The organism is Seongchinamella sediminis (assembly GCF_003457605.1).
GTDB lineage: Bacteria > Pseudomonadota > Gammaproteobacteria > Pseudomonadales > Halieaceae > Halioglobus > Halioglobus sediminis.
Genome location: NZ_QRAN01000025.1, coordinates 1 through 42,599, shown reverse-complemented (window position 1 = coordinate 42,599; position 42,599 = coordinate 1). Strand labels below are relative to the sequence as shown.

Below are 42,599 nucleotides of genomic sequence, written 5' to 3'. Positions count from 1 at the left end.
CAGCGACACATAACTGAACAAGTCACCGCCTTCCTGGTAATCACCGCGCATTGTTTGGCCTCCAACCTGCGATTACGCTATTTTCCCTCATTTGAGGGAGTTTTTCAGCAACCTGCTAGGAAGACCATCCCGCATACGCCTGATGAAACACCGATTTATTGCCGATTTGTCGCTGAAGGACTGCCAGACCCTTGTTTTTAATGGATTTTTTAGCGGCAGCTGGCGACACAGCAACTTGTGCAGAGGCCGCTGAGCGCTGCCTGCGGGCAGTCAGTCTGATGTGTTTTCGGTGTCGGGCATCAGCGACAGCACCGTACACCCCGCGGCAGGCTTCAATTCCTCGTCGGCAGTAAAAGGCGTGATCCAGCCTTTGCCGTCGATCACGAACAACGGTAGCACGTTCTCGCCGTGCTGCTCGCGATACTGCTCCCAGTTGAACTCCTCGGTGAGCTGGGTGCTGCGTATCTCCCAGCCTGCGTTGACCAGGCGCAGCACATCGCTGTAGGTAATGTCTTTGCCAAACAGCTGGCTGCCACGATAGCCCTGGGTGACCTGGTGTTTCTCCGGCACTCGCCGCGACAAATCCGAGTCCAGGCGATAGATGCGCCGGGGGCCGAAATCCTGGCGGTAGTGAAGTGCGGCAATCACATTTACGTACTGCTGGCGTGACAGGGCCAGCAGTCCCCCTACCCCGGCCAGGTCCAGGTGTATTTCGGCGTGCTCGGAGACCGGATTGCCATAGTAGGTTTCCAGACCGGCCATGCGCGCAACGCGGATATCCTCCCTGCTCGAGTCGGCCAGCACGCAGCGAAAGTCATACTCCTTGAGTGCCTGTGCCACTGCCCGGGAAAAGGCGTTGGCGCCGACGATCAGGAAGCCCCGTGGCGAGGGCTCGGTTACCCCCAGGCTGCGAGCCACGAAGCGGGCAGTGGCGCTCTGCAGCACCACCGTGCCGATGATGACGGTGAAGGTCAGGGGCACCAGCAGCGCCGCCTCGTCGTAACCGATGGCGATCAGGTTTTCCGCGAACAGGGCTGAAATCGCCGCGGCGACAATACCCCGTGGCGCTATCCACGCCAGCAGGCCCCGCTCGCGCCAGCTTACATCCATGCCCAGCGTACTCACCAGTACCTTGGCGGGGCGGGCCAGGAACTGGAGTACCGCCAGCAGCAGCACTGCCTTCCAGCCGATCTCGGCCAGCTGGTCGAGACTGACCCTGGCCGCCAGCACCACAAACAGCACCGAGATCAGCAACAGGCTGAGATGCTCCTTGAAGTTGAGAATGGGATGAATATCCAGGTTGCGCTGATTGGCCAGCCACATACCCATAACGGTTACGGCGAGCAGGCCGGATTCGTGCGCGATCGCATTGGAAGCGCTGAAGGACAACAGCACCAGACAGAGGGTCGCCATGTTGTGCAGGTAGTCCGGAAGCCAGTCAAGGGACAACAGCTTGCCCAGCAAGAAGCCGCTGGCAAGGCCCGCTACCAGGCCCACGGAAACGCTCTGGAAAAACAGCAGCAACACATGACTGAAGGCCTCGCCCTCGGTGCTGGCAACAATGAACTCGTAGGTCATCACCGCCATCAGGGCGCCGATGGGGTCGATGGCGATGCCCTCCCAGCGCAGGATATTGGCCACCTTGCGGGTCGGGCGTACCGAGCGCAGCATGGGCACGATGACCGTGGGGCCAGTCACAATCACCACCGCCCCGAACAGGGCGCTTATCTGCCACGAGAAACTGAAAATATAGTGGGTGGCCACCGCCACGATCACCCAGGTCACCAGTGCGCCAACAGAGATCATGCGCTGCACTACCTGGCTGACACCACGGATCTCGGCGATATTGAGGGTCAGGCTGCCTTCGAACAGGATAATCGCCACCGACAGGGATACCATCGGCATCAGCAGGTCACCGAATACCGCGTCAGGCCTGAGCCAACCGCTCACCGGGCCCACCAGCAGCCCCGCCAGCAGCAGGAACAGGATCGCCGGCAGGCGAACCCGCCAGGCCAGCCACTGGCAGAGGGTTGCCACCAGCAGCACCAGGGCAAGGGACAGTTCGAGATAGGGCATGAGTGCTTCCATTCGCTGGGCGGATTAAGAGGCCGAGGCCATTAACTTTACTAAACCCGCCGGATAATTGTTATCTTCGAATCGGCCCACCCCACGGGCTGTGCTAAGGTTTACCCTGGTCCGGGTCCCGGCATTCAAGTGTGCCAGGCCTTCGCCGCCCCGTTCATCAACGCTGTAACGAGCTGACGTGCATGCTGATAAAAACCTCACACCTGCTGCGACTCCTTGCTGTGACCCTGACGGTGGCCGCACTCGCTGGCTGTGCCGACAGCAGCGACCGGCGATCACTGCCGCCGGAACCGGAATTTGTGCCCATCCCCAACCCGGAGGTCAGCCTTCCCCCGGACAGCGGCGCCATCAACCTGCTGGCGCAGAACTTCGACCTTGCCGACGTCGGTTATGAGCAGGCTGAATATTTCCTCGAGGGCGAAGCGTCAGCCTTCACTAACCTGAACGAACTGCTCCCGGACGGGCAGTGGCAAGTGGAAGCCGGCGAACAGGCCGCCTACAAAACCCGTATCGTGGTGTATCGCCCCATTGACCCGGCGGACTTCAGCGGTACGGTGCTGATGGAATGGTTGAACGTGACAGCCGGTTTCGAGACCCCACCCAGCTGGGGCACCGGGCAACTGGAAATGCGCCGGGGCGGCGCGGCCTGGATCGGCGTATCAGCCCAGCTGGTCGGCATTGAAGGGAGTGAAAACGGGCTACTGCCACTGCACCTGAAAGCAGTGGACCCGGAACGCTATGGCGTACTGAGCCACCCGGGGGACAGCTTTTCCTACGACATCTTTTCCCAGGCGGCCCAGGCAGTGCGCGAACCAGAGGCTATCGACCCACTGGACGGCCTGGTGGCCGAGAGCATCATCGCCTATGGCGAGTCGCAATCGGCAGGCCGGCTCACCACCTATGTCAATGCCATCCACCCCCTGTTCAACACCTTTGACGGCTACATGATCCACAGCCGCGGCCGCGGCAGTTCACCGCTGGCGCAGGAGCCTCTGGTGAGCATACCCACACCCGAGGCACCGCAGGTGAGAACCGACCTCAACGTACCGGTGATGACATTCCAGACCGAGACCGACGTGGTCTTCCTCGACTATGCCGCCGCCCGGCAGCCCGACACCGACCTGATCCGCAGCTGGGAAGTGGCGGGCACGGCGCACGGCGACATCTATACCTTTGTCACCGGTCGCGATGATACGGTAGGGGACCCGGTATTCGCCTCCGTGGTGGAAGAAAACTCGGTGCTCGGCTTTATCTCCTGTGAGCGGCCGATCAACAACGGGCCTCATCACTACGTTTTCAACACGGCCGTCAGGGCGCTCAATGACTGGGTTGCAAACGGCACGCTGCCGCCCTCATCCCCGCGCCTGGAAATCAACGATGACGGTTCGGACTACGTTTACGACGAGTTGGGCAATGCGCTGGGCGGGATACGCACCCCCTATGTCGACGCGCCCTCGGCCATTCTGCGCGGCGAGCCCAATAGCGGCGCCGGCTTCTGTCGCCTGTTCGGCACCACATCCCTGTTCAGCGCGGAACAGATGGCGATGCTCTATGTTGACCAGACCGGCTTTGTCGCGGCCGTGACCGCAGCCACCAACGCTGCCGTGGAAGCCGGTTTTCTGCTGCCGGAGGATGCCGATGCGATCATCACCTGGGCACCACAGCAGTGGCAGAACCAGACCGGTGATGGACTATAAGCCGTGGCAACAGCAAGGCAGGTGTGACGAGGTGATGCACGAGAGGGACGACAATTATGAAGAGGAGAACACTGCTGATCGGGGGTCTGCTGGGGGCTACGGGGGCAGCACTGTTGAAACCCCGGGACCGGGGCACCAACCATAGCCCCTACTTCGAATCAGTCAGCCGCGCACTGCGCTCGGCCGCTTACGCCAGGCCAACCCTGGTCGTTGATCGCAGCCTGCTGCGGCAGAACGTCCAGACCCTGCGCAGCCACATCGCCGGGCGCTTCGACTACCGCATCGTTGCCAAGTCCCTGCCCTCACTGGCCATGCTCAAGGAGACCATGAATGCGGCGGACAGTAATCGCCTCATGCTGTTTCACCAGCCGTTTATCAACCAGGTGGCACGCGAATTGCCATCCGCCGACATCCTGCTGGGCAAGCCGCTGCCGGTGCAGGCCGCGGCGCAGTTTTATGATGCCCATGACAGCGCGGCCTTCTCTCCGCAGCGACAGCTGCAGTGGCTGGTGGACACCCCACGGCGTATTGCCGAATACGGCGCCCTGGCCGACCAGCGGGCAATCGACATGCGCGTGTCGCTGGAGATCGACATTGGTTTACACCGCGGCGGCGCACGCACCGCAAGTGAGTTCCAGCAGATGCTGGACGAACTGGCGCGCTGGCCGCGGCTGCAGTTTGCCGGTCTGATGGGCTACGAACCGCATATCGTAAAAGTGCCGGGGGACAAAATCAGCTATCGCGACGAAGCCATGCAGGCCTATGCCGGTTTCACCGCGGCGGCGCGCAGTCACTTCGGCCAGGACTGGCCCGCCGACGTGACCCTCAACTCGGGCGGGAGCGGCACCTACCAGCTTTACGATGCCGGCGACTTTCCCATGAACGAGCTGGCATCAGGCTCCTGCCTGGTACAACCGACAGACTTTGATGGAGCGACTCTGGCAGATCACGTCCCCGCGGCATTTATCGCCGCGCCGGTACTCAAGGCAGCGGACGAGTTGCGCACCGCGGGCTTCAACACCGGTCCCCTGCAGACCTGGTGGGACCCCAACAAGGCCAGGACATTCTTCCTCTATGGCGGCTACTGGAAAGCGCAAACCGTGTCGCCACAGGGCCTGAAAACCAACCTCTTCCTCGGCCGTTCCACCAATCAGGAGGGCATGACCGGCTCCAGGAAAATCAACCTGGAACCCGGCGACTGGGTCTTCCTGCGCCCGACCCAGAGCGAGCACGTGTTCCTCCAGTTCGGGGATATCGCGGTTTATGATCGCGGCGAAATTGTCGATCGCTGGCCAGTGATGAGCCAGAGCGTGGGCTAAACAACAGCGCGCTTCTGTTCATTCGGGGCCGCTGCGCCCCAGCAAACTCAGGTACAGCACCGGCACCACAAACAGGGTCAGCACGGTGGCGAAACCCAGGCCGAAAATAAATACCACGGCCATGGAGCCGAAGAACGGGTCGGTCACCAGCGGCACCATGGCCAGCACCGTGGTCGCCGCCGCCATGGACACCGGGCGCACCCGGCTCACCGCGCTGTCGTGCACGGCGTCGAACACGCCCTTGCCGGCCTCCAGTTCAACCATCACCTGCTCCACCAGCACGATGCCGTTTTTCAGGATCATGCCAATCAGGGCGAGGAAGCCGAGAATGGCGGGAAAGGTCAGCGGCATGCTGGTGGAGAGCAGACCCACCGCGACACCCACCAGGGCCAGGGGCACGGTAAACCAGATCACCAGGGAGCGGCGCAGGGAGTTGAACAGCAACACCGTCAGGATGAACATCAACAACAGGGCCAGGGGCAGCTTGCCAAACGCACCCTTCAGCGAGCGCTGCGAGTTCTCGTATTCACCGCCCCACTCCAGGCTGTAGCCGGGCGGCAATGGGATGGCTTCCACCCCGGGGCGAATGCGCTCGAACAGTTCGCCGGCGGTCTCGCCGCTGAACTTGTCAAAACTCGCCATTGTGGTCAGGGTGCGCTGCCGGTCCCGGCGCATGATCAGCCCGTCCGTCCAGCGGATATCCACCCGGCTGACCACCTGCTGGATGGGCACATAGGTCTGCAGCGAGGGACTCCACAGGCGCATGTGCTCGATGCGGTCGAAGTCGCCGCGTTCCTTCTCCGGCAGCCGCACCACAATCGGCAGCATGCGGCTGCCATCACGATAAAGGCCCACCGGTGCGCCGCCGAAGGCGATTTTCAGGTTACCGGCGATCTCCTCGTTGCTGATACCCAGGCGCCGCGCTTCCGGCTCGTTGACCAGTGGTGCCAGTTCCTTGTTGCGCTCCTGCCAGTCCAGGTAAACGCTGCGCGCGGCATCATCGGCACGTATCACCGCGGCCGCCCGGGCGCCGAGATCGCGCAGCACTTCCGGATCGGGACCGCGGAAGCGGGCCTGGATTTCCGAGCGGGCCGGCGGACCGAAAACCATGTGGCGCATCTGGTGATTGACGCGCGGGAAGCGCTGGTACATCCCCAGCTCCACTTCGTGCATCAACTCCCGCACCCGCCCGGGGCTGTCGGCACGCACCTGCAGCTGGGCGAAGTTCTCGTAACTCTGCTCGGGCAGGTAGGTCATGAAGAAGCGTGGCGCGCCGCGGCCAACAGATGCGGCCACGAACTCAACCCCATCCAGCCCGGCGACCCACTGCTCGGCCTTCTCCACCTCGGCCAGGGTCGCGCGAATATCGGTGCCGTAGGGCAGCCACATATCCATGTAGAAAATCGGCGTATTGGAGGGAGTGAAAAATGCTTTCTTCACCTGCCCCAGGCCACCAACCGAGATCGCCAGGGCGAGTACCATCAGCACAATGACCGTCTTGCGAAAGCGCAGCGCGGCGTCGAGAATTTTGCGATAAAGCGAGTAGGTCCAGCCCCGGTAGGGATCATCCTGGCCATCGACACCAGGCTGGACATCGCGCAGCAACAGGTCCGCCAGGAAGGGGGTAATTGACACTGCCAGGATCCAGCTCAGCAGCAGCGAGTAGGTCAGCACCCAGAACATCGGCTTCATGATCTGGCCCGAATCCTGGTCTGACAGGCCGAAAGGCGTGAACGCCAGCACCGCGATCACCGTGGCGGCCAGCAGCGGCCACCTGGTCTGGCGGACGACGCGGAAACAGGCCTCGCGTTTACTCACCCCCCGGGTCACGCCCACCATGGCACCCTCAACCACCACGATAGCGTTATCCACCAGCATCCCCAGGGCAATAATCAGCGCGCCCAGCGACAGCCGATGCAGCTGCCAGCCGTCCACCTTCATCAGGATGAAGGTGCCAAGTACCGTCAACAACAGGGTCAAACCCACCACCAGTCCGGCGCGCCAGCCCATGGTGAGCAGCAGGGCACCGATCACCACCAGTACCGAGGTACCGACATTGACCAGGAAAATCCGGATTGACTTGTTCACCTCGTGGGGCTGGTTATACAGGCTCTCCACATTGATGCCGGCCGGGCGATAGGGCCTGAGCTCCGCCAGTCGCTGGTCGATACGATGGCCAACGTCGACCACATTGACGCCATCGGCAAAAGAAATCCCCAGTGCCAGCGCCTCCTGGCCGTTCATCCTGATCAGGTGCGCAGGAATCTCCTGGTAGCCCCGGTGAATGGTAGCGACATCAGACAGCCGGATAAGCTGGCCGCTGTCCCTGCCGTGGACGATAGGATCGATCTCCATTTCCAGCCCGGCCAGCCGCAGGTGCATGAATTCGCCGTTCACGGTTACCCGCCCGGCATCCAGCACCGAGTTCTGCTGGGTCAGGAACCCTACCACCCGATGCATATCGAGGTTCAGTGCCGCCAGTTTTTCCAGCGAGATCTCAACAAAAATCTGTTCCTGCTGCTCGCCGAACAGGTTGACCCTGCCGACCCCGTCGAGCATTTCCAGCTCCCGCTTGAGCACATCCACATAGTGCTTGAGTTCGCTGAATTCGTAGTTCTCACCGCTGACCATGAGGGTGATGCCGAATACGTCGCCATAGTCATCGTAGACCCTGGGCGCCGTGGCACCGCTGGGCAGGCTGCCGGCCACATCCGCTACCTTGCGCCGCAGGCGGTCCCACATCTGGTCGACCTTGTGCTGCGGCATTTCCTTGTCCATCTCGACAATAATCTGGGACAGGCCAGCGCGGGAAGTGGAGCGCACGGTGTGCACTTCGGCCAGTTGGCGGATTGCCGTCTCCAGCGGATAGCTCAGCTCGAGCTCCACCTCTTCCGCCGTGGCTCCGGGGTAGGCGGAAATAATCATCGCATCCTTGCGGGTAAAGGGCGGGTCCTCCAGGCGCCCGAGCTCGACAAATGCGTAGCTGCCGCCGACAATCAACAGCAGCAACACCATCCAGCTGACCGTGCGGTTGCGTACCGAATACTCGGCAATGGCCATGTGCTACTGCCCTCCCCCGGCTGTCGCTACCGCCTCTCCGGCGCGCAGGCGGGCGTGGTCGCTGGTGACCAGGCGGTCCCCGGCCTGAACCCCCGCCAGCACCATGACCCCGGCCTCGGTGAACGGTCCGAGGCGCACCGGCACCGGGTTGACCACCCCATCGACCAGGCGCCAGACCCGGAAACTGTCGCGGGTCGCGCCCGCCTCCAGGGCTGTCAGCGGCACCTGGTGCGCCGCGCCGGCCTCGAAGCCCGCGCTCTCGAGGTCGACGCTGAGGGTAACCGTCATCCCCGGCGGAAACGGACTGCCGCTGGAGGGCATGGTCAGCCAGTACTCGAAGGCCTCGGTGGCGGGATTGCGCGCCGTCGAGGCCTTGAGCAGACGCATGTCATAGACTTCCGTACCGCCACCGAAGCGGGCCTGTATCTTCAGCGCGCTGAGGTCGTTGGCTTCGTGGGCGCGCGCCGGCAAACTGTCGGGAAGATCGAGCAGCACGTCGGTCCGGTCGGTGCGGTATACGGTGGCCACGGTCTCGCCGGCGCTCACCGGCTCGTGCAGTTCTTTCATCACATGGTCCACGACGCCGTCGAAGGGCGCCCGCACCACGGTATAGCGCAGGCCGGCCTCGGCCTGCTGCAGGCGGGCTGCAGCCAGGCGGTAGGCGGCCCGCAACTGGTCCAGTCGCGCGGTGGTCAGGGTACCGCGCCGATAGAGGTTTTCAGCCCGCTGCAGCTGGCGCTCGCCCAGCTCGAACTGCGCCCGGGCATCGGCCAGCACCTGGGCCTGGATGGTGTCATCGATTCGCGCCAGTACCTGTCCACTTTGTACCCGCTGGCCCGCCTGCACCGGCAGGTCGGTAATCTGCCCTTCAATGCGGAAGGCCACCCGGGTCAGGTCCGCAGGCGCTACCCGGCCGTGAAACTGGTAACGCCCCAGGCTGACGGCAGCCCCCACGGTAAATGCTGCCACCCGGTTGATCGGGGCTTCCGGCGGCCGCGAGTCACCACAGGCGGTCAACAAGACAGCGACAAAACAACTCACAGCGCGGCGCCATCCACCCGGCTTCACAGGCCCTCCTCGCGCACCCAGCGCTGGACCCGCTGGCCTTCCCTTAGGCGATCAACGCCGGCGGCGATCACGAGATCGCCGCGCGCCAGTCCAGCGATCAGGGCACCATCGGCAGACAGCACAAGCTCGGTTCGCTGCACGGTCATGGTGTCCGGGTCAATGCGCCAGACACTGCCGCCACCTTCCCTGCGGACGATAAAGGCTTCGGCGGGAAGCCGCCAGGCACTGCTCATCAGGCTCGGGTGGTACAGGCTGACCGTGACCGGCATGCCCGGGCGCGCGGACAATTGCCCGGGTGAGGCAATTGCCAGGGTCACCGGGTAACTGTTGGTATCGGGGTCGGGCTGGCGGTCCGACTCCTTGTAGCGCGCCGCCACCACCAGTCCCGGCATGAGCTCAAAGCTGACACTGAATTTCGCCGCCTGCCCGGTGTGCAGCAGGGGCTGGTAGCGCGGCGGCAGGTTGAAACGCACCTCCAGAGTGGAAATGTCCTGCAGGTTGAGGATCGGCTGCTGCGGGCCCACAACCTCCTGCGGCATGGCATAAGTAAAGGCAATAGCCCCGGCGAAAGGGGCACGTAACTGGCAGAAGGACAATTGCTCGCGGGCCTGCTCCAGACGGGCCTCGCTGGTAGCCAGGGCAGCACGGGCCGTGTCGTAGGCGTCCTCGCTGATCAACCGTTGCTGGTACAGCGTGTCAGCGCGCTCCGCCTCCAGTTTGGCCAACTGATATTCCGCTTCCCGGGCGTCGAGCTGCAACTGGTAATCAGTGGGATCCAGCGCTGCCAGCAGGGCGCCCTGCTGCACCCGGTCGCCCATGCGCACCTGCAGGTCCGCTATCTGTCCGCCCACCCTGAACGCGAGCAGGGCGCTGTCTCCCGCCGCGACCTTGCCGGGAAACCGGGGTACCTCGTCTGCCGAAGCGGGGGCAAAACGGAGGACCTTGACCGGTGTCGGCGCCTCCGCCGCCGCTGACGGCAGTGCAAGTGACAGCAACACCGCCAGGGCGATTGATTGCACAAACGATTTGAACATTGTTATGATTTTAACGACGTTAAAATAATCTGCAAGACAAACCGGAATGTCCGACACCCGCACCGCCAATATGGAAAAACGCCGCCGGCGCATTATCGCCGCAGCGCACACCCTGCTCGCCGAGGGCGGCTTCGACAGCCTCAACCTGCGCGACCTGGCCGCCGCCGCGGAAGTCACCGTACCGACGATTTACAATCTTGTTGGCAACAAGACCGCCCTGTTCGAGGCGCTGGTGGCGGACAATTTCGCCAGCTATGAAATTCGCCTGCGACGGCAGCTGCCCTGCCCGGTCCTCGAGCTACCGGCGCTGATGATCAGTACCCTGGTAGACATGATTGCCGAGGACGAGCCCTTCTACCGCGCCAGCCACCTGGCCAGTGAGCACCTCAGGACCACGCCGGGGGACGGCGGAGAACGGGACCTCAAGCGCCCGACCCTGGTGCGCCTGGGCAGGGAACTGTGGCAGCAGGCGCAGAGCCAGGGCCTGGTCAGGGGCGAGATCGACCGCGACACCCTGATCGCGGTAATGATTAACAACCAGCAACTGGCCATGAGCGACTGGGCCCACCAGCTGATCACCCTGGAGGAGATGCGCAAACGCTCGTTGCAGGGCTTTTATATCGTACTGGCGGCGGATGCCGCAGAAGCTTTTCGCGCCGAGATCGAAGCGCGGCTCAGCAAGCTGTAGACGGTCGGGGCAGCCTGCAGGTACAGCGCTCACACCCTGACCAGTGCTCAGTCGAGCCTGAAAATTCGCTGCGCATTCCTGCCCAGGAACAGCTCCCGGATGTCCGCCGACAGCCCAAGGTCATCGAGGCCCGCAAGTGCCTTCGCCGGGCTGATCATCGGATAGTTGGTGCCGAACAGCACCTTGTGCCTGCCGTGGCCGCGCATGAATCGCAGCAACTCCGGCGGATAGCGTTTGACCGTATAAGCCGAGGTATCGATATAAACGTTGGGATGCTTGGTCGCCACTGCGACCGCCTCTTCTGTCCATGGATAGCCGATATGCCCGCCGACGATGACCAGTTCCGGGAAGTCCAGCGCGACCTGGTCGAGGTAGACAGGCCGCCCGACTTCCGACGGCATCAGCGGACCGGTGTGACCGATCTGGGTACAGAACGGCAGGCCCTCTTCCACGCAGGCGACATACACCGGGTAGAAACGGCGATCGACCGGCGAGGTCTCACACAGCCAGGGCAGGACGCGGATGGCCTTGAAGCGGTAGTCCCGCACACAGCGGCGTATTTCCGCCACCGCTTCCATGGGCCTGGATATGTCTACCGAGCCCACCCCGACAAGACGGTCAGGGGCCTCACTGACAAACCGGGCAACCTCCTCGTTGGAAATCAGGTCCCTGCCGGGGGCCTGCCAGGCGCTGATCAACATCTTGTCGACCCCGCCCGCGTCCATCTGCTCGACAGTCAGCTGGACTGGCAGCGCCTCCGTCGGCGCGGGCTGTTTGGTCCAGCGCCGCAGCGAGTCGAAAATCGGACTCTGGCTGTGGCGCAATGTGGGGTGCTGGCCCCAGGCATCGACAACCATGAACTATTGCTCCCGGGTGATTGATAAACTGAGTAGCCAGCAGAGCATAACGCTGGAGCAATGCTCCAGCAAAGCGCAGGAGCCCGGGAAACCGGATCTCCACGCGGCCGATGGCCTGTTCAGCGATCGGGAGTCAACTGCCGCTGCCAACATTGTCCGCACCGGCCGCGTCATCCAGCCCCAGCCCCGCCCACTGCTGGCGGGGGCAGCGGTCCATGACCACGTTCAGGCCAGCGGCCCGGGCGCGTTCCGCCGCTGCCTCATCGACCACCCCCAGCTGCATCCAGATAGCCTTTGCGCCGACCGCGATGGCCTCATCGACGATGGCACCCACTGCCTCGGAATTGATGAACATGTCGACCATGTCGACGGGGTCAGGGATATCAGCCAGGCTGGCGTAAACGGTTTCACCCAGCAGTTGGCTGCCGGCCAGCCTTGGGCTTACCGGCAGGCAGCGAAAGCCCTTGTGCTGCAGAAATTCCATCACCTCATAGGAGGCCCTGCTGGTTTTATCCGAGGCGCCGATGACGGCAATGATCCTGGCATCGCGCAGGATCGCGCGCATCGTATCTGCTTCGTTCAAACTTGCCTCCACAGTGAGGGACCTGCCCCCTCGTGTCGCCCGATTCTCAATACTGCAGCACGAAGGTGGTTTCGACGACGGGCCGCCCCTGCTGGAGACAGCGGATATAATGCTCCGCACGGGTGCCGCGCGGCTGTGCTCCCTGCAGTTCGAAGATCGGCACCAGCACATGCCCGGAAGATCCCGCCAGCGCCACTTCCTGGGGCACACCGGGCGCAGCGAACTCCGGCTTTGCCTGTTCCCCGCCGAGGGTCTGGCCGTCGGCCGTGGTGATGGTGATGCCCGAGAATACCTGGTCCAGCGACTTACCCTTGCCCAGTTCCTGCTGCAGGCCGCTGAGCAACTCGCCGAATTCGCTGTTGGCGGCAGAGTCGGCATTGACTGACTCGATGACCTTGGTGACAACCCCGCCCAGGAAGTCGCCCTCGGCTCCTGATGAACTGCAGTAAAGAGGTTCACCGGGTATCGCGTTACTGTAATCAAATTCAAAGCCGTACCAGCTGCAGCGGCTGCTGCCGCCTGCCTGCCTGCACTGGGCTTCGCCCTTGACCGGAATGGCAACCCCCGCCCGGCAGACCGACGAGGGCTCAGCGCCCTCGAGGCAGACCCCGCCAGACCGGAAATTCGCCACCCGCATTGTGCCGCCTGCGCCGCCCTCATAGGCAACGAACACCGGGTCGACGCTGCGGCCCTTTGCCTGGCAGAGGGCCAGCCCGGCGATGCAGGTCTGTTCCGCCCCATCGGGGCAGCGGTAGATGGCTTCCGGGTCATCCGGGCGCTGCCGGGTGTACTCGAACTGGATTGGCTCGCCGTCGTAGGGACCGCCGCCAGCGGCCCAGGAAACCGCCTGCTCGGGAGGATACTGCCCCATGACATCGGTGTGGCAGTAGGCCTGGCAGTCGTAGCCCGCACCCTGCTCCTGCGAGCAGCGGTCCAGGCAATCGTCATGCTCGCGGCAGGCCTTGTGGGTTCCACAGCTCAGGCTCAGCACCCGGCGCATTTTGCCGTTGCCGGCACACTCGAAGTTTACATCCTGTTCACAGCTTGAGGGGCAATCCATGCCACAGGCGCCGCGGCACATCGGGGCACTGGCGTTTTTCTGCGGGCCGAAGGCGTTGCGCACGGTGTCGCCGGGACTGGCCGCCCACTGGGCTGAGGCCAGACTGGACAAGCCCGCCATGAGGAAAACAATCACCCCGCGAGCAAGCAGGCCCGCAAAGCTAGTTTGCCTCACGGCAGCGCTCTACGTCGTCAGTGGAGATACCCAACTCATCGGCCACCACCTGCACATCGTCCGCGGTGGCATTGGCATCGTACAGTCCCCGGGTAATTTCCTGGATGTCCGACCCCACGCCAAAGCGTGAGGCGGTGCGGGCCACGGCGCCCATCAGCCGGCCAAAGCTGTTTTTCTTCTCTTGCGCATCGCGTTGCGCGGCAGCCTTCGCGGCGGCTTCCTTCAGGCAGGCCTCCTGGGCAGAGGACGCACCGCTGTTGCCAGCTGTCGCCGGTGCCGCTTGCGTGTTCGCAGCCGGGGCGGATCCGGGCAGCTTCATCATCGAACCGAAGCCCCCCAGGGACATCGGCTTCAGGCCCGCCGGCAGCTCAAACACCGAGGGATCCTGGGGCCGGATGTTGAGCTCGGTGAACTCCATGCCGATGCGCATGCCTTTGGCGTCGCGGTTGGAGTAAATCATGTCCAGTTTGATAGGAATCCCGTCATCGGTGACCCAGATGAAGCCGGCGCCCTTGCCGTCATTGTCCTTGAATCGGGTCTGGTACTTGGTGGACGGGAAACCGAGGATGGGCTCCCGGCCCATTTTCTCGATCCTGCTGAATTCCATGCCGTTGGCGGCCTGCAGCATACCCCCCTCCAGCGTGTCCTCCTTGTAGAACCCCAGGGAGTTCATTACCAGGTAGCTCTTGCCGAGATCCTCCCGCAAGATGACCGCAGACGACATACCCTGTACATGGGTTTCCGTATACATTTTCCCGGGCGCGCGCCGCTCGGTGGCCTCGATCGTTCCACCCTCAAATTCCATGACCCGGGTGCCGTCGTAGGATACGTTGAGGTCAATACCGAGTTCGTCGGCCCACTTCTGGTAAGGGTGCGAGGCCCAGGCCGGGCCATTGACCGTCAGGCCGAGCAACAACAGGGCGAATGTCGCCATGCGCCCCGGCAAACTGATACCGCGTGTCGGCTTGTCACTTTCCATGTATTTCATGTTTTCTCCATCACCTCTGTTATAAATCACTTCACCTTAGCACAAGGCCTGCGGTTGCGCCCGATCAGGGAGCCTCACAGGCCGCGAACTCATCTTCACACAATAGCGCACACAGATCATCCACGAAGGGTTTGGTGTCGCAGGCGCAGGTGCACTCCGCCGTTTCCAGCACCTGGCCCTGCCCACCGCCACCGGCAGCAGCGCCAGCCGCGTCCTGGGCAGCAGTGTTGCCGCCCTGTTCCAGCGACCAGCCCATACCCGCAGGCACACCCAGGCCGCTCATGATGTCTTCCTTAAGCACTTCCCGGGATTCCACCACTACCTTGACCCGCTCGTCCGCCTGCCAGGGTGCCACCGATGTGAATGTGCCCGTCACCGTCTCCCGTCGCCGGTACCGGGCGGGGCCACTGGGTGATTCAACGAACTCCGCCAGAGGCGCGACGAAGCTGCCACGCAGGGTAAAAGGTGTGTACTCGGTAATGGTCACCCGACCGGTCAGGCGCGTGCGGCCGTTTGCGTCCGGCGGCCCGATTGCGCTGAGCCGCTTTTCATCCCGCATCATCACGCTGATCTGGGCATTGTCGAAAGTGCCGCTGAATCCATAGTCAAACAAGGGCGTGGCGATATTCACCGTGCTGCCATTTATGGTCTTGATTCGCGCATTCAGCTCGGTCATCACCTCCATCGAGTCAAAGGCGCTGGTCTGGGCCATCGCCTGCAGGCCACCCATCACCTGGGACGCCATTCCGCCCTGGGCATTCACCTGCCCCGGCGCGCTGTAGGTGCCCGGCATGATGGTCAGGAGGATGCTCGTCGTCGGCCCGCAGGCCTGGTACTTGAAAGGCTCGGCACAGTCGGGTTTGTCCGGGTGACGCGACACCTCGGTGGCGGTGGAAACCTCGTCACTCAGGCTTTTCTTGTCGTAATTCATTTGCTGATTGATCATTTTCCGGGTCTCGCTTTGCCGGCGGCCCAGGGTTTTGGCGTGCTTGTTGAAGGCGGGCTTGCCCGGCGCAGTCGCGTACTTGCGTGGCGGCATGGGCGGGCGCGCCGAATTCTGATTGTTCGGCAGGGACACCGTCAGCTCGATCTTCCTGGGCTTGCTCTCAGAGGGCTTTCTCGCCACATTGCTGATCACATACAGCGTGCGCTCGCTGCCCTCCTGGGGAAAATCCTTCCAGCTCGAAATGTAGCGGGGGGATCCGTTCGGCAATTCGCCGGTGCTGGAGGCCCGCACCAGCAGCGTGGTACCGGGACGGCTGATCCACACATCCTGCAGCAGGCCGAGATCATCGTGCGCCGCCTGGAAGGTCACCTGTACCGCGCCCGCCTTGCCCGTGGGTTCCACCCACAGGCATCGCGCGCCTAATTCTGCAATGTCCAGCGAGACCTTTTGTGGCCGACCGCTGCTGAGGTCAACCGAAGCACATTGTTCATAGAGCAGATTGGTCCAGTGGTCCATCACTGCCTGGCTTTCCGCGCCCTTTCCCTTGTAGCGAGCGTAGGGCGGTACGCTATGCACAAAATGCCCCGCGAAACTGCCGTAGATGGCATCCAGGCCGTAATTGAAACGAGCACGCAGCCCCTGGTCCAGCCAGTCCACCTCGGCCCGCCAGCCGGGACCCGACAGGGGCAGGTCGAGCAGGCCGGGCGGTCCCCTGCGCCCGGCCGCAACCATGATATTCCAGCCCTTGGGATAGGCATCGGCCACAAAGCGCCAGAAGGAACTGCTGGCATAACCAGCATTCAGTTTCACCTTGGCCGGGAGTCCGGGGATACTCAACTTCCCGTTCTGCGGCAGCGGCTCGAAATAGGGTCTATATCCCCAGCTCTTCACCAGGTCCGAGTCCTGTGTGCTTGGCCGGTATCTGTGGGCCCACAATTCCTCGGCAATATCCCAGCCCAGGGCGTCGGCAATTCCCTCGGTAATCCAGCTGTACGCACCGCAGTAAAGCTCCGACTTGCCGAACACGGTGTTAGGTATGATGGCGTGCAGTAACTCATGCGCCAGGGTCTGGTAACCAAGTTCAGTAAGCCGATTGTCAGCACCGATGGCCACATCCCGGTTGATGTAGATGACCCGCTTGCGTGAGCCCACGTTACAGTCAGAGACATAGGCGCCCGCATTCAAATCATCATTTTCTTCATTACCGCCACAACGCGACCACTCAATCTGGTCTGCCGTCACCAGGGATGTGCGTGTCGTTCCCGTCGCCTCGGTGATCCGGTCCCACAGCTGCTGTTCCCACTTGTAACTGCACACGTAGACACGATAAGCCGGCCCGTCATCGGTATCCACGATGGGTTCCAGCAGGGGTGGCGGGAAGCCGCGTTGCTGGTACCACACCGCCGCCTCGTTAAAGGCCCGTTCAATGTCCTTCGCGACCTCGTCATCCACCGGGTAGATCAGGTTTTCCGACTCCAGCCAGTCGTAGCTGCCAAACATCTCGTACAGCGTGGTGCCGGTGTAGGGATTGCCGGCAAAGACCTCGAACTTCATCGTTGGCCAGCGGTATTGGGCCTGCGCCGTGTTAGCGATGAGTAACATTCCCAGTGTCAGGCAGGAAAGGACAGTGAACGCGGGATAAATGGAATGCCTGGCGACGCAGCGCATGGTGACTCCTTCAAGCCTACTGCCGGAAGCGTAGCAGAGGCGCATCGGTTTGAGAAATACCGGGCAAGCTCGCCAATGAATCTGCATCCCCGGCGAATGCAGTATGCAAAACCGCACCCTGCGGACAATTATCGCGGATCGGTAAAACTTCGCATTTTTCTGCCAGGCGCCGCGTTTACACTCAACCGTGTGCGAGTTCAACGCCTGCTTGCAGTGCACTGCAAAATGCATGAGTGTCGCCACGAACTCCACTACTATAACAAGCACCAGGGAGTATGCCTGCTATGAAAACCCCAACATTTACATCATACCGTCCGCTGGCGGTCGCTGTGGCCCTTGCTTCCGTCGCCGGGTTCACCGGGCCGACGATGGCACAGGGCGGTTCCGCACTGGAAGAAGTCATCGTAACCGCGCAAAAGCGCGAGGAAACCAACCAGGAAATTCCGATCTCGATCACGGCTCTGTCCGAATCTGCCCTCAACAAACGCGGCATCCGCAACTCTGGCGACCTGATCGGTGAAGTGGCCGGCATGGGCGGCTTCGAGGCCCCCGGCGCCAAGGGCACTACCGTGCTGTCAATGCGCGGCATGGCCGGTGGTTCACCCGCCAACCTGTCACTGGACCCGGCGGTGACCATTTACCTGGACGGCATTTTCCTCGGCAAGCAGGTGGGTGCGGCTACCGACGTCGCCGAAATCGAGCGGGTCGAGGTACTGCGCGGCCCCCAGGGCACCCTCTACGGCCGCAACTCTACCGGCGGTGCGGTGAACTTCATTTCCCGCAAGCCCAGCGGTGAGTTCGGGGTGCGCGCGACCGGTGGTATCGGCAGTTACTCACAGCGCGATCTCAAGCTGAATGTCGACCTGCCAGCCATCGGCGAGGTCGGCGAGGGCCTGGGATCGCTGGCGGCCGCCGTGGGCTACCAGACCCGCAAACGCGACCACCTGTACGACAATGACAGCCCCGGCCAGGAGGATTTTAACGACCGGGATCGCGAGGCCTATCGCCTGTCCCTCAAGTGGGATATTTCCGACTCCTTCTTTGTCGACTACACCTACGATCACAGCGAACTGGACGAGGCCAACGCCCTCGAGCAGGTTGTCGGCTTCACGCCCGTGGATGCCGCCGGCTTGGTCCCGCGCATCGCCGCCCTGCAGGGCGTGCTGGCCGGCGCCCAGTTCTGGGCCTCACAGCCCGGCACCGACCCCCGCATCGGCTCCCGCTGGATTCCCTCCATTCAGCAAACCATTGCCGACTACCAGGCCGCGGAAGCCCGCGGCTCAGGCCGGCAGGACGAGGGCCACTCGGATCACGCGCCCTTTACCAATACCGAGCTGAAAGGCCATGCCCTGACCCTGACCTGGGATGTCGGCGACATCACCTTCAAGTCGATCACCGGTTACCGTGAAACAGAGTCCTATGTCTTCGGCGACCTGGAGGACATCGACAGCCGTCTGGATGCCAACGGCATCGGTTCCTATAACGACCTGGTGCACCTGACCCTGGGCCAGCTGTACGGTGCTACCGGGGGCTTTGACCCGGGCATTCCGCAGTTGCCCTTCGATGCGATCTGGGACTCCATCGACACCATTGGCGCCTTCCACAGCAAGCAGGACACTACCAGCGAGTACGAGCAGTTCTCCCAGGAACTGCAGATGGTGGGCAGCACCGATTCGGTGGACTACGTACTGGGCCTGTTTTATTTCGAGGATGATGGCGAATACCGCCGGGACGCCATTTTTGCCGCGCCGCTGGCGGGTACCGCCGCCCAGTACTATGACAACAGCACCGAGGCCATCGCCGCCTACGGCCAGGCCACCTGGCGTCCAGGCTGGATGGAAGAGCGCTTCGCCTTTACCCTGGGGCTGCGCTACACCGAGGAAGACAAGGATATCGACTACGATTATCCGCCCTACTTCTCGCCCTTCGCCGGCACCGTGCCGGGCCAGGCCATCAGCCTGGAGGAAAGCTTCGACAACGTCAGCGGCAACTTCACTGTGGCCTACCAGGCCACCGATGACATCAACGCCTTCATTCGCTACTCCACCGGCTATCGCAGCGGCGGTTTCAACGGGGAGATCTTCAATAACCCCTATGACGAAGAGGATGTCGAACAGTGGGAAATCGGCATCAAGAGCGACTGGTGGGATGGCCGCATGCGCGTCAACGCCTCCCTGTACACCTATATCTGGGAAGACATCCAGAGCACCACTATCGACACCAGCGGCGGCAGTGCCTCCACCAAGGTGGTCAACGCCGGTGAGGCGGATCGCTGGGGTGGCGAGGTGGAGTTCCTGGTCGCGCCGGTTGATGACCTGATCCTGAGCCTGAGCTATGCCCACATCGACGGCGATTTCGAGGAGTTCCCCGATGTCTGCGGCCTCAACGACTTCGCCGACACCTGCCTGAGGGGAGAGAAGTACGCCAAACGCGCCTCGTCGCCCGACAACCAGGTCTCCTTCAGCGCCGACTACGTATTCGCACGTACCGCGCTCGGCGAGTGGACCGGCTACCTGCAGGTCAACTGGCAGGACGAATGGTACGAGTCGCCGCTGTGGAGCGCGGTGGTATCAGACCAGCCGGTGGTCTTTCCGCACCAGGGCATGGATGAGCGTACCCTGGTCAGCGCCCGCCTGAGCCTGGAGGAAATCGAGCTGGGAGACGGTCGCATGCGCGTTACCCTGTGGGGCGACAACCTGACCGATGAGGACTATCCCGTGTATTCGATCAATTTCGGTTCCCTGGGCCCGATCACCGAGCAGTACGGCGATCCGCGTACCTACGGCCTGGAAGTGGCCTACGAGTACTGATCAGTCCCATCCCTTCACGCCGCGCCTGTGCAATGCAGGCGCGGCGGTCTCAACCCAGCGCAGCACGACCCACGGCAGGCTGATTATGCCCCGCTATCGGTGTCCGGCATGCGGATCACTGCCACTCTGGCTCGCCCCGAGAATGTAATCCCCGGGAATCTCGGCCAGGCGCCGCACTTCACCGCCGAACTGCTCGGCAAATGCCAAAGCGGCAGGCTCCTCGCTGAAGGGAATCACCTCCGGCGCCCCCATACTCCCCTTGCGGTCGCTGCCAATAACGAACCAGGCCCGCTCGGCATCGATCATGCTGGCCAGATCATGCTCTGGATGATCCCAGCCACCGAGGTCCACGGCGCTGACATAAAACGCCAAAATAGGCCGGGTTTCCTCCGGTAGCCGCTGGAAGGCCACCCCGTCCCGCGCGGTGGTGAACCACAAAGGATCGGGCTCGCCAGCAACAAAAATCTGGCTCTTCGGGCCGGCATGGTCCTCCACGATCATGCCGCAGAAATAGCCGGTGTCATCGCGCGTCACCGGTTCTGGCGCGGGCTTTACCGTCATGCTGTCATCAGCACAGGCGAACAGGAAGCTGCAGCACAGTGCCGCCAGCAGGTGTTTACAATTCATGGCGTCGGAATATCCAGATAGCGCTGGCCAGGGGCAGAACCAGCCACAGGGTGAGCACACCCAGCAGCAAGCCAGGGCTCAGAAACGAGTCGTCCAGCGCCCCCAGGCTACCGGACACCAGGCTGGCGGCGTCGGAGCCCGCCAGATTGAACAGCCGGTAAATATCGGCCGGGTTGAGCAGTAACAGGCCTGCAAACAACTCGGTGCTGATCAGGTTCTCCGAGTCGACCAGTACCAGTCCCAGCAGCAAGAGGTCGAACACCACCACCAGGAACAGCCAGAGGCTGATCGAGACGCCGGCCGCTGTCGCCGGCGAAGACACTACCACGCTGACCAGAAAGCCGAGGGCGATGAACACGCTACCGAGCAATAGCGAGCTGCCGACCATGCTGGCAAACAATTGCCAGTCCTGCGCCTGTACCTCGGCGGTCGCGCCGACATAGATGGCCGACACGCCGTAGCCGAAGACAATGGCCACGGCGATAATGCTGACGTGGCCGACAAACTTGCCGACCACAATCTGCCAACGCCTGACCGGATAGGTCAGCAACAGCAACAGGGTGCCGCCATTGCGCTCTCCCACGATACTGTCGTGGGACAGGGTCAGGGCAATCAGCGGGATCAGGTAGACACTCAGGCTGGCCAGGCTGACAGTCGTGACGTTAAGACTGGAGGCCCGGGTTTCACCAATGGGCGAGGAACCCAGCAGCGCCAGCGAGAATGCCAGCGCGCCCAGCAACAGCAGCGCCGAGATCACCCAGCGGTTGCGCAGCCCCTCGCGAAACTCCTCCGCGGCAAGAATAAACACCGGGCGCATCACGCCTCACCCCCATTGACGAAGTAGGCATACAGGTCATCGAGACCCGGCGGATGCAGGCTGAGGTCCTGGACTATGTCCGGGCGGGCACTCAATCGCTGCAGCAAGGCCAGTTTTTCACTCTCGGTGCAGCTGAAGCGGGTGCTGAGTTCGCCCATGGACTGCAGGGTGGCCGCTCCCGCCGCCAGCGCCTCCAGTTCTGCCATCGGTACTGCTGTGTGGCGCACCTTAATCTCCACCGGCAGTGCCGCCTGCTCGCGCAGCGTGGCCAGGCTGCCCAGGGCCAGTACCCGCCCCCGCTGCATGATCGCTATGCGGTCGGTGCGCGCCTCGATCTCGGTCAGGGCGTGAGAGGAGATAATCACCGATGCCCCGGCGGCCTGGCGCTGGCCAATGATGGCGTAGAAGTGCTGGCGCAGGAAGGGGTCCAGCCCGGACGTCGGTTCGTCCAGCAACAAAAGCTCGGGGCTGCCCAGCAGCGCCTGGGCCAGGCCCAGGCGCTGGCGCATGCCCTTGGAGTAGGTGTTGATCTTGCGGTGGGCGGCATCACTGAGGCCGACCAGTTCCAGCAGCTGTGCGCATTCCTGCTTGCCGGCGCCCTTGAGCCGGGCATAGAAACGCAGCCGCTGGCCCCCGCTCACCGCGCCGGGGAAGTTTACAGTCTCGGGAAGGAAGCCAATACCCTCACTGGCGGCTGCCGGCCGCGGCGCTCCACCGCGCCAGGCCCAGCGCTGGATCGCTCCGGCGCTGGGCCGGGTCAGGCCGAGAATCAGTTTCATCAGGGTGGTTTTACCGGCGCCGTTGTGGCCGATAATGGCCAGGCTTTCGCCCGGCGCCAGCTGCAGGTCGACGCCGTCTACCGCGGCCTGCTCACCATAGCGTTTTTCCAGGCCCTGTATTTCCAGCGCACTGCTCGCCATCTTGCCGCCGCAATTCACCCCTCGCCTCCTGTGACGACCGGGCTCATCAGGGGGTAGCTGTCAGTAACGCCCCCCGGATGCAGTGCGGGAAACTCGGATTGTGCCCACTGCAGAATCTGCAGCACCGGGCTGTTCATCAGCAGTTTGGCCATGGGATAGCGCCACAGGATCTGGTCGGACACGGAATTGGGACGATAGGCCTGGTTGGCAGTGCCATCGCCATCGAGATCGAAGGAGATATGGTCGCTCCAGTAATTGCCGCGCTGCTGCGACGACCACTCGAGCTCGCGTGTGCCCACGTATTTCACCTGGTTGCGGTTGCCGATAAAGTTATTGCCCCAGATCGCGTTGTCCTCGGAGCCAGCGGTAAAATGGATACCGATTTCGCAGCTGCGAAAGTCATTGCCGCTGAGCTGGTTGAAATTGGAATTGTATACAAACACGCACTTCTCGGAGCTACTGTGGTCTTTCCAGGGCGCGACGATATTGCCCATGATCGTCGATTCATTGGTGAAGTTAAAGAAGATTCCGCGCTCCGAATCGCCCAGTGAGCGGTTGTTGTGCACCACCAGGCGGTTGGAGTACATCAGCGCGTAGCCCACCTTGTTGCCGGTGGAGATATTGTCGGTCACCGCACTGTCGTGGGTATACATGTAGTGCACGGCGAAGCGCAGGTCCGAGAAGTGATTGCCGGCAAAGCGGTTGTCACGACTGGTGGTGACAAATATGCCATCGCGGCCGTAGCGAATGCGATTGCCCTCCACCACCGAGCCCGGCGTATTCCACAGTTGCACCCCGTTGCCGCGCTCATTGACGCGCAAATCCTGCAGGCCCTCGATCAGGTTGTCCCGCACCGTGGCGCGGTCGGGGCCCTTCAGATAGATACCGATCAGGTTGTCGCGCAGGTGGTTGCCGGCGATCACCGTGCCATCGCCTGCGGCGGTGATAAAAATGCCACTGTCCTCAGTCGCCAGTGTCTGCCCGGAGCCGGTGATGGTCAGCCCCTGGATGCGCACCCCAGGGGCATCCACGGTGATCACCGTGCCACTGCCGTCACCCTCGATAACGGCATCACTGTCTCCGACCAGGGCGACACTGCGGGCGATGGTAAAGCGGCCGCGGTAACGCCCGGGGGCGAGCCGCAGCACGGCGCCCTCTGCCGCACTGGCCAGGGCCGCGCCGAGCCCACCCGGCGCCACCGGCTGTTCGGTGGCCGGCACTGGCGGGCAGGCAAGCACGAAAGCGGCGGCCGCAATGGCCGCCGTCGCCCGGGGAAGGTACCGCATGAGTGGAAGGCTGTGGGTCAGGCCGGTTCCACCAGCATCCTGCCGCGCATCTCCATATGCAGTGCGTGACAGAACCACTGGCAGTAGAACCAGTGCACCCCGGGCCGGTCTGCGATGAAGGTGGCCGAAGCGGTGGCCTGCGGCGCAACCTCGAAACACACACCGTAGTTGGCCATGGTCAAGCCATGGGTAAGGTCGTCCACCCGGTCCATGTTGGTGACACAGATGGTCACCTCATCGCCCTGCTTGACGGTGAACTTTTCCATGCCGAAGCTCGGCGCTATCGAGGTCATATAGACCCGCACCTTGTTGCCGTCGCGGATCACCTTGTTGTCGGACTCGAGGTTGACCCCGTCCTTGGCCGCCTGCTCCCTGGCATCGGCCCACATCGGGTCGTCACGGGTCCAGGTTTTCTGCGGATTGACAATGTCGGTGCGCACCAGGATACAGTCGTGGGGCTCGGCGAAGGTCGGGCCATCGTGGACGATTTTCATCTTCTTGCCGGTGATGTCGATCAGCTGTTCGTTCTCCGGCTTCAGCGGGCCGACATTGATGAAGCGGTCCTTCGAGAACTTGTTCAGTGACACCAGCCACTGGCCATCGGCTTCCCTGGTTTCGCCCATGGAGGTGTGGTTGTGGCCGGGCTGGTATTGCACGTCGATTTTCTCCAGCACCGCATTCACGTCCTTGCCATTGTAGGCCTCGATCGCCTTGTCGATATTCCACTTGGCGACCTGGCTGTCGAGGAACAGGGTGGTGAAGGCGTTGCCCTTGCCGTCAAATGCGGTGTGCAGGGGCCCGAGGCCCAGCTCCGGCTCGGCCACCACCACGCCGCGCGGCTCGATCTTGTCCGCGAACATGTCCGGGAAGCGGCGCACATCCAGCACAGTTACTGTCGGCGACAGCTTGCCGTTGATCACAATGTGCTTGCCGTCGGGCGCGGTATTACAGCCATGGGGGCTGTTGGACACCGGCACGTAGCGGGTGTAGCGGGAACCCTTGCGGCCGTCCAGCACCGGCACCCCGTTGATGGTCTGGTAATCGCCCTTCTTGACCCCGTCCTCAATAGCCTTGATGTCAAACACCACCGCCCAGTCCTGCTCGTTGGCCGTCATCTGGGCGAGGTTCACGCCGCCCTCACTGTTGTAGCAGGTGGAGACCGCATACAGCCCCTGGTAGTCCGCGTCGCAGTTGTCCAGGTTGCCGTCGACCATCACCTGCCAGGCAACTTTCATCGTGTCGCCGTCCACCGCGGTGAAAATGGCGTGGTACTTTTCCGGCTCATCGAGAATGGAACCGTCGTTGGGGATCGGCACCCGGTGTTCGCCGTTGGCGAATACATAGCCGGTACGCGGGTACTTCTGCGGGCGCAGGCCGTGGATGTCCGAGGCGTTGGGAATCTCGAGAATCTTGTCGCACTTCATGACATCGCAGCGGATGCGCGCAACCCGGGTGTTGGCCTTGTCGTTGATCCACAGGTAGCGGCCGTCGTAGGTGCCGTCGGTAAAGGACATGTGGGGGTGGTGGGCGTCGCCATTGTGCCAGATGCCATCGCCGTGCTTGTCTAGGTACTCACGGGTTTCGGGCAGCAGGCCCTCGGTCAGGACCTTGCGGCTCTCGTTGGTCTGGCCCCAGCCGGTGGCGCTGCAGCGGTTGAATACCGGAATGCGTATCAGCTCACGCATGGAGGGAATGCCGAGAATACGCACCTCGCCAGTCTGGCCGCTGCTCCAGAAACCGTAGTAGTCATCCAGGTCGCCGGGGGCTACAGCCCCCTTGCCTTCGCTCGCCGCAACCGCCGGCGAACTGCCCAGGCTGGCAGTGGCGATGCCACCGGTGGCCGCGCCAAGCCCCGCCACAGTGGCCAGGCTGGCGCTGCGCGACAGCAGCTCGCGCTTGCTGGTATCGATGGCGTCGGTTTCGGGGTTGGTCTTCGGGTCACTATGCGGATCGGACGATTTCTTGTCGGTCATTGTTGGTTCCTCAGGCAGTTGATAGCCGAACGAATAATTCTGTTGGGAGTGCGACAAAGTGTCGCACCCTCAGGATAGCCCAACAATGTCCCAGATCAAGTCTTCTTCGAACGTAGCTCCTCAAGAATGGCCCGGCCCTGGGCCTCGGTCTTGTCCGAGGCGATCATGCTCCGGCGCTCGTCGCGCTCACGCTGCTTCACACACACCGGGCACACCTGGTCGTCGTAGTAGCGCTCCTGGCAGTGCAGGCAGTACAGGCACTCGTTGACGTTGATATCCCCTTCCGGGTGGATCGCCTGCACCATGCACTCCTTGTAGCATACCTGGCAGGGGTTACCGCACTGGCGATAGCGCTTGAGCCAGGCGAACATGCGCATGCGTGCCGGAATCGCCAGGGCGGCGCCCAGCGGGCACAGGTAGCGGCAGTAAAAGCGCTCGATGAACAGGCAGGGAATAAGCAGGGCCACAGCGAACACCACATAGGGCCAGTCGCGGACGAACTTGAGAATGATCGTGGTCTTGAATGGCTCGATCTCGGCCAGGCGCTCGGCCATCGACAGCGAGTGCAGGGAAACCCCAAACAAAACCAGGAAAATCAGGTACTTCAGCGACCACAGCCGCTCGTGCAGCCCCCAGGGCAGGGTGATCTGCGGCACCTTGACCCACTTGGCCAGGCCGTTGAGCAGCTCCTGCATCGCGCCGTAGGGACACAGCCAGCCGCAGTAGGCGCCGCGTCCCCAGAACAGCAGGCCGGCGAACACACCGCCCCAGAGCACGAAAATCAGGGGCTCCATCAGGAAATACTCCCAGCTGAAGCCGCTGATCAACGCGCTGAATACGGTCAGGATATTCACCACCGACAGCTGGGCGTTGGCATAAAAGCCCAGTACAAACAGGGTGAACAGGAGATAAGCGACCCGCAGACGCTTGGTCAGGCGCGAGTTGCGGACGATGGAATTCTGGAAGAAGAATATTCCGCTGAGGAGCAGCAGCGCGGCCAGGAGGACGAAGGTTTCGGTCGACTTTTCCGCCCACAGCTTCTGCCACAACGGGGCGTCCGGGCCGGGATTGAAGAAGCTGGTCTCGGGGGCCGGCGGCGGCGCCTCGATTTTCAGGTACGCTTCCGGGATCTGGTAGTCCAGGTTGAAAGTGACGAAGGACTTGTCCCGCGGGCCGGTCTCGCGGCTCACCAGCAGCTGCACATGCCAGGGCCGGGCCGGGTTCAGGGTCGCCCCCTCGGGGATCATGAACAGGTCGACCTCGCGCAGGTCCTCCGGCGCATCGGCGGCGTAGACCTGCCGCAGGCGCTTGTGATCCAGGTCGGTGAGACGGATGGCGTCATCACCCTGGACAATCTCAAAGCGGTCGAAGATGCCGCCGCGCACATAGCCGGAGCCCTTGAAGGAATACAGGCCACGCCCCGCCAGCAGGATCGCCTGCTGCCCCGGCTTCAGCGCATTCTGCAGGTTGCGGTACTCGGCCTCGCCGAGCAGGCTAAGGCCGATCGAGGGCACCGATACCTGGGCGGCATACATGTCGATGAACAAGTCGTCGGGCGGCCCTTCCTCGGGGTGCTTCATCGCTTCCTCGTCACCGGAATCGATAAAGGCCTGGTTCACTTTCTCCAGGGTGATGGTCAACTGGCCCAGGGAGCCCTCCGCCAGCAGGGTCGGCCAGCTCTTGACCGCCATCTTGTCGGCGTCGATGGTGGCCTTTGGGCCCGCCTGGCGGGATTCCAGCCCCCCCAGGCCATAGTGCCGCGCGACCTTGATACCCGAGCGGACGATACTGTCATCGATGACCCGGATAGTCACCGTGGCGCCACTGATGGCATCGAAAGGCTGCTCGGTATTGACCGTGCGCGCGACCTCGGTGAGGTCGGTGCCGAGGAACTTGTCGATCAGGGGCGTGATCCTCGATTCCGGTATCCCGATCAGGACAATAGGTTCGGAGTGCTCGATAAGTCGCGCGGTACGGATAACGCCGTCATTGTCCAGGCCCACCAGCACGTGAATCGGCTTGCCCGAGTAGCCCACCGAGTTGACCACCGAGGAGTTGAGGAAGAGCAGGCCGAGTTGCTCCTCACCCCGGTACACCCTGGCGGCGTGGAAGTCGCCCTCGGGTGGCTCGATCCGGTCGGCACCGGGGTACAGTTCGGCGGGGCTGTGACTGTCGAGGACTTCGCTCATTACCGTGGTGCTGTCACGGGCCAGGGCGCTGCCACAGAATGTAGCTTGAATGGCAATGACGGCGAAGACAACACGTAGGATCGAGAGTGTGCTTTTCATAGCGACAGAAACTCCGATTACCGCACCTGCTGGGGCGGGATGGGTGAACAGTGCAGCACTATCTTGCACCATATGGCATAACAAATAAATCGCAGGCCTTGCGCGGAGCCTCCTGGCACTGCGATAACAGTGGTCCGTTTCAGGCCTCTTGTCCCTATGACGGTTACTTTCCGTGCATTAGCCGTGCCCTGCTTCCAGCCTGCCATCCCTGAGATGAAAAATATGATCGAAGCGATTAAAGATTTTCTCATCGTGGGTAACCGCCAGCACCGCCGCCTGCTGTTCTTCGGCAACCTTGCGCAACAGGTCCATCACGATACCCGCACGCTGTGAATCCAGCGCCGCTGTAGGCTCATCGGCAAGGATAATCCGGGGTTTATTGGCCAGTGCGCGCGCAATCGCCACGCGCTGGGCCTCACCGCCAGACAGCTTTGCCGGCATGGCATCCTTGCGGTGGCCGACTTCCAGGTAGTCCAGCAACTCCACTGCACGTCGACTCGCTGCGTCGGCGTCAAATTCCGCCAGGCTCAATACCACGGCGACATTGTCCTTGCTGTTGAGAAAGGGCAGCAGATTATGAAACTGGAATATGAAACCGATTTTCTCCAGCCGCAGCTTGCGCAGGTCATCGCGCAACCACCTGCCGTCATACACCAGTTCGGTGTCCAGGCTGACCCTGCCGCTGCTGGGCTCGGTAATACAGCCGATGACGTTAAGCAGCGTGGTTTTCCCGGAACCACTGGGGCCCAGCAGGGCAACCACTTCTCCCGGATAGACTTCCAGGCTGACCTCGCGCAGCGCATCAACGCGGGTACTTCCCTCGCCAAAATGCTTGGACACATCGCCGACACTGACCAGAGGTGCCTGCTGCTTCGCTGTGCTCATGCTCAGCCGCCCAGCGCCGTGGCGGGATCGACCTTGAGCGCCAGGCGCACACCGAGACCGCTGGAGATGACGCAGACCACAATCACCGCGGCCGCCAGTGCCAGCCCGTCTTCCGGCTGCAGCACGACGCGCCGGGGGAAGTAGTCCTTGATGGTAATGATGAGCAAAGCCCCAAAGCCGAAGCCGATGACGCCCATGGCGAGTGCCTGCTGCAGAATCAGGCCGATGATGGTGCGGTCCGGCGCACCGATCAGTTTGAGGGTGGCGATCTCCCGAATCTTGTCCATGGTCATGGTATAGAGAATCAGGGCGATGATAACCGCGGACACCACCAGCAGAATCGCGGTGAACAGGCCGATCTGTTTGCGTGCCCGTTCGACCACCGAGCGGGTCAGGATGATTTCCTGCCCTGCCTGGGTCATTGCCGCCAGGTGCTTCCAGCGCTGCACGGTTTCCACAACGGTATCTGCGCTGGCGTTCGGCCGCACTCTGGCAACAATGGCATTGACCGTATCGGTGGTTCCAGGGCCGGCACCCCGGGCTATTTCCCGCCGCGCCGCCGGGGGCGCCAGCTCGAATTGCAGCTGCTGGGAATCCTTGAGCGTGAGGTAAATCACCGGATCGCCACCGGAAGACACCTGCCCATCAGTCAGGCCGACCACAGTGAATGTGTCGCGCCCCAGTGTCACCCGATCTCCGGGCTTGAGGCCGGTACGCCTGTCGGCGAGCATTTCATAGTGGCTTCGGCCCAGGGCGCGCCCAGCGATGATGCGGTCCGGGCCGCCCGGTCGGCCAGGTTCATAACCGACCACGTAAAGCCTGAGTTTCACCCCCTCATGGCGGGTTTCGATGGACTGGTAGGTGATGCTGCCCGCTGCACTCACACCGTGCAGGCGGGCTATCGCTTCGCGCGTGTCGCCGGGGATGCGCGAGGACTCGGCAAACGGGCCGCGGGTGCCGGACTCCACCACCCACACATCGACCCCCGGGGTACGCACCAGGGTCAGGGCGTCCTCCACCAGGCCGCGGTAAATGCCGATCATCGATAGCACCACCCCGAGCAAGAGGCTGAGGCCAAAGCAGGTGAGCAGAAAGCGGCCGAGATTGTGGCGGATATCCCGATAGGCCAGATTCATGGCGCCGGTTTCGCCGCAACACGCACCCTGCGGCCTTCACGCAGCCCCGGTGCCTGTTCACTGACAACCTGCAGGCCATCGGGCAGCCCGTCCACTATCTCCAGGCGGGCATCCAGGGTGCGCTTGCCGAAGACGACTTGTTGTTGCCGCAGTCGGCCATCATCCACCGTCCAGACCAGCCCCTGGGCGCCATCGAAAGCCGTCACCGCCGCTTCCGGCACCAGCAGCGCATTGTCCAGCACGGCCGTGGTGATGAACACTTCAGCCTGCTCACCCAGATGGAAGCTTTGCGGACAGCCGTCACAGGCGATATAGACCCTGCGTTCTTCGCTCACCCGGTCGCTTTCAATGCCGATCCGCGTCACCTGCCCCTGCAGCAGGCGTCGCGGCTGGGAGCGAAGGCGAACCTGGGCAGCCTGGCCGACCCGGATATCGCCAGCGCGTGCTTCATCGACATAGGCCAGCGTCCAGACGGTCTCTGGCGCAACCAGGGTAAACAGGGGCTCGCCGGGACTCAACACGGAACCCAGTTCTTTGTGGCGGGCCACCACGATAGCGTCGTAAGGCGCTCTCAGTACGTGCTGGTCGAGCAGTACTCGCTCGTAGTCATATTGCGACCTGGCGTCGGCGAGCGCCGCTTGGGCAACCTCCCTGTCGCTCCTCGCGACTGCCAGTTCCGCGGCAGCCACCGCCGCCTCCATCTGTGCTTCCTCGGCAACTTCCGCGGCAACGGTGTTGTTGGCTAACAGCGCCTGCTTGCGTTTGTTGCGCTGCTCTTTCTGGGTAAGCACCGCGATCGCTTTATCTACCGCCGCCTGGGCGCGCTTCACGGCGGCCTCGGCATTGATGATCCCGGCCTGGCTTTTAGCCACACGAGCCTGTTGCTCGGCGCTCTGTAGACGGGCAATGATCTCGCCCTGTTGCAAACGGTCACCGTGATCCGCGTGCAGTTCGACGAGCCCCGCCCCCACTTCGAAACCGATGCTGGAGCTAATCCGGGCCTCTACCGTCCCCAGACCAAACACCTGGACAGGGATGTTCGCAGCGGGCTGCACCACCTCGACTGTGAGCGGGCGAACAAACAGCAACACGGCGACCACAGTAGCGGCAAGGCAAACCCCGGCCAGCGCGAGCAACACGTTCCTGACCCGCCTGTTCATGACGTGGCCCGTGGGTTGCTGGCGCAGGAGTCGCTGAGCATCCCGGCTAGCTGCACGGCCAGCAGCCGCTCGCCCTCGGCAACCAGGTCAAAGCCGCGACCACTGATCGACCACCGCACGGCAAGACCCTGTACCAGTCCCAGAACCAGGTATGCCACGTCATCGGCGAGCAGCTCCTCACGGAGATCACCGGCGCTGATGGCCTGGCCTGCCAGATCGGCGAGAAGGCGCTGGAACCGGCTCAGCAGCGCGAAGAACGCCTCACGCAGGCCCTTGTTCTTGGTGTGGAGTTCCCGGGAAAACAGGATGGCGGGAATCGCCGGCGTGGATTGAATCAGGCGCAACTGGGCACTGACCAGCGCGCGGATTCGATCGAGCGGTTCAGCGCTCGCGCTCTGGGCTTTCGCCCACCGGCTCTCCATGGTCGCGCCAATACGCGTGGCCACGGCCAGCCACAGGTCCTGCTTTTTCGGGAAATGCCGGAAGACCCCCGGCTGGGTCAGCCCCACGGCGTCCGCGATGGCGTCGGTGGTCAGGCGTTCGGGCCCAACCTTGTCGGCCAGTCGCAGCGCCGCATCGACGATTTCCGCCTTGCGCGCTTCGGCAGACTTGCGGGTACGCATTACGCTCACCTTTAGTTAGCATACTATAACTAACTATAGGTGAGCCTTCATGGCTTTGTCAACGCTGTTGCCCGATAGCGGACTGGTGCCAGCACTGGATGCCAGGACCCTTGGGGTGTGACCTCTTGCGGGCCACACCCCGTCACATCGAGCCCCGTTCAAGCCCCGCGTCCGGGAAGCTGCCGTTCACTCCGCGCCGGCCCTGGCGCCGGGTGCGCCCGGCAGCAGGTAGTCGGAAGTGTCGCCCGACGAATCAAATTCGATTTCCAGCTCGACAATCTGCAGGCTTGCCGGGGAAAACTTGGCCTCTATCCGGTGCCCGTTGCGATCCAGACCCCTGACCTCGTAACAACCGTCATCCACCTTGACCCGGTCGACCTGCCAGCCGCTGGCGGCCAGTTGCGCCTGCAACTGCTCTCTCGGTTGCCAGTCAGCCACGGGGTCGGTGCAATCGTCTTTCGCCAGCGCGGGGCCGCTGAGCAGGGAGCCGGCGACTATCGCCGTAAAAAGTGTGTGTTTCATAGTGCGTCTCCTTAATTTGCCGCAGCGTCGATACTAAAACCCTTTCCTGACAGTGAACTGAACGCCAGGCGGATTTGCGCTCCCCATGCGCCCCGCCGGCACTGGCCCGGGCGCAGCTGTGGCTGTGCTGTCAGCCAGCCCCGGACAATGGTGGAATGGGTGACAGCGCGCTTAACTGGGTTATGATTCGGGACAGGGAAGAACAGCGAGATACCGATGCGGATACTGCTGGTAGAGGACGCCGATGAGTTGGGCGCCGTGATTCGGGATGAGATTAGCGATCATGGCCATGCGGTCGACTGGGTGCAGCGCCTTGCCCACGCCGAGGCCAGCCTGCAAACAACCCACTACGACCTGGTGCTGCTGGACCTGATGCTGCCCGACGGCAGCGGCATCGACCTGCTGCAGGGCATCCGCCGCTCCGGAGCGGCGACCCCGGTGATTATCCTGACCGCCAGGGACCAGATCTCTGATCGTATCAAGGGCCTCGATGCCGGCGCAGATGACTATCTGGTAAAACCCTTCGATCTGTCGGAGCTCTCCGCGCGCATCGCGGCCGTATCCCGGCGCTACTCTGGCAACCCGAATCCCGTGCGCCGGATCGGGTGCCTGGAGATCGACCTTAACCAACGCGCGGTAGTCCGCGACGGCGAGGCCATCCAGCTGACGGCGCGGGAATGGGCCCTGCTGGAGGCCTTCACCCAGCGGCCGGGCACGGTGCTGTCAAAGGCGCAGCTGGAAGACCACCTGTATGCCTTCGGGGCCGAGATCGAGAGCAATACGATCGAAGTCTACATCAGTCGCCTGCGCAAGAAACTGGGGCGCGACAGCCTTGAGACCGTGCGTGGCCTCGGCTACCGGATCAAGACCTGATGCCACTGCCGCGCAGCCTGCAGACCACCCTCGGCACCGGCCTCACCGTCGGGGTGACCCTGTTCTGGCTGCTCGCACTTGCCGGCACACTGCTCGCCGCGAGGGAACAGCTCAATACCCGTTTTGACAGCGCCCTGGCGGAGACCGCGCAACGGATCATGCCACTGGCGGTGGTTGAAGTCATCAACCGGGAGGACCACGGACAGCCCCAGCATATCGTCGCCTTCGAGGCCCACGACGAGCCGCTGGTCTATATTGTGCGCGATCAAACGGGGCGGACGCTGCTGCGGTCGCACAATGCCGAGCCGGCGGTGTTTAACCGCGAGCTGCGCGATGGCTTCACGTCCTCGGCGACACACCGCTTCTACGGCGCCTGGGCGGTACAGCGCACCCTGCATATCGAGGTGGCCGAACCGCTGGCGCAACGGCGGCAGGCGATCCGCGCCATGGCAGTGACCCTGCTGTGGCCGCTGGCCCTGCTGGCGCCCCTCTGCTTCTTCTTCAGCTGGATCTTCGTGCGCTACAGCCTGCGCCCTGTGCTCGCCTATCGCGATGAGATCGAGTCCCGCGGCACCGGCGACCTGTCCCCGGTCAGGGTGGCTGACCTGCCGGTGGAACTCCTCGCTATCGCAGAATCAGTCAATCAGTTGCTGGAGCGCCTGCGGCGGGCGCTGGAAGCCGAGCGGTCTTTCACCGCCAACAGCGCCCATGAGCTGCGCACCCCTATCGCCACCGCACTGGCTCAGGCCCAGCGTCTGCAGCGCGAGCTGCCGCCGGGCAGTGCACGGGAGCGCGCGCAAGGCATCGCAAACGCGCTGCGCAAATTATCCGACTTGTCCGAGAAGTTGATGCAGCTGGCCAAGGCGGAGGGCGGAGGCCTGCTATCCACGGAGCAACACGACCTGGCCAGCCTGTTGCAGATAGTCGTCGACGAGCTGCGGCAGTCGCCCGCAGGCGACAGGATCGAGCTGGCGCTGCCGGAAAGCGGCACATGCCTGTGCGCAATCGATCCGGATGCTTTTGCCATTCTGGTGCGGAACCTGCTGGACAATGCCCTCAAACACGGTAGCGACCGGCAACAGGTAGAAGTCAGCCTGTCTGCCGGGGGGCTGCTGCGTATCGTCAACGCCGGTGAGGTCATCCCCGCGGAGGATTTGCCGCGACTGGGGCGGCGCTTTGTGCGCGCCAACACGGCGGCCCGGGGTGCCGGGCTCGGCCTGGCGATTGCCGAGGCCATCGTCGCCGGCGTGGGAGCCCGCATGAGCTTCCAGTCCCCCGCATCCGGGAGGGCGGACGGTTTTGAAGCCAGGGTCGCCTTCCCGCTGGCCGGTACCTGAGCGCAGGCGACAGCTCAGGTGGCGGTGCGGGCTTATTTACCGGCCCGCTTGTAACCTGTAAACATCGAGCGAATCAGGTTTTCGCGGTGATGTATGCTCTCGTAGATAGCCGCGCCCACATGCAGCACAATCGCCACGACTGTGATGTTTACCGTGCCCTCATGCAACTCCTCCAGCAGTTCGCTGCCCCAGCCCCAGTCGGTGGTGAGCAGCCAGCCGCTGACCCCGATCACGGTAGTGGCCAGCAGCAGGAACAGGATCATCATTGCCGCAGCCGGATTATGGCCCAGGTATCGCGGCTCCCGACCGCGCAGCATCTGGCGCATATAAGCCTGCAGTTGTGCGGGGCGCGGCACGAAATCGGTGAAGCGTGCATGCCGGGTGCCGATCACCCCCCAGACCAGCCGCAGGCCAATCAGCGCCAGTGCGATATAACCTGCCCAGTGATGCACTGTCTCGGCCTCGTCGCCGGTGAAGTAGGCGACGGCGAAGGCCGTCACCAGGCTCCAGTGGAAGACCCGTACCGCCGGGTCCCAGACCTTGATCCGGTCCTCCCGGCGGACGCCACCCGCTTGCAGGGTGTCAGTCATTTCTCCGCTCCTTGACGGGTTCACCGGTGACCGGATTGAAGTATATTTCCACCTTTACGCCCTGCTTGTCCTTGCCGTAGATTTCATAGCAGTTGCCCTTGGTCACCTTGAACCGGTCGATGGTATAGCCCTGCTCGACCAGCGCTTGCTGCATGGCCTCCTCGGTCATCCACTCGGACTTGGGGGCATCGGTACATTGCGGGCCTGCGACCGCGGCTCCGGCGAACAGCAGGGCAGCGGTGGCGGCGATAGTGTGAATTTTCATGTTGCTTCTCCTTGGTTTCTCTAATCGCTATGCCGGCTTGGCATGCTTGCTATTAAACGCCCGGGACCTGACAGTAACCTTAACGCCAGGACGCCTGGACACCGGGCCAGGGCGGGCACCGTGGTGACTGTGCCGGGCTTTGTGCCGTGTTACAGTGCTGCTTTCGTGTCGATAGTTGGAACCAGGATATGAACCAGGCCAGCGGCCAGGACGACTGGGGGCCCTTGAACTCCCTGCCTGGCAATCCCTTGATGTGGGTGCTCATCATCAGCGAACTGGTGGTATTTGCGGCATTTTTCGCTGTTTATGCCTGGATGCGTGCGCTGGAGCCGGATCTTTTCATTGCCTCCCAGCAACAGCTGCACCCGGTGACGGGAGGCCTCAACACCATCGTGTTACTGACCAGCGGCCTGTTCGCCGCCCTGGCGGTGGAGGCCAGCCTGCGCGGGAAAGTGACGGGCTGCCGGGGCTGGTTGTCTGCGGCCATGCTCCTCGGGGTGCTGTTTTGCGTGGTCAAGACAGGTGAATACCGCACGGTCTGGCTGTCTGGCTATACCCTGGACAGCAACAGCTTTTTCGCCTTCTACTATCTGCTGACCGGATTCCATTTCGCCCATGTCCTGTTCGGGCTGGTCTTGCTGGGACTGGCGATATGGCTACCGAGTCAGGCGAATGTGGTCACTGTCACCGCCTTCTGGCACATGGTGGACCTGATCTGGGTGCTGCTCTATCCCCTGCTCTACCTGCTGCGATGACAACTGAACGCGAAAGCGCGCATCCGGGCCCGAAGCTGCTCATGCTCAACTGGGGTGTGCTGGTGACCTTGACCCTGGTCTCGATGGGTGCGGCCCTGGGCAGTGCCGGCAACTGGCAGCCCCTGCCCTGGTGGTCTCCGCTGCTGGTATTGGCGAGCACACTGTTCAAGTGCCGCCAGATCATGTGGGTTTACCTGAACTTGCGCACCGCAAGCAGCGCCTGGCGGGGCTTGCTGGCCAGCCTGGCCTTGCTGTGCGTAGGGGTGATTGCCGCCGCCTTCCTCTTTACCCCCTCAGCGCTGGCAGCCTGAAAACGGGACACTTTCCCGAGGCCACCGCCCCAGCGCGGGTTGTGAATTGCCGGGTTTGGCCTACACTGAAAAATGCGTGGAGGGTGCCAGAGTGGTTGCTGTCGCCTTAAGTACCCAAAGGATTGGGCAGCCAAGGAGTTTGCCCCGGCAGGGCTTCAGGTCAACTGGCGATCACGCCTATGAATGTGCACCAGTTCATCGAAGAACTGAAGGTCCGCGGTGTTCATCGCGCCGCCGCACTCTACAGCGCCGCTGCGTGGGCCGTTCTGCAGGTAGCCGACATATTTTTCCCGGTGGCGGGCGTGCCGGAAGCGGCGATCAACGTGGTGCTGGTCCTCGCCGCCGCTGGCTTCCCCATCGCCCTGGCCATCTCCTGGTTTTTCGATCTCACCCGCGAGGGGCTGGTGGAGACGCCGCCGATCACCTCGCCGCCGCGCACCTCGGTGGTGTCGATCGCCCTGGTGGTGGAGTTTGTCGTTATCCTGCTGCTGTCGCTGATGGTCGGCTTCCTCTACCTGGACCGCCTCACCGACCTGGATAGTACCGCCGCCCAGGGCGCCGAGGAGCAGGCCCCTTACCAGCCACCGCGGCGCCCCTCCATTGCAGTAATGCCCTTTGTCAACATGAGTGACCAGGCCGGGATGGACTACCTGGGCGACGGCCTCGCCGAGGAGATTCTCAACCTGCTGGCCAAGCTCAATGAACTGGATGTCGCGGCCCGCACTTCCTCCTTCTACTTCAAGGACCGGGACGCCGACATCAAGACCATCGGCAAGCAGCTTGGGGTGGGCCACGTGCTCGAGGGCAGCGTGCGCCATGAGGGCGACCGGGTGCGGGTGACGGCGCAGCTGATCGAGGCCAGGTCCGGCTACCACCTGTGGTCGGAAACCTTTGACAGTCAGCTCGGCGACCTGCTGGCCCTGCAGGACGAGATCGCCAGCGCGGTAGTGCAGCAGCTACAGGTGCTGTTGTCGCCGGAGGCGAAGAAGCTGCTCAGCACCAACACCACGGTGGACCCCCTGGCCTATGACTACTACCTGCGCGGTCGCGCCTACCTGCGCCTGCCCACGGACCAGGACCACCTGACCTTCGCCCTGGCGCTGTTTGACCGTGCCATCGAGCGCTACCCGGGCCTGGCGGACGCCCACGCCGGGCGCTGCGAAGCCCTGCTTGCCAGGTACAACATGACACGCGACAGCGAGGACTTTCGCGGCGCCGAAGCGGCCTGCCAGCGTGCCCTGACCCTGGACCGGCGGGCGCCCAGCGTCTACATCGGGCTGGGCAAGCTGTACCTGGCCTCGGGCCAGTACCGCCAGGCCATCGCCGAGTTCGACACGGCGCTGGCGATGAATGGCTCGCATATCGAGGCTCACCTCGGGCTCGCCGACACTTACCTCGCACAGGGCCAGCGCGCCCAGGCCGAGCATCACTATCGCGCGGCCATCGACAACCACCCCAACCACTGGCAGGCGCAGAGCAAGATGGCGGCCTTCCTGTTTCTCACGGGCCGCGCGGAAGAGGCTATTCCCTATTACCGGCGCATCAGCGAGCTGATGCCGGACAGCGCCAACGCCTTCAGCAACCTCGGCGCCGCGCGTTTCATGATGGGTGAGTACGAGCAGGCAGCCGCGGCCTGGCGCCGCTCGCTGGCTCTGGCGCCCAGCAGCGTGACCTACGCCAACGTGGCCACCAGCCTGTACTTTCTCGAGCGCTACGACGAGGCACTGCCCATGTACCACCAGGCAGTGGAACTGGCCCCGGAAGACTACGAGCTATGGGGCAACCTGGGCGATGTTTACCGATACACCAGCAGCGGCAACGACATGTCGGGGCCAATGTATGCCAATGCCATCAGGCTGGCCGAGGAACGGTTGGCGGTGAACGGCGCCGACGCCCGTGCCCTGGCGCTGGTAGGCCATTACCGGGCGGCGCTGGGGGAAAAACGCGCTGCCCTCGACGCCCTGGCCGAGGCCCTGGCACTGGCGTCCGATGATGCGTACGTCAACTACAGCAATGCCACGGCGCTGGTATCGCTCGGTGAGGAAGCGGACGCCATGGCGGCCCTGCAGCGGGCGCTGGACGCGGGTTTCCCCCGGCACCTGGCGCTGGCAGATGCCAACCTGGGCAGGCTGCGGCAACTGCCGCGCTTTGAGGCGTTGGTGGCACGGCGGGAATAGGCCCCGGTTTACGCCCGTCCCAGGGCCAACAGCGGTAACAGCCAGCGGCCCCCTGCGCCCTGCTCTACCCGACCAGGAGCTTTGCATCAGCGAACTACTGGCAGGCTGCCTGCCAGCCCGCCGTTTCAAATTCCGCTTTGGCACAGTGCCCCATGCGCGGCAGATAGGGCTGCAGCTCGCTGTCCTCGGCCCCACCCTCTGCCAGCTCCCGCAAGCGCAACAGTAGCGGGTTGGTTCGCAACAGCAGCCTGAAGGTGAGTTGGCCATCAAGATAGGGCCCCCAGTCCATCCAGTTGACCTGATTGTCGGCTGAGGCATTCCGCGGCCGGTTTTCCGGGCCGGAGACCACCACCGTGAAGTAACCCTCTGCGTCCAGTACCAGATCGCGATCGACAATCGCGTCGTTGCAGATGCCCGCCCAGAAGTTGTAGTTGGTAATGGTGAATCCCCGGATTTGCGCCTGCTGAAGATAGACCGGCTCCCGAGGCGTATCCGGCGTCCTGAACGCCTTTCCACGGATAACGAATACCTCCCCCAGGCGACGACTGTAGGGACAGCCCAGGTAAAGAATGTCGTCACTGGCCAGTATATCGTAGGGCAGGCCCCAGTTAGAACGCGAGCTGAACTTTCCCGCTGCCACCTGGGCGCGATAATCAGGAATCGGCAGCGCGGCGAAATGCGTCGTTTCCACCGGATACTGGCCATCGGCATAGGGCAAACAGCTTTCGTGGTGTTCAACCACAGAGCCGTCAGCAGCGACTACCGTCATCGACGGCAGGGGCACGCCGGTGCTGTTGGGTGGATCAGCACCCAACACCGAGTCGGTGGTTCGGAGCAGCAAAAAAACGGCCTGATTGTCGCCGCCATGTTTTTTCTCTCCCGCATAAATGGTATTTGGCTCCGGCTCTGCCGGACGCGGTAAAAACCTGAGTTTTACCGTGAAGCAGGTATCATCGCCCTCGCCACACGCTTGCCGAAAGGGGTTCACGCTGCCCGCATCCGGTTCAATATCTGCGTCGATCAGTGTCGGCAATGTATTGGTGTCGATATCGCAGGGGTGGAACGCAAAGTAGCGGCAACGCAGGTACTGTCCACGCAGAACGACATGGCCACCCTCCGGCACCGCGACGAAATCCGGTGGCGCTCCGGGTCCAGACCAGAAGCGGTTACTGAAGTAGTTGGACGCGGAGGTATCGAGCAGGTAAGGAAAACGGTTATTGGTCAGCGGACTGCCCGCTCCTGGCCAGGCAGTAGACAGGGGCTTGCCGGTCAATTCGCCAACCACATAGTGACCGTCATCCAGCCGCAGCCCGCAGTGCTCGGCAATGTAATCGGCGATACGGCCTTCAATCGCCGCGAGTTCCGGCCGGCACAGTTTGGGGAATACTCCCAGAACCGCCAGACCCCGGGCGTCCCTGGCCTCCGCCAACAAGTCATACAGTGCCTGCAAATCGTCTCTTATGGCAGCTGGCGCGACTTCCAGCAGCTGGCGAATGGTGTCCGCATGACCAATAAACTCGTTGTGCCCATGGGCAATCGGCAACTGGCCATCCAGCAGTTGCTGCAAGCGCTCACAAAAACCTTCATTTTTCACTGGTCTGCCCCGTGGTAGGCGGTGCGGGGGAGGGTGCCTGATAGCCCTGATCGCCGCCGGTGAGTTTACTGTAGCCAAATGCCTCGAAAGCGAAACCCCAATGGGTATTCACGGTATCGACAACATCAGCGGGAAATTCAAAACGGTTTTTGGTGTAGCCCTGCAGGCCGTCGAGGTAAGTCCGCAGCCGCGGCGCCACCTCGTTGAATGGCCCCAGTTGCAGCTGGCTGTATATGGCCTGCATACACTCCAGCGGCCTTGCTTCGAGGTCCTCGAAACGGATTTCTACCAGATTCTCTGCTGGTATCAACTGCCGCTGCTCAAGATACTTGCCCAGCAATTTCTGGTACGCATCGACGATCCAGCGATCGATCGCGTCCCAGTCAATGGCCTGGAACGTCTGGCCCGGCAAGATAAGGCGATACATATTGCGCATCGACTGATAGACGCTGTAGGGGTTGCGCACGATATAAACGTATTTTGCCCCGGGGAACATCTCATTCAGCAGCGCCACCCGACCGGTATGGGCCGGGGTTTTCAATACCAGTCGCCGACCCTCCGCGAGCAGGGTCGCCTTGCGTAAAACCGCCATGTAGGCCTGTTGCCAGTGCTCCAGCTCCTTCTCATCCCGGCCCAGTTCGGTGACATAACGATCGTAAATATCCGGCAGGGCCCGGGGAAAGCTGGCGGAGTGGAACGCGGCGTGCTCTGAAATGGTCGCCAGTGCCAGCTCTTCTTCCTGCGGCGCATCGAGGCTGACAGCCACGTTATCCATGGGTCGCTTGTCGGGCATGCCGGCGGCGACCTTTCGTTTCAGCCAGCCTCTGCCGATCATCGCCACCGGATGGAGACTCGCCTGGTAATTAGTGACGAAACCGAACCGAGGGTCCTGCCAGAACAGGTAGTGCAGATGGGTGGTGCCGCTGCGCCCCATACCGAGCAGGAAAACCGGCGGCGCCGCCAGCGGCGTCTGTGACACTGTCTTGCCCCAGCGCAGTTCCTCGTAGCAACGAAACGGTTCCACCAGCGCGCTGAACAACAGGCGCTTCAGCGCGTAGGCGCGATACCCCCGCTCAACCGGCCAGCGACGGAGCAGCCTCAGCAGTGACGCCAGGCCGAGGAACTGGGACATCGCGGAGCGTGGTTCGGAGTCACTCATGGCTCAGTCGGGGAGATCGAAGTTCCAGGGCACGCCGTTTATATGCCCGCCACCGTCCGCGTGAATAGTATTCCCATTGATATAGCGCGCTCCATCCGATGCCAGAAACACCGCCAGTGGCCCGATGTCGCGTTCGCTATCGCCCAATCGTCCCATCGGATTCAGGTCGAGAATAGCCTGTGCATCATCGGGCGCTATCGCCGCATAGGTTTCCCAGGCGTCGGTCACCGCCGCCGGACAGATAATATTACAGGNCTTCCCGAAAGGTCGCCCGAAAGCTCTATTACGTTCAAGTCGACACCACAATTTATTGGTAAAAAATGGAGTCTATTCATGGAGTTACGTGGATCATGGGCTCAGTTAACCGGACAGCAGTGTGTCCGGTTAATTGTTGAACAAATTCAGTTGGTTAGAAAGGATGTCATCTTTCAGGATATGTTTGGTGGGTCTTCCCCAATCATGGTGGGTAATCATTGACGAACTCCAGCCGGATACAACTGTAGGCCGCCGAGGTGGAAGTAGATGGCATCGCGGAATCGTTGCTTGTTGCGGAACCCTCGCGCTCGCGTCTTTACCGTCTTGATTCGGCTGTTGATGCTCTCGGCATGACTGTTATCGGCATTCAGAACAACGGCGTTGATAATGCCCCACAGGTGCTTCTTCAGCGTAGCCGCCACTTTCTTCATCGGCGCCAGGCGACTGCGAGACATCCAGTTGATCAGGCGTTTCCAGCCCTTCATCGCCCACGTCCGGTGCTTGTAGTGCCACAGCTGCGCCGCAAAGTCTTTCATTGCCCAGGCACGAGCCGTTTTCAATGTGGAGTTACGCAGCGAGGTAAAGGCCCGTCGTTGGTGCCAGCTCATGTTGTCCGGACTCCGCAGCCACTGGTATTTGGTGCCTTTCAGCTGCCGATCACCGGCTTTGAGCAGCAGGCGGTGCTCATCGCGGCGCACCTGGTCAACGCCTTTGCCGAGATACTGCGCGACATGGAAGCGATCGAAGGCAATCTTGCGATCCGCATCCTCAATGGCCTCTCGTGTTGCCCTGATGTAGGCCGGCCACATGTCCATACAGACGACTTCAATACCGTCGAGCTGGTTCTCATCAAGCTGCTCGTAGAAGCTGCCGAGACTACTTGTCAGTCGGTCTTCGGCAACGTGCAGTACCGTGCCCGATTCCTGCTCGGTCACCACCGTGATGTAATCATGCCCTTTGCGATAGGCGGTCTCGTCAACGCTCAGTCGCTTCGGGGCCAGCGCCTCCC

At 62.6% G+C, this 42,599-nt stretch carries 36 protein-coding genes; 10 read left to right on the top strand and 26 right to left on the bottom strand.

What is annotated here, in order from left to right; genetic code table 11:
- A partial coding sequence (locus DWB85_RS19680) for a hypothetical protein (RefSeq protein WP_205422790.1) occupies window positions 1-201 on the top strand: 201 nt, incomplete at its 5' end.
- 69 nt (window positions 202-270) lie between these two features.
- On the opposite strand, the gene DWB85_RS17365 is transcribed toward DWB85_RS19680, so the two are convergent.
- The gene (locus tag DWB85_RS17365) at window positions 271-2,076 is read right to left on the bottom strand and encodes a cation:proton antiporter (protein ID WP_117957069.1); all 1,806 of its coding nucleotides are present in this window, start codon (window positions 2,074-2,076) and stop codon (window positions 271-273) included.
- A 191-nt stretch (window positions 2,077-2,267) separates the two neighbouring features.
- On the opposite strand from DWB85_RS17365, the gene DWB85_RS17360 reads away from it, so the two are divergent.
- Window positions 2,268-3,782, top strand: coding sequence for an alpha/beta hydrolase domain-containing protein (locus DWB85_RS17360; protein ID WP_117957067.1), 1,515 nt, complete (start codon window positions 2,268-2,270; stop codon window positions 3,780-3,782).
- 56 nt (window positions 3,783-3,838) lie between these two features.
- Entirely contained in the window at window positions 3,839-5,101 is a 1,263-nt protein-coding gene (locus DWB85_RS17355; RefSeq protein WP_117957065.1) for a DSD1 family PLP-dependent enzyme, read from the top strand.
- Between the two features lie 18 nt (window positions 5,102-5,119).
- On the opposite strand, the gene DWB85_RS17350 is transcribed toward DWB85_RS17355, so the two are convergent.
- The 3 genes from DWB85_RS17350 to DWB85_RS17340 are packed head-to-tail and all read right to left on the bottom strand — an operon-like array spanning window position 5,120 to window position 10,248.
- Complete coding sequence (locus tag DWB85_RS17350; protein ID WP_117957063.1) at window positions 5,120-8,161, bottom strand: efflux RND transporter permease subunit; 3,042 nt, start codon at window positions 8,159-8,161, stop codon at window positions 5,120-5,122.
- A gap of 3 nt (window positions 8,162-8,164) precedes the next feature.
- Window positions 8,165-9,202, bottom strand: coding sequence for an efflux RND transporter periplasmic adaptor subunit (locus DWB85_RS17345; protein ID WP_162846184.1), 1,038 nt, complete (start codon window positions 9,200-9,202; stop codon window positions 8,165-8,167).
- A gap of 23 nt (window positions 9,203-9,225) precedes the next feature.
- Window positions 9,226-10,248, bottom strand: coding sequence for an efflux RND transporter periplasmic adaptor subunit (locus DWB85_RS17340; protein WP_162846183.1), 1,023 nt, complete (start codon window positions 10,246-10,248; stop codon window positions 9,226-9,228).
- Between the two features lie 61 nt (window positions 10,249-10,309).
- Between DWB85_RS17340 and DWB85_RS17335 the strand changes: the two genes are divergently transcribed.
- A complete protein-coding gene (locus tag DWB85_RS17335; RefSeq protein WP_117957057.1) occupies window positions 10,310-10,951 on the top strand; it encodes a TetR/AcrR family transcriptional regulator in 642 nt (213 codons plus the stop codon).
- A 47-nt stretch (window positions 10,952-10,998) separates the two neighbouring features.
- Here the strand turns inward: DWB85_RS17335 and DWB85_RS17330 are convergent, their stop codons facing one another.
- From DWB85_RS17330 to DWB85_RS17310, 5 genes are all read right to left on the bottom strand, one after another.
- Complete coding sequence (locus tag DWB85_RS17330; protein ID WP_117957055.1) at window positions 10,999-11,808, bottom strand: amidohydrolase family protein; 810 nt, start codon at window positions 11,806-11,808, stop codon at window positions 10,999-11,001.
- A 133-nt stretch (window positions 11,809-11,941) separates the two neighbouring features.
- Window positions 11,942-12,391: a CoA-binding protein gene (locus tag DWB85_RS17325; protein WP_476707475.1), complete on the bottom strand. Its 450-nt coding sequence runs from the start codon at window positions 12,389-12,391 to the stop codon at window positions 11,942-11,944.
- A 46-nt stretch (window positions 12,392-12,437) separates the two neighbouring features.
- Window positions 12,438-13,625, bottom strand: coding sequence for a hypothetical protein (locus DWB85_RS17320; protein ID WP_133300663.1), 1,188 nt, complete (start codon window positions 13,623-13,625; stop codon window positions 12,438-12,440).
- On the bottom strand, window positions 13,612-14,613 hold the full coding sequence (locus DWB85_RS17315) for a hypothetical protein (protein ID WP_117957048.1): 1,002 nt from the start codon (window positions 14,611-14,613) through the stop codon (window positions 13,612-13,614). The genes DWB85_RS17320 and DWB85_RS17315 overlap by 14 nt, the downstream gene beginning before the upstream one ends.
- A gap of 64 nt (window positions 14,614-14,677) precedes the next feature.
- Window positions 14,678-17,161 carry a hypothetical protein gene (locus tag DWB85_RS17310; RefSeq protein WP_133300662.1) on the bottom strand — a complete coding sequence of 828 codons (2,484 nt, stop codon included), beginning with the start codon at window positions 17,159-17,161 and terminating at the stop codon, window positions 14,678-14,680.
- Between the two features lie 350 nt (window positions 17,162-17,511).
- On the opposite strand from DWB85_RS17310, the gene DWB85_RS17305 reads away from it, so the two are divergent.
- Window positions 17,512-20,037: a TonB-dependent receptor gene (locus DWB85_RS17305; RefSeq protein WP_117957044.1), complete on the top strand. Its 2,526-nt coding sequence runs from the start codon at window positions 17,512-17,514 to the stop codon at window positions 20,035-20,037.
- A gap of 93 nt (window positions 20,038-20,130) precedes the next feature.
- Here the strand turns inward: DWB85_RS17305 and DWB85_RS17300 are convergent, their stop codons facing one another.
- From DWB85_RS17300 to DWB85_RS17250, 11 genes are all read right to left on the bottom strand, one after another.
- Window positions 20,131-20,664 carry a nitrous oxide reductase accessory protein NosL gene (locus tag DWB85_RS17300; RefSeq protein WP_117957042.1) on the bottom strand — a complete coding sequence of 178 codons (534 nt, stop codon included), beginning with the start codon at window positions 20,662-20,664 and terminating at the stop codon, window positions 20,131-20,133.
- On the bottom strand, window positions 20,654-21,481 hold the full coding sequence (locus DWB85_RS17295; protein ID WP_117957039.1) for an ABC transporter permease: 828 nt from the start codon (window positions 21,479-21,481) through the stop codon (window positions 20,654-20,656). The genes DWB85_RS17300 and DWB85_RS17295 overlap by 11 nt, the downstream gene beginning before the upstream one ends.
- A complete protein-coding gene (locus DWB85_RS17290) occupies window positions 21,481-22,401 on the bottom strand; it encodes an ABC transporter ATP-binding protein (RefSeq protein ID WP_117957071.1) in 921 nt (306 codons plus the stop codon). Before DWB85_RS17290 ends, DWB85_RS17295 begins: the two co-directional genes overlap by 1 nt.
- Window positions 22,402-22,415: 14 nt before the next feature.
- Entirely contained in the window at window positions 22,416-23,687 is a 1,272-nt protein-coding gene (locus DWB85_RS17285) for a nitrous oxide reductase family maturation protein NosD (RefSeq protein ID WP_117957037.1), read from the bottom strand.
- Window positions 23,688-23,704: 17 nt separating this feature from the next.
- A complete protein-coding gene (gene nosZ / locus DWB85_RS17280; protein WP_117957035.1) occupies window positions 23,705-25,660 on the bottom strand; it encodes a TAT-dependent nitrous-oxide reductase in 1,956 nt (651 codons plus the stop codon).
- 95 nt (window positions 25,661-25,755) lie between these two features.
- Window positions 25,756-27,948: a NosR/NirI family protein gene (locus DWB85_RS17275; RefSeq protein WP_162846182.1), complete on the bottom strand. Its 2,193-nt coding sequence runs from the start codon at window positions 27,946-27,948 to the stop codon at window positions 25,756-25,758.
- A 177-nt stretch (window positions 27,949-28,125) separates the two neighbouring features.
- The gene (locus DWB85_RS17270; RefSeq protein WP_117957031.1) at window positions 28,126-28,833 is read right to left on the bottom strand and encodes an ABC transporter ATP-binding protein; all 708 of its coding nucleotides are present in this window, start codon (window positions 28,831-28,833) and stop codon (window positions 28,126-28,128) included.
- 2 nt (window positions 28,834-28,835) lie between these two features.
- On the bottom strand, window positions 28,836-29,969 hold the full coding sequence (locus DWB85_RS17265; RefSeq protein ID WP_117957028.1) for an ABC transporter permease: 1,134 nt from the start codon (window positions 29,967-29,969) through the stop codon (window positions 28,836-28,838).
- The gene (locus tag DWB85_RS17260) at window positions 29,966-31,129 is read right to left on the bottom strand and encodes an efflux RND transporter periplasmic adaptor subunit (RefSeq protein ID WP_117957026.1); all 1,164 of its coding nucleotides are present in this window, start codon (window positions 31,127-31,129) and stop codon (window positions 29,966-29,968) included. The genes DWB85_RS17265 and DWB85_RS17260 overlap by 4 nt, the downstream gene beginning before the upstream one ends.
- The gene (locus tag DWB85_RS17255) at window positions 31,126-31,752 is read right to left on the bottom strand and encodes a TetR/AcrR family transcriptional regulator (RefSeq protein ID WP_117957024.1); all 627 of its coding nucleotides are present in this window, start codon (window positions 31,750-31,752) and stop codon (window positions 31,126-31,128) included. The genes DWB85_RS17260 and DWB85_RS17255 overlap by 4 nt, the downstream gene beginning before the upstream one ends.
- 186 nt (window positions 31,753-31,938) lie before the next feature.
- Window positions 31,939-32,274, bottom strand: coding sequence for a PepSY domain-containing protein (locus tag DWB85_RS17250; RefSeq protein WP_117957022.1), 336 nt, complete (start codon window positions 32,272-32,274; stop codon window positions 31,939-31,941).
- Window positions 32,275-32,490: 216 nt separating this feature from the next.
- Here DWB85_RS17250 and DWB85_RS17245 point away from each other — a divergent pair, with 216 nt between their 5' ends.
- Complete coding sequence (locus DWB85_RS17245; protein ID WP_117957020.1) at window positions 32,491-33,147, top strand: response regulator transcription factor; 657 nt, start codon at window positions 32,491-32,493, stop codon at window positions 33,145-33,147.
- Entirely contained in the window at window positions 33,147-34,484 is a 1,338-nt protein-coding gene (locus DWB85_RS17240; RefSeq protein ID WP_117957018.1) for a sensor histidine kinase, read from the top strand. Before DWB85_RS17245 ends, DWB85_RS17240 begins: the two co-directional genes overlap by 1 nt.
- A 32-nt stretch (window positions 34,485-34,516) precedes the next feature.
- On the opposite strand, the gene DWB85_RS17235 is transcribed toward DWB85_RS17240, so the two are convergent.
- Both DWB85_RS17235 and DWB85_RS17230 read right to left on the bottom strand, forming a co-directional pair.
- Window positions 34,517-35,074 (bottom strand): cytochrome b/b6 domain-containing protein, encoded by a 558-nt coding sequence (locus tag DWB85_RS17235; protein WP_117957016.1) that lies wholly within the window; start codon window positions 35,072-35,074, stop codon window positions 34,517-34,519.
- Window positions 35,067-35,339, bottom strand: coding sequence for a PepSY domain-containing protein (locus DWB85_RS17230; RefSeq protein WP_117957014.1), 273 nt, complete (start codon window positions 35,337-35,339; stop codon window positions 35,067-35,069). The genes DWB85_RS17235 and DWB85_RS17230 overlap by 8 nt, the downstream gene beginning before the upstream one ends.
- Before the next feature lie 188 nt (window positions 35,340-35,527).
- Here DWB85_RS17230 and DWB85_RS17225 point away from each other — a divergent pair, with 188 nt between their 5' ends.
- From DWB85_RS17225 to DWB85_RS17215, 3 genes are all read left to right on the top strand, one after another.
- A complete protein-coding gene (locus DWB85_RS17225) occupies window positions 35,528-36,094 on the top strand; it encodes a cytochrome c oxidase subunit 3 (protein WP_117957011.1) in 567 nt (188 codons plus the stop codon).
- A complete protein-coding gene (locus DWB85_RS17220; protein WP_117957009.1) occupies window positions 36,091-36,405 on the top strand; it encodes a cytochrome C oxidase subunit IV family protein in 315 nt (104 codons plus the stop codon). The genes DWB85_RS17225 and DWB85_RS17220 overlap by 4 nt, the downstream gene beginning before the upstream one ends.
- Window positions 36,406-36,584: 179 nt before the next feature.
- Window positions 36,585-38,582, top strand: a complete 1,998-nt coding sequence (locus DWB85_RS17215; protein ID WP_117957007.1) for a tetratricopeptide repeat protein — start codon at window positions 36,585-36,587, stop codon at window positions 38,580-38,582.
- Between the two features lie 94 nt (window positions 38,583-38,676).
- Here DWB85_RS17215 and DWB85_RS17210 read toward each other — a convergent pair whose 3' ends face one another.
- The 4 genes from DWB85_RS17210 to DWB85_RS17195 all read right to left on the bottom strand — a co-directional run.
- Window positions 38,677-40,176, bottom strand: coding sequence for a hypothetical protein (locus tag DWB85_RS17210; RefSeq protein WP_117957005.1), 1,500 nt, complete (start codon window positions 40,174-40,176; stop codon window positions 38,677-38,679).
- Complete coding sequence (locus DWB85_RS17205; protein ID WP_117957003.1) at window positions 40,166-41,335, bottom strand: sulfotransferase family protein; 1,170 nt, start codon at window positions 41,333-41,335, stop codon at window positions 40,166-40,168. The genes DWB85_RS17210 and DWB85_RS17205 overlap by 11 nt, the downstream gene beginning before the upstream one ends.
- A 3-nt stretch (window positions 41,336-41,338) precedes the next feature.
- A complete protein-coding gene (locus tag DWB85_RS17200; RefSeq protein ID WP_117957001.1) occupies window positions 41,339-41,641 on the bottom strand; it encodes an SDR family oxidoreductase in 303 nt (100 codons plus the stop codon).
- A 164-nt stretch (window positions 41,642-41,805) separates the two neighbouring features.
- Window positions 41,806-42,599 (bottom strand): ISL3 family transposase (locus DWB85_RS17195; RefSeq protein WP_117956998.1); only part of this gene is annotated, 794 nt, incomplete at its 5' end.

Coding starts and splice junctions, on each gene's coding strand:
- DWB85_RS17365 (WP_117957069.1), bottom strand. CDS start 2,076: ATGCCCTATCTCGAACTGTCCCTTGCCCTGGTGCTGCTGGTGGCAACC.
- DWB85_RS17360 (WP_117957067.1), top strand. CDS start 2,268: ATGCTGATAAAAACCTCACACCTGCTGCGACTCCTTGCTGTGACCCTG.
- DWB85_RS17355 (WP_117957065.1), top strand. CDS start 3,839: ATGAAGAGGAGAACACTGCTGATCGGGGGTCTGCTGGGGGCTACGGGG.
- DWB85_RS17350 (WP_117957063.1), bottom strand. CDS start 8,161: ATGGCCATTGCCGAGTATTCGGTACGCAACCGCACGGTCAGCTGGATG.
- DWB85_RS17335 (WP_117957057.1), top strand. CDS start 10,310: ATGTCCGACACCCGCACCGCCAATATGGAAAAACGCCGCCGGCGCATT.
- DWB85_RS17330 (WP_117957055.1), bottom strand. CDS start 11,808: ATGGTTGTCGATGCCTGGGGCCAGCACCCCACATTGCGCCACAGCCAG.
- DWB85_RS17315 (WP_117957048.1), bottom strand. CDS start 14,613: ATGAAATACATGGAAAGTGACAAGCCGACACGCGGTATCAGTTTGCCG.
- DWB85_RS17310 (WP_133300662.1), bottom strand. CDS start 17,161: ATGTTACTCATCGCTAACACGGCGCAGGCCCAATACCGCTGGCCAACG.
- DWB85_RS17305 (WP_117957044.1), top strand. CDS start 17,512: ATGAAAACCCCAACATTTACATCATACCGTCCGCTGGCGGTCGCTGTG.
- DWB85_RS17300 (WP_117957042.1), bottom strand. CDS start 20,664: ATGAATTGTAAACACCTGCTGGCGGCACTGTGCTGCAGCTTCCTGTTC.
- DWB85_RS17295 (WP_117957039.1), bottom strand. CDS start 21,481: ATGCGCCCGGTGTTTATTCTTGCCGCGGAGGAGTTTCGCGAGGGGCTG.
- DWB85_RS17290 (WP_117957071.1), bottom strand. CDS start 22,401: ATGGCGAGCAGTGCGCTGGAAATACAGGGCCTGGAAAAACGCTATGGT.
- DWB85_RS17285 (WP_117957037.1), bottom strand. CDS start 23,687: ATGCGGTACCTTCCCCGGGCGACGGCGGCCATTGCGGCCGCCGCTTTC.
- nosZ (WP_117957035.1), bottom strand. CDS start 25,660: ATGACCGACAAGAAATCGTCCGATCCGCATAGTGACCCGAAGACCAAC.
- DWB85_RS17275 (WP_162846182.1), bottom strand. CDS start 27,948: ATGAAAAGCACACTCTCGATCCTACGTGTTGTCTTCGCCGTCATTGCC.
- DWB85_RS17270 (WP_117957031.1), bottom strand. CDS start 28,833: ATGAGCACAGCGAAGCAGCAGGCACCTCTGGTCAGTGTCGGCGATGTG.
- DWB85_RS17265 (WP_117957028.1), bottom strand. CDS start 29,969: ATGAATCTGGCCTATCGGGATATCCGCCACAATCTCGGCCGCTTTCTG.
- DWB85_RS17260 (WP_117957026.1), bottom strand. CDS start 31,129: ATGAACAGGCGGGTCAGGAACGTGTTGCTCGCGCTGGCCGGGGTTTGC.
- DWB85_RS17255 (WP_117957024.1), bottom strand. CDS start 31,752: ATGCGTACCCGCAAGTCTGCCGAAGCGCGCAAGGCGGAAATCGTCGAT.
- DWB85_RS17250 (WP_117957022.1), bottom strand. CDS start 32,274: ATGAAACACACACTTTTTACGGCGATAGTCGCCGGCTCCCTGCTCAGC.
- DWB85_RS17245 (WP_117957020.1), top strand. CDS start 32,491: ATGCGGATACTGCTGGTAGAGGACGCCGATGAGTTGGGCGCCGTGATT.
- DWB85_RS17240 (WP_117957018.1), top strand. CDS start 33,147: ATGCCACTGCCGCGCAGCCTGCAGACCACCCTCGGCACCGGCCTCACC.
- DWB85_RS17235 (WP_117957016.1), bottom strand. CDS start 35,074: ATGACTGACACCCTGCAAGCGGGTGGCGTCCGCCGGGAGGACCGGATC.
- DWB85_RS17230 (WP_117957014.1), bottom strand. CDS start 35,339: ATGAAAATTCACACTATCGCCGCCACCGCTGCCCTGCTGTTCGCCGGA.
- DWB85_RS17225 (WP_117957011.1), top strand. CDS start 35,528: ATGAACCAGGCCAGCGGCCAGGACGACTGGGGGCCCTTGAACTCCCTG.
- DWB85_RS17220 (WP_117957009.1), top strand. CDS start 36,091: ATGACAACTGAACGCGAAAGCGCGCATCCGGGCCCGAAGCTGCTCATG.
- DWB85_RS17215 (WP_117957007.1), top strand. CDS start 36,585: ATGAATGTGCACCAGTTCATCGAAGAACTGAAGGTCCGCGGTGTTCAT.
- DWB85_RS17205 (WP_117957003.1), bottom strand. CDS start 41,335: ATGAGTGACTCCGAACCACGCTCCGCGATGTCCCAGTTCCTCGGCCTG.